This is a genomic window from Sphingopyxis sp. GW821-FHT12F08 (assembly GCF_058806755.1).
In genome coordinates this window covers 373839-416942 of record NZ_JBXAQA010000005.1, presented here as the reverse complement: position 1 = coordinate 416942, position 43104 = coordinate 373839, and the positions used below count along the sequence as shown (strand labels likewise).

At 67.4% G+C, this 43104-nt stretch carries 48 protein-coding genes (1 of these 48 cut by a window edge); 14 read left to right on the top strand and 34 right to left on the bottom strand.

Going from position 1 to position 43104, the window contains the following annotated elements; translation table 11 throughout:
* Window positions 1-151: 151 nt before the first annotated feature.
* Window positions 152-622, bottom strand: coding sequence for a redox-sensitive transcriptional activator SoxR (gene soxR, locus AC1RNQ_RS16060; protein ID WP_493172597.1), 471 nt, complete (start codon window positions 620-622; stop codon window positions 152-154).
* Window positions 623-708: 86 nt separating this feature from the next.
* Here soxR and AC1RNQ_RS16055 point away from each other — a divergent pair, with 86 nt between their 5' ends.
* The gene (locus AC1RNQ_RS16055; protein WP_493172595.1) at window positions 709-1104 is read left to right on the top strand and encodes a VOC family protein; all 396 of its coding nucleotides are present in this window, start codon (window positions 709-711) and stop codon (window positions 1102-1104) included.
* Window positions 1105-1313: 209 nt separating this feature from the next.
* On the opposite strand, the gene AC1RNQ_RS16050 is transcribed toward AC1RNQ_RS16055, so the two are convergent.
* Window positions 1314-1931, bottom strand: a complete 618-nt coding sequence (locus AC1RNQ_RS16050) for a DJ-1/PfpI family protein (RefSeq protein WP_493172593.1) — start codon at window positions 1929-1931, stop codon at window positions 1314-1316.
* 7 nt (window positions 1932-1938) lie between these two features.
* The gene (locus tag AC1RNQ_RS16045) at window positions 1939-3159 is read right to left on the bottom strand and encodes a polyhydroxyalkanoate depolymerase (protein ID WP_493172590.1); all 1221 of its coding nucleotides are present in this window, start codon (window positions 3157-3159) and stop codon (window positions 1939-1941) included.
* Between the two features lie 276 nt (window positions 3160-3435).
* On the opposite strand from AC1RNQ_RS16045, the gene AC1RNQ_RS16040 reads away from it, so the two are divergent.
* The 3 genes from AC1RNQ_RS16040 (at window position 3436) to AC1RNQ_RS16030 (ending at window position 6413) form a co-directional block, all read left to right on the top strand.
* Window positions 3436-3693, top strand: a complete 258-nt coding sequence (locus AC1RNQ_RS16040; RefSeq protein ID WP_493172588.1) for a YjhX family toxin — start codon at window positions 3436-3438, stop codon at window positions 3691-3693.
* A gap of 334 nt (window positions 3694-4027) precedes the next feature.
* Complete coding sequence (locus AC1RNQ_RS16035) at window positions 4028-5836, top strand: ABC transporter transmembrane domain-containing protein (protein ID WP_493172586.1); 1809 nt, start codon at window positions 4028-4030, stop codon at window positions 5834-5836.
* Window positions 5837-5876: 40 nt separating this feature from the next.
* Complete coding sequence (locus tag AC1RNQ_RS16030; RefSeq protein ID WP_493172584.1) at window positions 5877-6413, top strand: DUF1993 domain-containing protein; 537 nt, start codon at window positions 5877-5879, stop codon at window positions 6411-6413.
* A 333-nt stretch (window positions 6414-6746) separates the two neighbouring features.
* Here the strand turns inward: AC1RNQ_RS16030 and AC1RNQ_RS16025 are convergent, their stop codons facing one another.
* The 11 genes from AC1RNQ_RS16025 to AC1RNQ_RS15975 form a co-directional block, all read right to left on the bottom strand.
* Window positions 6747-7181: an ExbD/TolR family protein gene (locus tag AC1RNQ_RS16025; protein ID WP_493172582.1), complete on the bottom strand. Its 435-nt coding sequence runs from the start codon at window positions 7179-7181 to the stop codon at window positions 6747-6749.
* Window positions 7182-7433: 252 nt separating this feature from the next.
* Entirely contained in the window at window positions 7434-8555 is a 1122-nt protein-coding gene (locus tag AC1RNQ_RS16020; protein WP_493172580.1) for an OmpA family protein, read from the bottom strand.
* 135 nt (window positions 8556-8690) lie between these two features.
* On the bottom strand, window positions 8691-9137 hold the full coding sequence (locus AC1RNQ_RS16015) for a DUF2793 domain-containing protein (RefSeq protein WP_493172579.1): 447 nt from the start codon (window positions 9135-9137) through the stop codon (window positions 8691-8693).
* A gap of 12 nt (window positions 9138-9149) precedes the next feature.
* Window positions 9150-11327, bottom strand: coding sequence for a phage tail protein (locus AC1RNQ_RS16010; RefSeq protein ID WP_493172577.1), 2178 nt, complete (start codon window positions 11325-11327; stop codon window positions 9150-9152).
* Window positions 11328-11438: 111 nt separating this feature from the next.
* Window positions 11439-11891 carry an NlpC/P60 family protein gene (locus AC1RNQ_RS16005; protein ID WP_493172575.1) on the bottom strand — a complete coding sequence of 151 codons (453 nt, stop codon included), beginning with the start codon at window positions 11889-11891 and terminating at the stop codon, window positions 11439-11441.
* Window positions 11884-12705 carry a phage/gene transfer agent baseplate hub protein gene (locus AC1RNQ_RS16000; RefSeq protein ID WP_493172615.1) on the bottom strand — a complete coding sequence of 274 codons (822 nt, stop codon included), beginning with the start codon at window positions 12703-12705 and terminating at the stop codon, window positions 11884-11886. Before AC1RNQ_RS16000 ends, AC1RNQ_RS16005 begins: the two co-directional genes overlap by 8 nt.
* Window positions 12705-15038 (bottom strand): DUF2460 domain-containing protein, encoded by a 2334-nt coding sequence (locus AC1RNQ_RS15995; protein ID WP_493172573.1) that lies wholly within the window; start codon window positions 15036-15038, stop codon window positions 12705-12707. Before AC1RNQ_RS15995 ends, AC1RNQ_RS16000 begins: the two co-directional genes overlap by 1 nt.
* Window positions 15038-15616, bottom strand: a complete 579-nt coding sequence (locus AC1RNQ_RS15990; protein WP_493172571.1) for a tail tape measure protein — start codon at window positions 15614-15616, stop codon at window positions 15038-15040. The genes AC1RNQ_RS15995 and AC1RNQ_RS15990 overlap by 1 nt, the downstream gene beginning before the upstream one ends.
* Entirely contained in the window at window positions 15606-15809 is a 204-nt protein-coding gene (locus AC1RNQ_RS15985) for a phage tail assembly chaperone (protein ID WP_493172569.1), read from the bottom strand. Before AC1RNQ_RS15985 ends, AC1RNQ_RS15990 begins: the two co-directional genes overlap by 11 nt.
* Entirely contained in the window at window positions 15806-16132 is a 327-nt protein-coding gene (locus AC1RNQ_RS15980; protein ID WP_493172567.1) for a gene transfer agent family protein, read from the bottom strand. Before AC1RNQ_RS15980 ends, AC1RNQ_RS15985 begins: the two co-directional genes overlap by 4 nt.
* A complete protein-coding gene (locus AC1RNQ_RS15975; RefSeq protein WP_493172565.1) occupies window positions 16129-16536 on the bottom strand; it encodes a phage major tail protein, TP901-1 family in 408 nt (135 codons plus the stop codon). The genes AC1RNQ_RS15980 and AC1RNQ_RS15975 overlap by 4 nt, the downstream gene beginning before the upstream one ends.
* 50 nt (window positions 16537-16586) lie before the next feature.
* On the opposite strand from AC1RNQ_RS15975, the gene AC1RNQ_RS15970 reads away from it, so the two are divergent.
* Window positions 16587-16922 carry a hypothetical protein gene (locus AC1RNQ_RS15970; RefSeq protein ID WP_493172563.1) on the top strand — a complete coding sequence of 112 codons (336 nt, stop codon included), beginning with the start codon at window positions 16587-16589 and terminating at the stop codon, window positions 16920-16922.
* Window positions 16923-17137: 215 nt separating this feature from the next.
* Here AC1RNQ_RS15970 and AC1RNQ_RS15965 read toward each other — a convergent pair whose 3' ends face one another.
* From AC1RNQ_RS15965 to AC1RNQ_RS15915, 11 genes are all read right to left on the bottom strand, one after another.
* Window positions 17138-17530, bottom strand: coding sequence for a DUF3168 domain-containing protein (locus AC1RNQ_RS15965; protein ID WP_493172560.1), 393 nt, complete (start codon window positions 17528-17530; stop codon window positions 17138-17140).
* Complete coding sequence (locus tag AC1RNQ_RS15960; RefSeq protein ID WP_493172558.1) at window positions 17527-18075, bottom strand: head-tail connector protein; 549 nt, start codon at window positions 18073-18075, stop codon at window positions 17527-17529. The genes AC1RNQ_RS15965 and AC1RNQ_RS15960 overlap by 4 nt, the downstream gene beginning before the upstream one ends.
* Window positions 18075-18353 carry a phage fiber-tail adaptor protein gene (locus tag AC1RNQ_RS15955; protein WP_493172556.1) on the bottom strand — a complete coding sequence of 93 codons (279 nt, stop codon included), beginning with the start codon at window positions 18351-18353 and terminating at the stop codon, window positions 18075-18077. The genes AC1RNQ_RS15960 and AC1RNQ_RS15955 overlap by 1 nt, the downstream gene beginning before the upstream one ends.
* 153 nt (window positions 18354-18506) lie before the next feature.
* Complete coding sequence (locus AC1RNQ_RS15950; RefSeq protein WP_493172554.1) at window positions 18507-18674, bottom strand: hypothetical protein; 168 nt, start codon at window positions 18672-18674, stop codon at window positions 18507-18509.
* Complete coding sequence (locus tag AC1RNQ_RS15945) at window positions 18671-20038, bottom strand: tail fiber domain-containing protein (protein WP_493172552.1); 1368 nt, start codon at window positions 20036-20038, stop codon at window positions 18671-18673. Before AC1RNQ_RS15945 ends, AC1RNQ_RS15950 begins: the two co-directional genes overlap by 4 nt.
* A 370-nt stretch (window positions 20039-20408) precedes the next feature.
* Window positions 20409-20561, bottom strand: a complete 153-nt coding sequence (locus AC1RNQ_RS15940) for a hypothetical protein (protein WP_493172551.1) — start codon at window positions 20559-20561, stop codon at window positions 20409-20411.
* Window positions 20539-22065, bottom strand: coding sequence for an ATP-binding protein (locus AC1RNQ_RS15935; RefSeq protein WP_493172549.1), 1527 nt, complete (start codon window positions 22063-22065; stop codon window positions 20539-20541). Before AC1RNQ_RS15935 ends, AC1RNQ_RS15940 begins: the two co-directional genes overlap by 23 nt.
* 118 nt (window positions 22066-22183) lie before the next feature.
* Entirely contained in the window at window positions 22184-23152 is a 969-nt protein-coding gene (locus AC1RNQ_RS15930) for an IS1595 family transposase (protein ID WP_493172547.1), read from the bottom strand.
* A 129-nt stretch (window positions 23153-23281) separates the two neighbouring features.
* Window positions 23282-23569: a hypothetical protein gene (locus AC1RNQ_RS15925; protein WP_493172545.1), complete on the bottom strand. Its 288-nt coding sequence runs from the start codon at window positions 23567-23569 to the stop codon at window positions 23282-23284.
* A 19-nt stretch (window positions 23570-23588) separates the two neighbouring features.
* Entirely contained in the window at window positions 23589-23744 is a 156-nt protein-coding gene (locus tag AC1RNQ_RS15920) for a hypothetical protein (RefSeq protein ID WP_493172543.1), read from the bottom strand.
* A gap of 89 nt (window positions 23745-23833) precedes the next feature.
* Window positions 23834-24580, bottom strand: a complete 747-nt coding sequence (locus tag AC1RNQ_RS15915) for a 2OG-Fe(II) oxygenase (RefSeq protein WP_493172542.1) — start codon at window positions 24578-24580, stop codon at window positions 23834-23836.
* 392 nt (window positions 24581-24972) lie between these two features.
* Between AC1RNQ_RS15915 and AC1RNQ_RS15910 the strand changes: the two genes are divergently transcribed.
* Window positions 24973-27120 (top strand): S9 family peptidase, encoded by a 2148-nt coding sequence (locus tag AC1RNQ_RS15910; RefSeq protein ID WP_493172540.1) that lies wholly within the window; start codon window positions 24973-24975, stop codon window positions 27118-27120.
* 10 nt (window positions 27121-27130) lie between these two features.
* On the opposite strand, the gene AC1RNQ_RS15905 is transcribed toward AC1RNQ_RS15910, so the two are convergent.
* Window positions 27131-27559 carry a VOC family protein gene (locus AC1RNQ_RS15905; protein WP_493172538.1) on the bottom strand — a complete coding sequence of 143 codons (429 nt, stop codon included), beginning with the start codon at window positions 27557-27559 and terminating at the stop codon, window positions 27131-27133.
* Window positions 27560-27709: 150 nt separating this feature from the next.
* Here AC1RNQ_RS15905 and AC1RNQ_RS15900 point away from each other — a divergent pair, with 150 nt between their 5' ends.
* Window positions 27710-29023 carry a S41 family peptidase gene (locus tag AC1RNQ_RS15900; RefSeq protein WP_493172536.1) on the top strand — a complete coding sequence of 438 codons (1314 nt, stop codon included), beginning with the start codon at window positions 27710-27712 and terminating at the stop codon, window positions 29021-29023.
* Window positions 29007-29474 (top strand): MarR family winged helix-turn-helix transcriptional regulator, encoded by a 468-nt coding sequence (locus AC1RNQ_RS15895; RefSeq protein WP_493172534.1) that lies wholly within the window; start codon window positions 29007-29009, stop codon window positions 29472-29474. Before AC1RNQ_RS15900 ends, AC1RNQ_RS15895 begins: the two co-directional genes overlap by 17 nt.
* A gap of 2 nt (window positions 29475-29476) precedes the next feature.
* Here AC1RNQ_RS15895 and AC1RNQ_RS15890 read toward each other — a convergent pair whose 3' ends face one another.
* From AC1RNQ_RS15890 to AC1RNQ_RS15870, 5 genes are all read right to left on the bottom strand, one after another.
* On the bottom strand, window positions 29477-29965 hold the full coding sequence (locus AC1RNQ_RS15890) for a GNAT family N-acetyltransferase (RefSeq protein ID WP_493172532.1): 489 nt from the start codon (window positions 29963-29965) through the stop codon (window positions 29477-29479).
* Entirely contained in the window at window positions 29962-30450 is a 489-nt protein-coding gene (locus AC1RNQ_RS15885) for a GNAT family N-acetyltransferase (RefSeq protein WP_493172531.1), read from the bottom strand. The genes AC1RNQ_RS15890 and AC1RNQ_RS15885 overlap by 4 nt, the downstream gene beginning before the upstream one ends.
* Complete coding sequence (locus tag AC1RNQ_RS15880) at window positions 30447-30827, bottom strand: glyoxalase superfamily protein (protein ID WP_493172530.1); 381 nt, start codon at window positions 30825-30827, stop codon at window positions 30447-30449. Before AC1RNQ_RS15880 ends, AC1RNQ_RS15885 begins: the two co-directional genes overlap by 4 nt.
* Window positions 30828-30858: 31 nt before the next feature.
* The gene (locus tag AC1RNQ_RS15875) at window positions 30859-31257 is read right to left on the bottom strand and encodes an acyl-CoA thioesterase (RefSeq protein ID WP_493172529.1); all 399 of its coding nucleotides are present in this window, start codon (window positions 31255-31257) and stop codon (window positions 30859-30861) included.
* Between the two features lie 150 nt (window positions 31258-31407).
* Window positions 31408-32658 carry a threonine ammonia-lyase gene (locus tag AC1RNQ_RS15870; RefSeq protein ID WP_493172527.1) on the bottom strand — a complete coding sequence of 417 codons (1251 nt, stop codon included), beginning with the start codon at window positions 32656-32658 and terminating at the stop codon, window positions 31408-31410.
* Window positions 32659-32718: 60 nt separating this feature from the next.
* Between AC1RNQ_RS15870 and AC1RNQ_RS15865 the strand changes: the two genes are divergently transcribed.
* The 4 genes from AC1RNQ_RS15865 to AC1RNQ_RS15850 all read left to right on the top strand — a co-directional run bounded on the left by AC1RNQ_RS15865 (window position 32719) and on the right by AC1RNQ_RS15850 (window position 37463).
* The gene (locus AC1RNQ_RS15865) at window positions 32719-33597 is read left to right on the top strand and encodes an NAD(P)-dependent oxidoreductase (RefSeq protein ID WP_493172525.1); all 879 of its coding nucleotides are present in this window, start codon (window positions 32719-32721) and stop codon (window positions 33595-33597) included.
* Window positions 33598-33743: 146 nt separating this feature from the next.
* The gene (locus AC1RNQ_RS15860) at window positions 33744-35387 is read left to right on the top strand and encodes an amidohydrolase (protein WP_493172523.1); all 1644 of its coding nucleotides are present in this window, start codon (window positions 33744-33746) and stop codon (window positions 35385-35387) included.
* A gap of 4 nt (window positions 35388-35391) precedes the next feature.
* On the top strand, window positions 35392-36210 hold the full coding sequence (locus AC1RNQ_RS15855) for a class I mannose-6-phosphate isomerase (RefSeq protein WP_493172520.1): 819 nt from the start codon (window positions 35392-35394) through the stop codon (window positions 36208-36210).
* Window positions 36207-37463 (top strand): FAD-dependent oxidoreductase, encoded by a 1257-nt coding sequence (locus tag AC1RNQ_RS15850; RefSeq protein WP_493172519.1) that lies wholly within the window; start codon window positions 36207-36209, stop codon window positions 37461-37463. Before AC1RNQ_RS15855 ends, AC1RNQ_RS15850 begins: the two co-directional genes overlap by 4 nt.
* 148 nt (window positions 37464-37611) lie before the next feature.
* On the opposite strand, the gene creD is transcribed toward AC1RNQ_RS15850, so the two are convergent.
* Window positions 37612-39108 (bottom strand): cell envelope integrity protein CreD, encoded by a 1497-nt coding sequence (gene creD, locus AC1RNQ_RS15845; RefSeq protein WP_493172517.1) that lies wholly within the window; start codon window positions 39106-39108, stop codon window positions 37612-37614.
* Between the two features lie 143 nt (window positions 39109-39251).
* Between creD and AC1RNQ_RS15840 the strand changes: the two genes are divergently transcribed.
* On the top strand, window positions 39252-40811 hold the full coding sequence (locus tag AC1RNQ_RS15840; RefSeq protein ID WP_493172515.1) for a toll/interleukin-1 receptor domain-containing protein: 1560 nt from the start codon (window positions 39252-39254) through the stop codon (window positions 40809-40811).
* Between the two features lie 306 nt (window positions 40812-41117).
* Here the strand turns inward: AC1RNQ_RS15840 and AC1RNQ_RS15835 are convergent, their stop codons facing one another.
* Together AC1RNQ_RS15835 and AC1RNQ_RS15830 are read right to left on the bottom strand one after the other, a co-directional pair.
* A complete protein-coding gene (locus AC1RNQ_RS15835) occupies window positions 41118-41849 on the bottom strand; it encodes a TorF family putative porin (RefSeq protein ID WP_493172513.1) in 732 nt (243 codons plus the stop codon).
* Between the two features lie 219 nt (window positions 41850-42068).
* On the bottom strand, window positions 42069-42803 hold the full coding sequence (locus AC1RNQ_RS15830) for a TorF family putative porin (protein WP_493172512.1): 735 nt from the start codon (window positions 42801-42803) through the stop codon (window positions 42069-42071).
* A 140-nt stretch (window positions 42804-42943) separates the two neighbouring features.
* Here AC1RNQ_RS15830 and ispG point away from each other — a divergent pair, with 140 nt between their 5' ends.
* Window positions 42944-43104, top strand: partial view of a flavodoxin-dependent (E)-4-hydroxy-3-methylbut-2-enyl-diphosphate synthase gene (ispG, locus tag AC1RNQ_RS15825; RefSeq protein WP_493172510.1) — the beginning only. It continues 991 nt past the right edge of the window; only the first 161 of its 1152 coding nucleotides appear in the window; the start codon lies at window positions 42944-42946; its stop codon lies off the right edge, out of view.

The window sequence follows — 43104 nt, the reverse complement described above, 5'->3', positions numbered from 1 at the left end:
ACCCGCGGCGGCCACCCGAACCCAATATCTTCGCCATTTCGACGCCTCGATCGTGCAATCAATGGGTCCTGACCCTAATCTGGATCACTCCAATTCCGCTCGCCACGAGCGGGAAAGGGAATCAGATTTAACGCACGCCGCTCAAGGTGCGCTATCCGCGCTCCGCAATCTCCCCCGACCGGTCGCCCATCAGGTAGCGCGGCCCCGCCCCGCGCTGCGCCGCCTTGTCCTCGCGGTTGTAGAGCCCGCATTTCTTCAACGACAGGCAGCCGCAGCCGATGCACGCGCCGAGCAACTCCTGCGTCCGCTCGAGCGCCGCGATCTGCGCCGCGATGCGCGCCTGCAGTCCGGTGCTGATCCGCGCCCAATCGGCGGCGTTGGGCGTGCGCTCGGCGGGCAGCCGCGCGAGTTCGCCCGCGATCTCCTCGAGGCTCAGCCCCAATTGCTGCGCGATCAGGATGAACGACACGCGCCTTATGTCGGCGCGCAGGAAGCGCCGCTGCCCGCCGCGCGTCCGCAGCGCCGCGACCAGCCCCTTCGCTTCGTAGAAACGGATCGCCGACACCGCGACGCCGGTGCGCGCCGCAAGGTCGCCGATCGCGATGAGGTCGGTCCGGTGCATGACGAGGCCTTTCGAAAAACGCTTGATCTAAACCTCACTTGAGCTTTCATAAGCCGCTGCGTCAACCCGAATCAGAAAGCCGAACCATGACGCACCCCTTCATCGAACATGTGAACCTGACCGTCAGCGACCCCGACCGCACCGCCGGCATCCTGTCGGCGATCTTTGGCTGGCACGAGCGCTGGCGCGGCCCCGCCCGCGACGGCGGGCGCACGATCCACCTCGGCAGCGACGCCGCCTATGTCGCGCTCTACACCGGCCCCGACGGCCAGCATGCCGGCATCGCCTATCCCAAGGGCGAGCCGCTCAACCATCTCGGCGTCCAGGTCGACGACCTCGACACGATCGAGATGCGCGTCAAGGCAGTCGGACTCATCCCCTTCAGCCACGACGATTACGACCCCGGCCGCCGCTTCTATTTCCTCGATCCCGACGGCATCGAATATGAAGTCGTCAGCTATGCCGAGCCGCGCCCGCGCTGAACCGGGCAACGCCCGGGCGTCTGCCGCGTTGTCGCAATATCGAGGGGGAAATCAGGAGTTTCCCCAGGAGCGAGGATATCAGGAAGACCTTCTGGAAGGCGCTCGACGCCAGCCCCTATGTGATGGTCGGCCTGACCGGCGAGCGCGACCATCATATCCCGATGAACGCGCAGCTCGACAGGCAAGCGAACAGCACCCGACATCGAGCGTCAAGCGACGGCGGCGGTCACCGGCAGGAAGGGCATGACCGCCGCCATCGCCCGCGCGACATATTCGTCCTTCTGCCCCACCGGCGCGACATAATGCATCGCCGCCTCGGCATCGGCGAGGGTGCCGAGCCGCGCGATCGTCCAGGCCGCCAGATATTGCGATGCCAGGCACCCGCCCGCGGTCGCGACATTGCCGTGCGCGACGAAGGGCGCGTCGATGACCTCCACCCCGGCCTCGATCACCCACGGCTTCGTCGTCAGATCGGTGCAGGCCGGCAGGTCGCCGATGAAGCCGAGCTTCGCAAGCAACAAGGTACCCGAACATTGCGCGCCGATCAGTTGCCGGCTGTCGTCGAGGACAATCCGCGACAGAAGTGCGGCGTCCTCCGCAATCTCGCGTGTTTTCACGCCGCTGCCGATCAGCACCGCGTCGGCGTCGGCCGCAAACTCGATCGGCTTCTGTCGCTCGACGGTTACACCGTTCATCGATGTGACGCTGGGCGTCGGCGAGGTGATATACGCCGTCCAGCCCTTGGGCTTCATCCGATTGAGGATCGCCGCCGCGACGAACGAATCAAGCTCGTTGAAGCCGTCGAAGGTTAAAACTGCGATTTGCATGACACGCTCACCCGCCGTTGCTGCGGATCCACCCCTCGACCACCGGCGCGATATTCTCGCGCCATTTGCGGCCGTTGAAGATGCCGTAATGGCCGACGGTCTTGGCCATCAGATATTTCTTCTTCTCGGCCGGCAGATTCCTGGTCAGCGTCAGCGCCGCCTTGGTCTGGCCGATCCCCGAAATATCGTCGCGCTCGCCCTCGATCGCCAGGATCGCGATATCCTCGATCGCATTCAGGTCGACCATCTGTCCGCGGTGCAGCATCTCGCCCCTGGGCAGCAGATGGCGCTGGAACACGACGTCGACCGTCTGGAGGTAGAATTCGGCGGTCATGTCGCACACCGCGCGATATTCGTCGTAAAATTCCTTGGTCTTGTCGGCGCTCTCGCCGTCGCCGTCGACCAGATGTTTGAACATCGTCCAATGGCTCATCATATGATTGCCGAGGTTCATCGACATGAAGCCCGCGAGCTGCAGGAAGCCCGGATAGACGCGGCGCCCGGCACCCGGATACCAGGCCGGCACGGTGACGATGACATTTTCCTGGAACCACGCGTGCGGGCGCGTCATCGCATGTTCGTTGACCGCGGTCGGCGCCTTGCGCGTGTCGATCGGCCCGCCCATCATCGTCAGCGTCTTGGGCCGGCATTTATGCTTGTTCGCCGCCATAATCGCCGCGGCGGCGAGGCTCGGCACCGACGGCTGGCACACCGCCAGCATATGCGCGCCGGGCCCGATATGCTCGAGCCACGAGATCAGATAGTCGACATAATCGTCGAGGTCGAACTTGCCCGCCGACAGCGGCGCATTGCGCGCATCGCGCCAGTCGGTGATCCACACGTCATGCCCGGGCAGCATGCGCTCGACCGTGCCGCGCAGCAGCGTCGCATAATGGCCCGACATCGGCGCGACGATCAACAGCTTGGGCGCGCCTTCGCTGCCCTTGTGCTTGAAATGCTTGAGCTGGCCGAACGGCTTGCGCGCCTCGACCTTCTCGCTCACCCGCACCGTTTCGCCATCGACGATCGTTTCATAGAGTTCGAACCCCGGCTTGCCGCGCGGCGCCGCGGCGTGCGCGAACACCTCGAGCGCCGAGGCGAACATCGGGCTGCCGCCGAAATAGCCGAGCGGATTGGCGGGATGCTGGATCACCTGCGCCCCCGCAGTCGCGAGCGCGCTGGCCCCCGCGAGCCAGCTCTTCTGCATTTCAAAGGCGTGATACAGCATATTCCAATGTTCCTTGCGTTGCCCCGGCGGCGCTCTGCGGCGCGCTTGCGTTGGGGGCAGTCTAGGCGCTCAGTCTCATTGTGCAATGCATCAAAGTCGTTGCGAGACGCTTTGAATGCGAATAATCTGCCAGCGTGGCGGATCGTGTCGCCGATGGAGTGAATATGCCGGAGATTGCGGGCAACCGCTGACATCCCCGCAAGGTGTGATGTCCTGAACGCCGCTGGCCCCTTGGCCGGCGCGCCTGTTGCTATGCCATTTTTCCGGACTTTTCTCATGAATATCTCAAAAACCGAACAGCGCGTGCTCCACGCGCTGGCGCAGGGCGGTGCGATTCGCCACCGGCGCGACGACGAAGGCCGCATCGTCGAGGCTCTCTGCTTCACCCGCGAGGGTTTCGTCCTGGCGAACATGAGCCTGCCGCTCTTCCAGCGCCTCCGCCGTCGCGGCTTCATCGGCTCGCTCGGCGGCGCGCCGTACCGCATCACCCAGGCGGGCCTGCGCGCGGTGCGGGCGCAGCTCGACAATCGGTGAGGAGACCGGCGGGTTGACGACTTTGGGGTGGGAACGAGACATAAAAGCCCCTCCTCTTCAGAGGAGGGGCAGAGAGACTTGGTCCGGCGCAGCCGGGCCTTTAGTCGAACGGGGTGGTAGCCGAAGGCTTACGCCTAACCGCGAACACCACCCCGCTGCGACTAACGAACAAGTTCGTAAGTCTCGCAGGCCCCTCCTCTGAAGAGGAGGGGCTGGAGAATGTCCGTTCCCGCCCGAAAGCCGCTCCATAATCCACCCCCACTTCACACCACATGAAGCCAACGCACCACTCTCCATCGTTGAGCGCCGCCTTCGCCGCTGCTAGGGCCGGGGCATGGCGACAAGATCAGACCAGACGGCCACCGCTTCCCCCGACCAGCAGGACAAACGTCCCCGCAAGCTCGGCAGCCTGCGAATGATCTGGCGCTACGCCAGCCGCTATCCGCTGCAACTGCTGATTGCCGCGGTCGCGCTGGGCGTCGCGGCGCTCGCGACGCTGGCGATCCCCTGGCAGTTCAAGGAAATGATCGACAGCGGCTTCGTCGCCGGCGGCGGCGACGTCGCCCCGCATTTCCGCCTCTTTTACCTGATCGTCATCGCGCTGGCGCTCGCCACCGCGCTGCGTTTCTATTTCGTCAGCTGGCTCGGCGAGCGCACCGTTGCCGACATTCGCCAGGCGGTGCAGCAGAATCTGCTGCGCCTCGCCCCCGGTTTCTTCGAAGAAAACCGACCCTCCGAAATCGCGTCGCGCATGACGTCGGACACGACGGTGATCGAACAGGTGGTCGGCACCACCGTCTCGGTCGCGCTGCGCAACACGGTGATGGGGATCGGCGGGATCGTCTATCTCTTCTCGCTCTCGCCCAAACTCACCGGCGGCATCCTGCTCGGCATCCCAGTGATCATCCTGCCGATTGTGCTGCTCGGCCGGCGCCTCCAGAATGTCTCGCGCTCGAGCCAGGACCGCGTCGCCGACATCGGCGCCACCACGTCCGAGCAATTGGGTGCGATGAAGATCGTCCAGGCCTTCGGGCAGGAACGCCGCGAGGCCGAGCGCTTCACGCTGGCGGTCGAGAATAATTTCGCGACCGCGAAGCGCCGCATTCGCCTCCGCGCGATCATGACCGCGATCGTCATCGGGCTGCTGTTCGGCGCGATCACGACCTTGCTGTGGTATGGCGCCGCGGGTGTCGCCGCGGGCACGATCACCGGCGGCACCATCGCCGCCTTCGTGCTCACCGGCGGGCTCGTCGCGGGCGCCTTCGGCGCGCTCACCGAAGTCTATGGCGACCTGCTCCGCGCCGCGGGTGCCGCCGAGCGCCTGTCCGAACTGCTCCATGCCGAACCCAGCATCGCGCCGCCCGCCAACGCGCGCCGCTTCCCCGATCCGCCGCAGGGCACGCTCGAGTTCCGGGGCGTCGAGTTCCGCTATCCGACGCGCCCCGACGCCCCGGCGCTCCACGATTTCAGCCTCGCCATCGCTCCGCGCGAGACCGTCGCGATCGTCGGCCCCTCGGGCGCCGGCAAGTCGACCCTGTTCCAGCTCGCCGAGCGCTTCTACGATCCGCAGGGCGGTTCGATCCTGCTCGACGGCGTGCCGCTGGTCGACGCCGACCCCGCCGACATCCGTGCGCGCATCGCGATGGTGCCGCAGGAAACGGTGATCTTCGCCGCCTCGGCGCGCGACAATTTGCGCTACGGCAATTGGGCCGCGAGTGACGAGGAACTCTGGGAAGCCGCGCGCGCCGCCAATGCCGAGGATTTTCTCGCCAAGCTGCCCGACGGCCTCGACACCTTCATGGGCGAGGGCGGCGCGCGCCTGTCGGGCGGCCAGCGTCAGCGCGTCGCCATCGCGCGCGCGCTGCTCCGCCGCGCACCACTGCTGCTGCTCGACGAAGCCACCTCGGCGCTCGACGCCGAATCCGAGAAGCTGGTGCAGGACGCGCTCGACACGCTGATGCACGACCGCACCACGATCGTCATCGCGCATCGCCTCGCGACCGTCCGCGCCGCCGACCGCATCATCGTGATGGACGAGGGCCGCATCGTCGAAGAGGGCAAGCACGACGCGCTCGTCGCCGCCGACGGCCTTTACGCGCGCCTCGCGCGGCTCCAGTTCCAGGACAATCTCGCCGCCGCCTGACCGGCGCTCATCCCCTCCCTACCCTATGAAGGATGTGACGATGCTCTACCAATTCACCGTGCCTGCCTATGCCAACGGCCTCCGGTCGCTGTCGGCCCAGCTCGACAAGGCGCTCGCCTGGGGCGCCGACAATGGCGTCGGCGAATTGCAGTTTATCGCCGCACGCCTCGCCCCCGACATGTTCCCGCTCGCCTCGCAGGTCCGCTTTTCGTGCCTTCAGGCGATCCAGGCGCCGACCCGCCTCGGCGCGGCGGGCGCTCCGACCTTCGCCGAGGATGCCGCCGACTTCGCGGGCCTGCAGGCGCAGATCGCGGAAACGCTCGCCTGGCTCGATACGGTCGATGCGATGACGATCGATGCCGACCCCGGCCGCGCCGTCGGCTTCGACCTCCCCAACGGCATGGCCTTCGACATGACCGCCGCCACTTACGTGCGCGACTGGGCCCAGCCGCAATTCTACTTCCACCTCGTCGCGGCGTACGGCGTGCTCCGCCACATGGGCGTCCCGCTCGGCAAGGCCGACTATGTCAGCTACATGATGCAATATCTGCGCCCGGGAACGGCGCCTACGGCCTGACGCCGAGCGTTATCGCACAGGCTGTAACGCGCCAACTGCCAATATCGGGCGATTGCTGGCGCAGGCCATTTTCATATTCGCGCAGAGGCGCAGAGACCGCAGAGAGGAAAGACCGTCCTCTCTGCGGTCTCTGCGCCTCTGCGCGCATCAATTTCACCGGATGCAGTTCGGTCGGCTTCGGGCGAAAGGCGAAGCCTCACCCATACAACTTCCGTCACCCCGGGCTTGACCCGGGGTCTGCCTTGTCTTGAAGAAAAAGGCGGATCCCGGATCAGGTCCGGGATGACGAAGTGAACAATTGCAACGGCAGCTCCCCACCCCAAAGCCGACGCCCTAGATCAGCCCGCCATATTGATGGATGCCCGGAAAGGCGAGGCTCGTCCCGCCGTTGCGGCGGATCGCACCGATCGCCTGATCGACGCGCAGATAGCGCGCCCGCGCATCGGGCTCGAACAGGATCGTCGCGGGCTCGGGCCGCTCCGACGCCTCTTTGACCAGCACCCCCAGCTGCGCCAGGTCGATGGCCTCGGCGTTCCAGCGAATGACGTCATCGGTCCCGATCGTGACGCGGTTCTGATCAGCCACCGGGGGACCGCCGTCTATGCCGGGCAGCGTGATATCCACACTGTGCGTCGGCGGCGGGATGGTGATGATGAACATCACCAGCATTACAAGCATCACGTCGATCAGCGGCGTGGTGTTGATGTCGGGATCGCCGCCCGGGTCGGCGCGGAAAATGCTGCGGTGGAAATGGCTGCGTCGGCGCATCGTCTCTCTCCCTCTCGCGGGATGCAGCGCCGGCATCGCTGTCGATCGCAGGCGCCGGCCCCGCACCGCGGACCGGCCCCCTCGCGCCGCTCGCAAGCAGTCGCCGATCCAATTGTTATGGTATAACATAATTCCGGTAGTGCAAATAAAAAGCGCGCCGGCGCGGATTATCCCGCATCCCGCGCGCAAAAAGAAAGGGCGGCACCTTTCGGTACCGCCCCTTTTTTCTCAGTCCGAACCGGACGGGAAATCTTAGTTGCCCGAACCCGGGCCGTACTTGATTTCCACGCGGCGGTTCTGGTCGTTGCGGACGCCATCGGCGGTAGCAACGGCCGGACGGCTTTCGCCGAAGCCTTCGGCGCTGATCGAGCCATCCGAGATACCGCGAGCGGTAAGATAGCTGCGAACGGCGTCGTTGCGACGGTTCGACAGGCCGACGTTGTACGTCGCCGAACCCGAGCGGTCAGCGTGACCGGCGAGCCAGACCTGCGTGCCGGTGCAGCCACGGTTGTAGGCGCTGATGGCGTTGTCCAGCGTCGACGCCGCTTCGGGCGTGATGTTCGACTGATCCCAGTCGAAGTAGACGATGTACGGGCCAGGTGCGCACACGACCGGCGGCGGAGGCGGCGGAGGCGGCGGGGGAGGCGGCGGAGGCGGCGGAGGCGGGGGAGGCGGCGGCGGGGGTGCCACCGGTTCCGCACCACCGAAGTTGTACGTCAGCGTGCCGAGGATCGAGTGCGAACGGAAGCGCGTCGAAACGTCGCGGCCGCGCTGGTCGACCAGGTCGAGGTTGCTCGCGTTGAAGAAGCGATACTTCAGGCCGACGTCCCAGTTGCGGGTCAGCGGCGCGCGAACGCCGGCGATCGCCTGCCAGGCGAAGCCCGTGTCCGAATCGTCGAGCCACGGACCGGCGAAGACCGGAGCGACATCGACGCGCGCCACACCGGCACCGCCGCCGACGAAGCCCTGAAGGCCGTCATCGTCGCCGAAGTCGAGCATCGCGTTGACCATGAAGCTCAGCGCGTTCGAATCGCCGTTCATCGGGAAGTTGCCGGTGATCAGGTTGCCCGAGCCATTGGCCGAGCCCGGAATGCCGGGGGTGTTGATGCGGCCGGCCTTGATGTCGGCCTCGCGATAGCCGACTTCGACTTCAGCGCGGAAACCGCCGAAATCATAACCGACGACGCCTTCGAAGTCGTAGCCGGTCTTGTGGTCGAGCGTAGCTGCATTGTTGAAGGTGCCGATGTCGAGATCCAGGTCTTCGACGATCATGACACCACCCCCAACTCCCACGTACCAGGAGTCGTCGCGCGCCAGGGCCGGCGTCGCAAGGGCGGTGGAGGCCAACGCCACGGCGGCGGCAAGCTTCCTCATAATAGATTCCCCTTTCAATTGAGATTTACGTCTCGCAGACGTCCTACCCTCGCCTTTGGTTCCGCGCAAGCGAACAAATTGCCAATCTGTTGCCAAAATGCCGCACTTGCCGGGCGATAATAGGTAAATTTCGCCCTAAATCAGAAGACCATGGCCCACAAGAGCGAGAATCAGCGCATCGATCGCGGCGCGCGCTTCGGAGTCGACCGTCGCGCCAGCCGCCGGACTCGCGATCGCGGCCGGTTCGACCCAGTCCGCGCCGTCGAATCGCAGCCAAGCTCCGTCGCTTAGCCGCGCGACACGCATCCCCGGACGCGGCGCCACGAAGCGCCAGCCGCCGGCGGTCCACAGCGCGATCGCCCCGTCCTCTCCCGCCCAGGCGCCCGTCGCGCCCGCGCCGACCACCCATCCCTGCCCGGCCACGGGCGTCGCGGGCGGACCGGCCAGCGGCCCCGCCTCGACCGCGGGCTGCACCAGCAGGTCGAGCAGGGCCAGCGCTTCGTTGTGCGTCACCTCCTTCTGCGCCTGCGCCATCGCCAGCAAGGGCAGCGCCAGGCGCGGGGTGCTCGGCAGGTCGGTCATCGGCTAATCCTTTCAATCCAGAGGAAGAACAAGCGGCGGCGACAGCGCAAAATCGCCAACCTGGCGGATCTCGAGGCTGGCCCCCGGCGGCAGCGCGGCGACCTCGGCGGCCGCCAGATGCAGGGCCGGCGCGGTACATTCCCACGGGCCGAGCCCCGGGGTCGCGGGCACCGCCGCCACGCGCCAGGCTTCGCGCCCCTCGCCCAGCGGCAGGTCGACCCCGTCGCGCCAGCCGGGATCGACCCGGCTGCGGCGTATCCAGCCGAGGTGCAGCCCGCCTGCCCCGTCGGGCCCTGCCCGCCCATGCACCGGCGCCAGCGGATGCAGCGCCGCCGCGCCGGACGGCACCGGCACGTCGGTCGTGTCGCTGCCGCTCCGCGCGGCCCATTGCAGCACCGCCGCGCCGCCCTCGGCCCAACCGGCGAGCGCATCGGGCAGCGTCAGCAACGCCGCATCGTCGAGCCACACAAAGGGCGTTCCCGCCGCATGCGCGGCCGCGGTTTCGCTCCCCGCGCGCCCGCGGAGCAGATGCGACAGCCGCCACAGCCCGCTACCCAGCGCCTCGGCCCGGCCGAACTGGACCAGCTCGCCGCCGACCATCGCCCGATTCGCCCCGCCGAGCAGCTGGATGTCGTCGACCGCCACCAAAGTCATCGCCGGATTCTCCAGCGAAACGAGAATCTTGTTCGCGTCGTCGAACAGGGTGGGATCGCCGCCCGCCAGCGGCTCCGCCAGCGTGCCGAGCGCCGCCGCCGGACGGATCGCGCCGACCGGAACGGGTTCCGCGCCGGGCGCCGGGACCAGCCAGCCGTCGGCACCGCGCCACCCGTCGTTGCCCCCCGCCGCCGCGACCAGGATGCGCGGCGCGGTCGCCGCCGACCCGCCGAGGCTCGGCAGGTCGAACAGCCGTACCAGCCCCACGCTGTCGGGCCAGTCGGGTGCGAGCACCGGCACCCCCGGATCGGCCGCGACATCCTCCATCGCGACCGGCTGGTGCCGCCGAAGCTCGACCCGCACCGCGTCGTCCTTCACCGTCCGAGATGCGACGCGCCAGGCGCTCCCGTCGGCCAGCGTCACGACGCCGCCGACGGGCAGCGCCAGCGCCGCCAGGTCGCCCTGCCAGATCCGCGTCTCGCGCCCGTCGGCCGCTGCCGCCGCGATCCGCCGCGCCAGCGCCCGCGCGTCCCCCGCAGGCAGCACCGCAGGCAGGTCGATGCGCTCCTCGCGCCGCCCGCCGCCCGCGACAGCGCTCGTCTGCTGGCCCAGCTGATAATCGCGCTCGGGCTCATAGTGGCGCAGCCGGATCGTGCCCGGCAGCGCCGACAGCGGCGCGCGGCGCGTCTCGGCCAGATCGGTCGGCGACTCCACTCGCCGCGCTTCGCTAAAATGCGCCAGCGCCAGCGGCTCGCCCGCCGCTTCGGCCGGCGCCAGCCGCCAGTCGCCGGGCGCGCTCACCAGCCGCACCCCGTCGACATCGAACAGCGGCGCCAGCGCGTCGCGCACCCGGTCGCCTGACGCCGAATAGCCCGAAAATCCGGTCTGCCCCACGCAGCGCCCCGCCTCGCCGATCAGCGCCTCGCCGATCATCCCGGCGTCGACCGCGACGCCATCGGCCTCGACCTCGAAGGTCAGCGACGGGATGCGATTGCCGAAACTCGCGAGTTCGAGCTCTTCGAACACCGCATAGGCGAGCCCGCGAAAGGCGCTCGCGTCGCCCATCCCCACCGCCGACGCGATCAGCGGGTCGACCGGCTGGTCCTCGCCGCCCGCGTACCAGCGGAACGTACAGCGCTCCTGGAATGTCCCGCTCGTTCCGCGCAGCAGGTTGCCGTCGGCCCAGATGCGCCGGATCGCCCCGATCGGCCGCGACGACAGCGCGACCGCCAGCGACACCGCATAGCTATATTCGGTCGTCGACGGCCGTCCCTTGCCGCCGCCGTGCTTTTCGCGCCGCTCGATCAGGTCGGTCGCCCAGATCACGCTCCCCGCGACGCGCATCGTCCCGAACAGCTTGGGAATCTGCTGGCCATAGGTCGACGCCTGCACCTTCAGGTCGGCCAGCCGCGGCCCCTCGCGCCCCTTGGGCTTGAAGATCTGCGCGTCGATCTGCTGCCCCGCATAGGCCCCGATCGCCGCCCCCACCGGCCCGCCGATCATCCCGCCGACCACCGTCAGCACCAAGGTCGCCATCAGATATGCTCCTGAAACTCAAAGATCCTCCCCATCGCGCAGCGTTGGGGAGGGGGACCGCCGCGAAGCGGTGGTGGAGGGGTCAGCAACGTCGGCGCTATTACCCCTCCGTCAGCGCTTCGCGCTGCCACCTCCCCAATGCTTCGCAATGGGGAGGATCTGGTTTAACCTCCACGTCGCGTGCACATCCTCATCCAGCGGCGCCTCCACCACCCGCCGCAACCCCGCATGCGCATGCACCAGGCTCGCCGACCCGATCAGCCCCAGATGAAATTGCCCCGCCGCAAAGGCGATCAACGCGACATCGCCCACCCGCGCATCCCGGGCCGGCACGAACCCCGCCGCCGCCAGCCCGGCCTCGACCCGCGCGCGCGCCCACCCGCGAAGAGGATAGTCCAACGGCCGCACCAGCCGCGCCCCCGCCGCCGCATAGGCCGCCCACACCAGCCCCACGCAGTCGAGTCCCGTCGCCGGATCGCTCCCCTGCAACCGGAACCGCGTCCCGACCATCGCCCGCGCCGCGGCAAAAGCCCGCGCGCCAAGATCGGCTTCGGACTCACCCACCCGGATAGCGCGTCAGCAGATCATTGCCCGGCAGATGCGCCTCGCCGCGAAAATTCGCCGCATTGGCAAAGCGCGCCCGGCACGTCGCGAGCTGCTTGTCGCACCCCTCGGTCAGCCGCACCCGCGCCGGCAGTGCGGGCAGCACCGGCACCTCGGCGAGCTGCAGCACCGTCCCGTCGTCGGCGATCACCGGCGACGCCAGCCCGCACGCCGCGCCCTCGGTCCACAGCAATTCGCCGAACGCCATGCTCCCCGCCGTCACCGGCGCATCGAGCGTCACCGCCCGCCCGTCGACCGCGACCACGCGCCGCCGATGCGTCAAGGGCGCCAGGTCGATCCGGCACGCGCGGTCGCCCAGCACCGCGCGGCACGACGGCGAGGTCGCGGGGCACGACGGCGCATCGAGCCGCCGCAACACCCCCTGCAATTCGACCGCGAAAGCCGCCCCGCGCCGCTCGACCGCCCCCAGCTCGCCGCGCGCGACGACCAGCGGTGCTGTCTCAGGCGCGCTCCAGTCGGTCACCATCAGCACCAGCTCGGCGCCGTCCCAGCGCCCGGCATCGAGGTCGTCCGCCGCGATCGCCGCGCTCGACACCGCGCCCTCCAGGTCCATCGTCTCGACCTCCAGACTGTCGCTCGTCTCGAGCGCCGATGGCTTCATCCCCGGCGCCGCGCGATAGGGCGTGCCGCCGATCAGCAGGTCGCGGTCGTGCGAGGTCAACCCGACGACCACCCCGTCGCGCCGCGCCAGCCGCCAGCACCAGGCGAGCGTCGCCAGCTCTTCGCGCAGCCAGCCGGGCGCTTCGCTCAGCATCATGTCGAAGCCCCTTGGGGCGCCCGCACCTCGACCAGCGGCACAGACGCCATCTCGCCCGCCAAAAAGGTCGCACGGCTGACCTCCAACCGGTCCTCCGCAAAACGCACCGGCACGTCGAACAGAAATCCTGCGCGTACCGCGATCCCGGCCGCGGGTGCCACGTCGAGCAGCACTTCTCCCTCGTCGGTCACCACGAACGCCGCCGTCTCGACCCCGTCGACCGACACGCGGACGCTGCCCTCTACCGGCAGACGGATCGCCCGCTCCTGCACCGCATCGCCGGCGCCGTAGCGCTTCACCAAAGCGAACTGCCGCCGGCTCCCGTCGCCGACCCCCAGCATCTGGTCGTCCGCCGCCGGCAGCCCGCCGTCCGCCGCCGACCCATGGTCGAACGGATCGCGAAAGCGGAACCCCCGCGCCGCGCCGCGCCGCGCCCGAAAGAAATCGCCCAGCGCGCGCACATCGGCCTCCGACCGCACCCCCGGCCCCGCGTCGTAGCGCATTCGCGCGTCGGCCCATTCACTCGCGCGCTGCTCGTGCCCCGAGGGCGAGCTCACGATCTGCGTCGAAAATTCGGTGATGCTCAGCGCCTCGCGCCCGATCGCCAGCGGGAAATCCACCGCATCATAAGCCTGCACCTCATCCTCCCCGTCGAACCAGATAAACCCGTCGCGCGCGACCTGCGGCAGCGCCCAGACGAACGTGCGCGCCACCCCCGCGCGCACGCTCGCCGCGGCCGCATCGGCGATCGCCGCCCAACGGCCGCGATCCTCCGCCAGCAGCACGAAGCCCGAAAAATAATGCTGTTTCTCAATCGGATAACCCAGCCGCGTCACCATCGCCGCACGCGCCGGCCCGGTCTCGGCGCCGCGCCCGCCGGTCACCCAGTCATAATCCTCGAGCTGCAGCACATCGAACGCCGGCGCCGCCCAGCCGACCGGCACATTCGCGCGCCGCAGCTCGGGCGCCGCGGGGTCGAGCACCGTCGGCAGGAAGACAAGCAAATGGCTGATCAGCCCTCCGGCCCCGGCTTCGTCGCGCGCCGCCGCGACCAGCGCCCCGGTCGAGGTCGCGAGCAACGCGCCCAGCGCATCCAGCATCGCCCGCTGTCCGCCGTCGAGCGCCGCGCGCACGTCGGGGATCGCGACGCTCGCCCCGCCGAGCGCCGCCGTCGTCGCGACATCATAGCCGCAGATCCGCCCGCTCGGATTGATCCACCACCACGGCTCGCCGACCTGGAATTTCACCGGCAGCTCCGCGGCCACCGCAATCCCGACGAACGCCCGCGCGACGAGCTGCAGATAGCCCATCGCGCTCGCATTCGCGGGCGACAGCAAGGTCGACGGCGGCACCCACCCGGTCAGCGCCGGCGCGCCCTCGGCATCGCGCTGCTTCCAGTCGCCCCAGCAATAGTCGTCGAAATATTCGTACGACAAGGACCACATCAGCCCCAGCCCCGCCGCCGCGATCTCGCCCGCCAGCGCCGCATGCCACGCCGCGCACGGCACATTGATCGTCCCGCCGGCAAGGCTCGCGTAAAAGCCTCCGCCCGACGCCTCGAGCCGCATATAATGGCTCATCCCGACATAATGGACGACATCGCCGCGATAGCCGAGCGCCGCGATCTGCCGCACCACCCGCGCCGGGGTCAGATGGTAACAATCGTCATAGCCATTCGTCATCCCCAGGCCGTGCTCGGGCAGCATCGCATCGCCGATCGCCAGCACCGATCCCGACCCCGAACAGGCGATCTCGCTCATCTCGGCCCAGCCTTCGACCGCCGCGCCCAGCACCCCCTCGCTGCCGTCATAGGCCAGCGGCACCAGCGACACGAACATCCGGTCGATATCGCCTGCCCACACCCGGTCGGCCTCGCCGGGCAGCAGATAGCCCCCGTCCAGCGCATCGAAATCGAGCGCGATCACCGCATCTTCGGGCGTCCCCGCGGCATAGTTCCATAGCCGCACATACCAGGCGTGCGCTTCTCCTTCGGCATCTCGCCCCTCGATCGTCAGCGTCGGCCCGTGCAGCGCGTCGAGCGGCTTCACCCCGCCCGACCGCCAGCGAAACGACAATTGGCAATGCCGGAAATCGCGCTTCGTCTCATAAGCGAGCAAAGGATGATCCCAACGATCCTCCGCGGCCCAGATCAGCCCCGCCAGGTCGTGCCTTTGATAGAAGACTGTCTCGACGCGCAGCGCCCGCGGCCCGGTCGTCACCACGCCCGCCATCATCGGCCGCGCAAAATCGACCGTCCAGAAGCGCGGGTCGAAGCGCTTGATCCAGCCCTTCCTCTGATGCGGTTCGGCCGCGACGAGCGCCCAGCCCATCAGTCGGCCTCCACCGCGCGCCGCACCGCACGCGCCAGCTGCCGCCCGGTCTGCGCCAGCCGCGCCGGCTCGCTCCCCGCCTCCCCTCGCACATTCACCGTGATCGCAATATTGCGCACCCCGCCCCCGGCCACCGCCTCGACGCGCCCGCTCGCGGTCGGCACGAACAGCTCGGGTCCGCGCTCGCCGACCCGGTACGCCCGCCCCGCGCTCACCGGCCCGCCCGTCGCCCGCCCCGGCGCGCCGGCAAAGGCTCCCGCGATCGTGGCCGCCAGCTGCAGCAATCCGCCGCCGCCGCCCGACTGTCCACCGCCGCCGAGCGCGGCACCGATCCCGTTCGAAATCGCGGCGCGCGCGATATCGGCCATCACCGACAGCGCCAGCCGCTTCAGATCCTCGAACCCCAGCTTGCCCGTCACGATCGCGCGCGTCAGCGCATGCTCGATCCGCCGCCCCGCCGCGTCGGCGCCGGCGGCCAGCGGCCCCTCCAGCTCGGCGCGCAGCATCGCGACGTCGCGCCGGAACGCACCGGTGTCGGCGCGCACCGTCACCAGCATCTCGTCGATTTCATCGCCCATCGGGAAAAGCCTCCATCATCGCCGCCAGCGCCCCGCGGTCCACCCCGGCGGCCGCCGCGTCGTCCGCCCAGCCCGCCAGCACTGCCGCGGCTTCGGCGGGCGTCGCCGCCCAGAATTCGGCGGGCCGCCATCCCGCCAGCCGCGCCATCAGCCCCGCCAGCCGTACCGCGCCCGGCCCGAACGCGCCGCTCATCGTCCCTGCAATATCTGCCCGAGCAGCACGCGCAGCGCCGGCGTCACCGCCGCCAGCCCCGCCGCGACCACCGCGTCGCCCACCGCCTCGCGCGTCAGCCCCTCGGGCCGGTCCCGCACGCAATGCCAGAACAAGGCCGCCAGCTCGCCCAGCCCCAGCCGCCCGTCGGCAGCGCGCTCGACCAGCGCGAACAGCGGCCCCAGCTCGCCCTCCGCCGCGACCAATGCTGCAAAGCTCGGCCGCAGCACGAACGTCTCGCCCGCGACGCGCAGCTCGGCCTCGCCGCGCAGCAAATTCGCACCAGAATCGGTGGGCGCGCTCACAGGCTCACCACCGCGCCGCTGCTCTCGAGGTTCAGCGTATATTGCCGCTCGCCGTTATAATCGCCGGCATAGTCGAGTCGCGTGACCAGGAACCGCCCCTGCATCCGCTCGCCGCTCTCGAAACTCAGCTCATAGGCGTCGATCGCCCCCGACAGGGCATGGCCGCGCAGCCGCGCCTCGGCATCGGAACCGGTGAAAATCCCCGCCGCGCTCACCGCTACCGATCGCACCCCCGCGCCCGACAACAGCTCGCGCCAGCCGCCCGAATCCTTGGTCGTGACGTTCACCGCCTCGCCGTTCACCGACAGCTGCGTCGTGCGCAGACCCGCCACCGTGGCATAGGCCGGCGGCACCGCGCCGTCGCCGATCTTGAGCAGAAAAGCGCTCCCATTTTCGATTGCCATCGTCTATTCTCCTTGCCTCACAAGAACATCCGCAAACGGGGAGTCGCAGGATGCTGATTACATCGATACTCTTGGCCGTCATGGCGCCCGCTTCGACCGCGAATGTCGACACGACGCGCGCCGCCTTCACCAAATGCCTGCGCACCGACATGAAGAAGTCGCTCGAGGCGAAGATGGGCGAGGCCGAATATGAAATGGCGCTGAAATCGAACTGCTCGGAGGAACGCGACGCCTTCCGCGCCGCGGTCATCGCCTTCGGCCGCGCCGCCGGCGACAGCGAAAAGAACGCCGCCCAGGACGCCGACATGCAGATCGAGGATTATCACGCGAACTTCACCGACAAGTTCAAGGATTACAGCGCGACCAACACCCTGCCGGGCGAGTGATTTTGCTGCGCTAAGGCTGCAGCAAAAGGTGCAGCAAAAACCCACTTCACCCCTCCTCTTCAGAGGAGGGGCAGAGAGACTTGGTCCGGCGCAGCCGGGCCTTTAGTCGAACGGGGTGGTGGCCGAAGGCTTACGCCCAGCCGCGAACACCACCCCGCTGCGACTAACGAACAAGTTCGTAAGTCTCGCAGGCCCCTCCTCTGAAGAGGAGGGGCTTAAAGGCGCAAACACCGGCACCGCACCACAATCTCGTGCCGCCACCCGCCATCCTTGCCGAACGCAAAGCGCGTCCGCACCACCCGCGCGCCCACGATCCGCCACCCGCCCGCGTCGCCCCGCAGCCCCGGCACCAGCGCCGCGATCCGGCCCGCCGCTTCGTCGCCCGCCGCTTCGCCGACCCCGGCCAGCGCCAGCATCACCCGCACCTCGCGCCCGGGCGCGTCTTTCGTTCCCCAGTCGCTGCCCTCGGTGCCGCCGATACTGGCATAGGGCGCGCTCGCCCGCGCCGGCACGCCGTCGAACACCCCGTGCACCAGCTCTGCCAGCGCCGCATCACCCGCGAGGACCGCCAGCGCCCGCGCGCGCACCACCGCCTCGGCGCCGCTCATCGCCCCAGCCCCATGCGCCGCCACGGCTGCCACAGCGCCGCGACGATCGCCGGCGGCGCGCGCCCAAATTCGTTACGCGCTTCGCTGCGTCCCTCGTGCAAATGCTGGATCATCCGCGCCAGCCCCTGGCGGATCGCCTCGGGCACGCCATTGGCCTCGCTCGCCAGCCCGGCGCGATAGGTCACGCGAATGTGCGTCGCCTCACCCGCCGCTTCGACCTGCAGCCGCGCCGCGCCGTCGCGATCGATCTCGTGCCGCCAGGCGTCGGCCGCCAGCAGCGTCGCATCGCCGCCAGCCAGCCCCGCCACCGCCTCGACCGCGACCACCGGCCTTTTGACCAGCCTTATCCAGCCCGCCGCGACGGGCATCTCCTCGGTCACCGCCCGCACAATCAGCATCTGCCCGGTAAAGGCCTCGCACAGATCGGCGGCGCTGCGGATCAGCCCCGCGACCACCGCATCGTCGTGCCCCGCGCCCAGCCGCAGCCATGCCTTCGCTTCGGCGACCCCCACCGGCGCCGCACCCATCTCGATCCCGGTGATCATCAGCGTTCCTCCACCCGCAGCATGATCGAACGCTCGTCGATCTGCCCGTCGCTCAGCACCACCCGGTTGGTGACGCGATAGATACCGCCCGCGGCGCCGCCCGCGATCGTCGCCGCGCAGCGCAGCAGGTCGTGGCTCTCGCCTGCCACCGCCACCCCGCCCGCGACCGCGGGCTCGACCGCCCAGCTCGCCGCCTCGATCGTCTGCCCGTCCAGATAGGCGTCGCCCCAGTCAAACGCATAATCGATCCGCGCCCCCGGATCCTTGATCAGCAACATCTTCTTTCTCCCGCCCGAGTTACGCCCTCCCCTTCAGGGGAGGGCAGCGAGACTTGGGAACTTGTTCCCTAGTCGCAGCGGGTGGGGTCCATCGGCCTTGCGCAAGGCCGCTGTCCCCCACCCCAACCCCTCCCCTGAAGGGGAGGGGCTTGTTCACACCTTCCGCACCACCACCCGCCGCTCATGCGCCTGCATCCCCGCACCGCCCCCGCGACCTTCTCCGCGCGCCGCGCGCAATCGCGGCCCGGTCCACTCGCCCGCCAGATCGCGCACCCCGGCATCGCCGATCGCCGCGCCCGACAGCGCTCTGCCGCCCATCATGCCCCCACCCCCGCCGCCAGCCCGGCGAGCAGGAACAGCGCCAGCTGGTCGCTGCGCACCCCGAACCGGTCGTGCCAGTCGCCGCCCGCGTCCTGCCAGCGGTCGAAACAGAGGAAGGCATAGGGCGTGTGCCCCGGCGCGCCGCCGGCGCCGATCGGGTCGACCAGCCCCTCGTCGGCCATCACCGCCCACACCGCCTGCGCGCGCACCCCGAAATGCCGCCGTGCGGCATCGACGCCCTTCGCCGCGATCGCATCCTCCCACCGGAAAAAGCCCAGCTCGCTCACGATCCGCTGCGCCGCGCGCAGCTCGGCCTCGCTCGCGCCGCCCTGCCACCTCTTCTCGCGCGCATCCGACGTGTTGATCGCCCCCGTCGCGGCATAGACCGTCGACCAGCGAAAACCGCTCAGCCCCAGCGTCTGGGCGTTGTCGGCACCGGGGCGAAAGCGCCCCGCGCTGTCGAGCACCGCCGCCTTGTCGAGCAGGCCCGCGTTCGATACGCTGAATTTCAGGTCGGTCTGCCCGCCGTGCCCTGCCGGCATCGTCGCCGCGATCTGCGCGCGCACCCCCGCGCCGCTCACCGACGCGTCGGCGCAGCGAAAGTTGAGCGCGGCAAAGGGTGCATTCGCCGTCCACCCCGCCGTCCCCGCCTGCGTATCGGCGATCTCGACGACCACCGGCGCACTGCCGTCGACCGCCGAGCTGCCCTTGACCACCAGCCGCTGCGCCGGCGCCTCCTCGCCGACGCCCAGATTGCCCGCGCACACGAACCCGCCGCCGCTCCGCTGATGCACCAGCGCGCTCGCCGGCACATTCACCCATCCGCTGCCGCGCCGCACCGTCACGCTATCCGCCACCTCGACCGCGCTCGCCGCCGAATGGCCGGTCGAGACCGGCTGCTTGCCCGCGATCGCGTCGTCATGCGCGGCGATCGCCGCCTGCGCCGCCGCGATGGCGATGCCCTGCGCGGTCACCGTCGTGCCGAGCGCCGACAGCCCCGCCGCATTGGCAGCAACCCCGGCGGCCGCGCCCGCCAGCGCCGTATCGGCGGCGGAGAACCACCCCGCCCCCGCGGTCAGCGCGACGGTCTTGATCCCCGCCGCAAAGCCGACCGCCGCGCCGCCGTTCGACGAGGCCGCGACGATATCGCGCACCAGTCGCCCCTCGGCGTCGAGATGCCCGGTCCCGGTCTCCCACTCGCCAGCGTGCGTCACGCCGGCGACCGAATAATGAAAACTCGCCCCCTCGGGCACCACGGCCGCAAAGCCCCGATGCCCCGGCAAGGCACCATCCAGCGCCAGCGCGCCGCTCCCCGTCCCGGTGCACCGCTCGCGCACCAGGTCGGCAAAAAACAGGCTCGGCATGATCGGCCGTCCTTTCGTTTCATGATGATGAAGAATGGCCGCATCCAAGCGGCGTTTATGTAGTTTACAAACCCATGCCTTAGCCGGTGAGGGAACGAACGGCGGCAATCAGCCCCGCAACGAATGATCCGGCAACAAAGGCGGTAAGCAGCCAGTATTCCACGGCCTTACCGCGTTCTCTCCAATCTGGTTCGCGACTCATACCGAGACGGTGAACGCCCGATGTTTTTTAGGAAAGCGCTATTTTCGCCCGAAAATGGTAGCCAGAATGATCGCGGGGATATGCACGAACACGGTCATCAAGAACCAGCCGATTACCAAAAACGGCGCGTAGAGGATGAACGCAAACAGCCCCGATGGACTGTCCCAATCAATCTCCCGCTTCACGCTTTTTCTCGACCGGCTTGTGCTTCACCAACTTCCCGAGGCGCTCGTCGAAGCGCTTGGGGTCGTCGTCGGTGCCTAGCTCGCGCGCAGCTTCCTTGAACTTGTCGAGCTGATTATTCTGTTGGGATGCTGTCATCTACGGTCTCATCATCTATGTAATCGAACTCGGCGAACCTCTCTTCCTCAGAGGCGAAATCTATATCTGCGCCCGGAGCAAGGGCTAGCTTAAGGGACATTGCGTTTGCGTTAGTCGCGTTGCGACCCACCATGTAACAGTAGAGGGCAGTCGGCCAAACACTTATCGACCTCCCGTCAATTTCCTTTAGCTCCCGTATCGTCTTGGTAGTAAAGAACCCGGCCTCAATGGATGGGTGCCTCCTTATTAAATATTCTAAATTCGACAGATGCTTAAATGGCCTACCTTTGTATTGATCCGACCATTTTACTTCGCCAACCCATACGGGCTTATTTATGCCCATGTCTAAGCACACAACATCGACTTCCCCAGTCCGCCAGCGAGCGTAGCGCAGATTGCTTGCCCCGTGAGAATGTTGCCACTGAGAGAACACCGCCGACTCAGCAAGATGCCCGATGCGCTCCGTGTCCTCTGGCTTGACCGGGCTAAATAGCGCCGCGCGCATTGAGGGGTTGCTTAAGTAAATTTTGAAATTTCGCTCCCTCTGCATAGTTTTGCAGGAGTCATTTGTCGTCGACACCTTGATGATCAGAAAAGCGCTTTCAAGATACTCGATATATTTTTTGATTGTTGCTTTTGTTATCCCCGAACTTTGTGAAATTTTCTCATAGCTGGCTTCATTCCCCGAGTTATAAGCCAAGAACATGAAAAGCTTATTCATCTCTTGAATATCATCGATGCCGTATAGGCTTGGTAAATCCTTTAAAAGAACCTTCTCTATGATATCAATTCTGATGAACTGCTCTGGATTGTCCCTTATGTCTGCATTAAATACCGCTTCTGGGTATCCACCAAAATTTAGGTAATTAATAAAAAGATCATTCAGTTTCTCAATATTATCACATGTCGCTATACGATTTTCATCCATCTTGACCAAGCTTTGATGACCCAAGAAATCGACGAACTCGGAAAATGTCAAAGGTGGCAGCATGAAATCTGAAAAACGGCCCGCCCCTGACTCTCTGCTTTGTAGAGATAGGGCCGCTGCGGCCGATCCAGATGCGATGAACTTCACGTTCGGGTAGCTATCAACCAAATCCTTTAGATGGGTCTGCCAATCCTTCAGATATTGGACCTCATCAAACGCAACCAGACATTGCCCTCCGGTTTTTGCGGCTGGCAGAAGCTGTAAAAATGATTCGAGCGACAACGCAGAATACAATGGCGTGTCGATGCTCGCATATAGAACATTTTCTGGTGGCAATCCGTCTTCGATAGCAGTCTGGATCACCTGCTTAATCATCACCGTTTTCCCGACCCGCCTGGGTCCCAGCAAGATTGCGGCACGCCGAACGTTAAAGTTTAGCGCCAGACGTTTAAACGCGTCAAAATACACTCGCTTTGGGAGGTTCGCTTCCGAAAACCCAGCAGCGCCGGGCACGGTCCACCAAGGGTTGTCCCGCTGCAGCCGTTCGCTGACATCAGATATGGAAATGTTCTGCATAGGTTCGTTGTTGCATAATAAGAATTTTCCACAACCTTAATGTGCTTAATCCGATTAAGCGTCTGAATTATAGTGATAAAAACTTGCACTTTAGTAAGTTTAAACGCCCCCGCGTCGCTTAGGCGTGCGAGTCAATCCGCCGATAGGTGAGGCGTTTCCCGACGATCCCGCGGGCGGCTGCAACGGCGCGACCGCGGTCATCAATGCCGTTGGCCTGACGGGTGTTATAGCGGAACTCGAACTCGGCGAGATAGCGGTGCAAGTGCTGCTCGCCACAGTGCTGATAGACACCGCGCATGCCACGCTTGAAGATGGAGAACGCGCCTTCCACGGTGTTCGTGTGGATGGTGCGATCCTTGTAATCGACGTACTGGCGGGCGCCGTGGAGCGTCGTGCCATGCTCAGCGAACTCGCGGCCGATCTTCTTGTACATCTTCGCTTCGTCCGTCATCAAACGGGCTTCGCGGGCGATGTTGCCGAGGACGATCGGATGCACCTCGTCGGCGCGGAACTTGTCGAACGTGAACGAGCGCATGGTGCCGCTCTCGCGGTCAACCAGCGCCAACACACCGAACTTGTGGGCCGTGCCAGCCTTCGCGCCGCGACGGCCTTCCTTGACGCCGAAATAGGTCTCATCAACCTCGACGGCGCCGCCGCCCGAACCGAACGGGGTAGCCAGATCGCCCGAGCGCATGGCTTCGCGGATACGGTGGGCCAGGAACCAAGCGGTCTTGTATTGGACCTCAACGATACGGCCAAGATGGTGGGCCGAAATGCCCTTCTTGCTCGACGCGATCAGGTGCACCGCCTGTAGCATCTTGTGGAGCGGCATGCGGGCATGCTCGAACACGGTGCCGACCTTGACGGTGAACTGTTTGCGGCACTCGCCGCACTTCTTGAGGCCGTAGCGCACCGCGCCCTCGGGGCTTTTCAGGGTCGGCTTGCCGCGAACGCCCGACAGGTCATAGACGCGGCCACCGATGACACCACAGTGCGGGCACACAACTCCATCCGCCCAGACAATGCTCTCCAGATGCTCGAAAGCCTTAGCTTCGTCGTGGAAGTAGGGGGAAGAGAGAACCGACATGGTGATATGCTCCGTTGATGAGCATTCTCTAGCCTGTCAGCGTGGGTTTGTAAAGTACATAATCGCCATCTATGTGCCAGATCAGCGTTACGATGTCAAGACGTTTTACCTATTTGGTTATTATCTCAGTCAGCGGAACGTGTCGATCAGCTCGGTGTCCGACCGCCAGTGTCTGTTGTAATGGCGAAGCCGCTCCCAGAAGGCGGCCGCGGCGCCGATCGCGTAGATGAACGCCGCCCAGCCGAAATTGCCTGAATTATAGCCGTAGAGCCCCGTTCCGATCACCCAGGCGGTCAGCACCGTGGCGATCGCCCGCTTGTGCGGCTCGAGCGATTTGAACGCGAATGCGCTGACGATGATCGACAGCAGCAGCATCGCCAAAATGCCGCCGACCACGCCTCCGATCAATAGTGCCATATATTCCTCCCCGTGCCCCCTAACCGCCCGACAGGCCGACGCCGCGATTGTCTTCGACCTCCGGCACCGGCGCCTTCCTCGCCGGCTTGCGCTTCGCCGCCGGCTTGCCGCTCCGCTTTTTTTCGTCCTTCGTGGTCTTGTCCGCGCGCGCTTTGTCGTCCCTGTCGGTGCCCATCCCTGTTCCTTTTCGCGACGAACGGTGCCGCCGTCGCCCACGGACTTTGTGCAACGCCTCCGCCCTTACCGCCAGCGCAAAGCGATGAATCACCCCGCATCGTGAAAGATCACCCCCAGGACGCGCCTTTGCCCCGAGCGCACTTCGCTCACCCCGTGGCGCATCGTCACGCGGTAATCGCCGCGCGATCCGCGCACCGGCCGCGCATTGACCGCGAACAGCACCGCATCGCCCTTGGCCAGCGGCAGCACCGCCGCGCGCGACTGCATGCGCGGACGCTGCTCGGTCAGCACGAACTCGCCGCCCGTAAAATCCGTTCCCGGCGCCGACAGCAGCACCGCGGCCTGCAGCGGAAAGACATGCTCGCCATACAGGTCCTGGTGCAGGCAATTATAGTCGCCCGGCCCGTAATGCAGCAGCAGCGGCGTCGGCCGCCCCTGCCCCGCCGCATGGCAGCGCGCGAGGAATTCGGCATGCTCATCGGGGAAGCGCACCGCCATCCCCATCCGCTGGTGCCAGCGATTGGCAAGCGGCGCGAGCCGTGGATAAAGCCCGGTCCGCAGCACCGCGACCGGTTCCGGCAACGGATAGGCGAAATAGCGATACTCCCCGCGCCCGAAGCCGTGCCGCGCCATCACCACCCGGCTGCGAAACCCCGCCTCCGCATCGTAGCGCGCCGCGACCGCCTCGCATTCGCCCGCATCGAGCAGCCCCGGCAACACCGCCCAGCCCCCGGCATCGAGCGCCGCGGCGGCGGCGCCCCAGTCGAGCGCGGCGATGCGCGCTTCGAGGTCGGCGGAATCGGAGGGGGCGATGGTGTCGATGGCCTGGATCATGCGCTGATCCTGCCGCAGGGACGGCCGCTCCGCGCCCCGTTTCTTGCGCCCAAATCCCCGTGAGCAAGCCCACTTCCGAACGGGAGCGGACATGAGGATCCTCCCCGGAACGGGGAGGGGGACCACCCGAAGGGTGGTGGAGGGGCACAGGAGGTTCGCGCAGCGCTGGACCGCGAAGCCCCTCATTTCCGGCAACGTAACCGTAGTGCGCCGCCTTACCGGCTAGGCAACCCGCCTGTACCCCCTCCACCAGCTTCGCTGGTCCCCCTCCCCGTTCCGGGGAGGACCGGCGATGGCCGTTCCCACCCTTGACCGCGACAACCCCACCCCATTGACCGCCGCCCGCGAAAGTTCCAAACCGCTCGCCTCCAGCAAAAAGGGGCAAGGATTTCATGCACAAACTGGCATTCTTCGGCGCGAGCCTGCTCGCCTTCGCCGCGCCGCACGCCGCCGCGCAGGACGCGCCGCCCGCCCCCGCTCCGGCCGCTGCACCCGCGTCCGCTGCCGCGCCCACCTCAGCCTCGGCGGTCGGCAGCGCGCGCACCGCGCCCGAGCGCCGCTTCACCGGCGCCGACCTGTTCGACCTGTCGATCGCCGCCGATCCGCAAATCAGCCCCGACGGCCGCCACATCGCCTATGTCCGCCGCTCGAACGACATCATGACCGACCGCGCGGTCAGCGCGATCTGGCTGATCGACACCGCAACGGGCGAAGAAACCCCGCTCGCGGGCCGCAGCGGCGGCGCCTTTTCGCCGCGCTGGTCGCCCGATGGCAAGCGCCTTGCCTTCGCCTCGGCCGAGGGCGGCAGCGCGCAGCTCTGGGTCCACTGGCTCGCCGGCGGCGAGGCGGTGCGGCTGACCGGGTTGCCGACCAGCCCGTCGAGCCTCGCCTGGTCGCCCGACGGCAAGTCGATCGCCTATACCATGCTCGTCAAGGACGAGGGGCCGAAGTTCGGCAAGGCGCCCGCGAACAAGCCCGAGGGCGCCAAATGGGCCGAGCCGCTCGAGGTCCACGACCTGCTCGCCTGGCGCGGCGACGGCGAGGGCATCATCGAACCGGGCTTCGAGAAGATCTTCATCGTCCCCGCGACCGGTGGCTCGCCGCGCCAGCTGACCTTCGGCCCCTATCACGACGGCGGGCCGCTCAGCTGGTCGCGCGACGGCCGCACGCTCTATTTCGGCGCCAACCGCAAACCCGACTGGGAGAATGACCCGGTCGAGAGCGAGATCCACGCGCTCGACGTCGCCAGCGGGCGGGTGACCGCGCTCACCGAGCGCAACGGCCCCGACGCCAATCCGATCGTCGCGCCCGACGGCCGGCTGGTCGCGTATCTCGGCTTCGACGACAAGCTCCGCGCCTACGAGAACACCCAGCTCTACGTCATGAACCCCGATGGTTCAGGCCGCCGCAGCCTGACAGCCAACTGGGACTATGGCATCGACGCGATCGACTGGGCCGAGGGCGGCCGCGCGCTCTATGCGCAGTACGACGATCACGGGGAAACGAAAGTGGCGCGCATCGGCCTCGACGGCTCGATCCGCACCGTCGCGACCGGCCTCTCGGGCGGCGGGCTCGACCGCCCCTATACCGGCGGCAGCTTCACCGTCTCGAACGCCGGCGCGATCGCCTTCACCGGCGGCAGTGCGACGCGCCCCGCCGAGGTCCAGCTGGCGAACGGCGGCAAGACGCGCATGCTCACCGACCTTAATCGCTCCCTCCGCGAAGTGAAGGCGTTCGGCGAGGTCCGCAAGATCAGTGTCGGGTCCAGCCACGACGGCAAGCAGATCGAGGGCTGGCTCACCCTGCCGCCGGGCTATGTCGAGGGCACGAAAGTGCCGCTCATCCTCGAAATCCACGGCGGTCCCTTCGCCGCTTATGGCCCGCATTTCTCGACCGATAACCAGCTCTACGCCGCCGCGGGCTATGCCGTGCTCTCGGCCAACCCGCGCGGCTCGACCAGCTACGGCGCCGCCTTCGCGAACGAGATCGACAAGGCCTATCCGGGCAATGATTATGTCGACCTGATCAGCATCGTCGACCACGCAATCGCGCTCGGCATCGCCGACCCCGACGCGCTGTTCGTCACCGGCGGCTCGGGCGGCGGCGTGCTGACGAGCTGGATCGTCGGCAAGACCAACCGCTTCAAAGCCGCCGTCACCCAGAAACCCGTGATCAACTGGACGACGCAGGCGCTCACCGCCGACGGCCCCGCCTTCTTCGGCCGCTACTGGCTCGGCGCGATGCCGTGGGAAAAGCCCGAGCTGTTCTGGGCCCGCTCGCCGCTGTCGCTCGCCGGCCATGTCGAGACCCCGACGATGGTGATCGTGGGAGCGGAAGATTATCGCACCCCGGTCAGCGAGTCCGAGCAATATTATACCGCACTCCGCCTCCGCGGCGTGCCGACCGCGCTGATCAAGGTCCCCGGCGCCAGCCACGGCGGAATCGCCGCCCGCCCCTCGCAGAGCGCGGCGAAGGCCTCGGCGATCCTCGCCTGGTTCGAGAAGTACAAGAAAGGCTGGACGCGCCCCTCCGCCGACTAAGCGGCGGCGCCTAAAATCTGATCTCGACCGACGGCGCGCCTCGCTCGTGCGCGCCATGATAGACCGCCTCGATATTGTTGCCGTCGGGGTCGAGCAGGAAGGCGGCGTAATAGCCGGGATGATAGGGCCGCTCGCCCGGCGCGCCATGGTCGGTGCCGCCCGCGGCCAGCCCCGCCTTGTAAAAGGCATCGACCATCGCGCGGTCTGCCGCCTGAAACGCCAGATGGTGCCGCCCGGTCAGCTTGCCCGTCGCGGCCTCGCTGTCCTTCGACGAGACGAACAGTTCGTCGACCCAGAAATAATCCGCGGCCTCGCCGCCGATCGGCACGCCGAGCACGTCGAAGACCGTCCCGTAAAAGGCGCGGCTCGCCTTCAAATCGGTGACCACCAGCTGGATATGGTCGATCAGCCGGCCGCGATGCAGCAATTGCGTTTCCATCGATCTCGCTCCTCTTTTACGCCCGCCTGCCGCAGTTTCGAAAACCCGCACCCGCCGAAAATCGTTCCGCGCCGCCATCCGCTCTCTTGCCTTGCTTCAATATACAATATATTGCGCAATATATTGCATAGATCGAATCGGAGCTCCCCCATGAAGCGTTGGACCCTCTTGCTGACCGCCACCACCGCGTGGCTGGCGCCCCCCGCCGCCGCGAGCGAGGCGCCGCTCACCGCCGCCGACAGACGCGCCGTCGTCGAGCAGCTCGGGCAGGTGATCGAGGCCAATTATGTCTTTCCCGACAAGGCGAAGACCATCGCCGCGACGCTGCGCCGCCACCTCGACGCCGGCGACTATGACGCCGTGCCCGACCGCCGCGCGCTCGCGAGCGAACTCACCGACGACCTCATCGCCGCCAGCAACGACCTGCATTTTTCGGTCGGGGTCGATCCCGAATGGGTCGCGGGCTATGCCGCGAAACGCGACCCCGCCCGCGCCGCCGCGCTGCGCGAGGAGGAGCGGCGGGGCGAGGCGCGCAGCAATTTCGGCTTCGCGGGGCTGCGCTACCTCGACGGCAATATCGCCTATGTTGACCTGTCCTATTTCGCCGACCCCGAACTCGGTTACGACGCGGCGGCCGCCGCGATGCGCTTCGTCGAGAACGGCGATGCGGTGATCTACGACCTGCGCTACAACAATGGCGGCCATCTCGAAATGGCGCAGCTGCTCGCGAGCCAGCTCTTCCCCGGCGACAAGGACCAGGAGCTGTTCGATTACGACTACACCCTCGACGGTCGCCGCGTCGAACGCGGCCAATGGGTGCTCCCCGCGCTGCCCGCCAAGCGGCTGACCGGCAAGCCCGCCTATGTCCTCACCGGCTCGACCAGCTTCTCGGCCGCCGAATGGTTCGCCTATACGCTGCAGAAGCTCGGCCGCGCGACATTGATCGGCGAACGCACCGCAGGCGGCGCGCACCCGGTCGACCGCAAGCCCGTCGGCACCGCCTTCTTCCTCCAGGTCCCGATCGGCCAGATCCGCGACCCCGTCGACCGCGGCGATTTCGAGGGGCAGGGGGTGACCCCCGACCATGCAGTCGCCTCCGCCGACGCGCTCGCGGCCGCGCACCGCCTCGCGCTCGCCGACCTCGCCAAGGCCAACCCCGAAAAACAGGCCGACGCCGACTGGTTCGCCCCCATGCTCGCCCCGCGCACGTTGCTAACCGCCGCCGCGCTCAAGGCCATCGCCGGCCGCTACGAAGGCCGCCGCATCGATCTCGTCGAGGGCAAATTGCTTTACACTTGGCGCGAACGCCTGCGCCTGACGCTCGAACCGCTCGGCGGCGACCTGCTCGCCATCGAAGGCGTGCGCGACTTCCGCTTCCGCATCGCGCGCAAAGGCGGCAAGATCGTCGCACTCACCCGTATCAACCGCGACGGAACGACAATCGACTATGCCCGCCTCGACTGAACTCGACGATATAAGCTTCCTCGGCCGCCTCGCCGAGGCGCTGAGCACGCGCATCGAGGAGCAGACGCGCGACCTGTTCGCCGACGCAGGCATCGTGATCCCGGTCCGCTCCTGCTCGCTGCTCACCGCCCTGCGCCAGGCCGGCGAAGCCTCCGCCGCCGAGCTCGCGCGCACGCTCGGCCAGTCGCACCAGCTGGTGGTCCAGAAATGCCCCGCGCTGCTGCGCCTCGGGCTCATCACCCAGCACGCCGACCCCGTCGACGCGCGGCGCAAATTATTCCGCCTCACCGAAAAGGGCGCCGCGCAAATGGCGAAGCTGGATACCTATACGGCAGGCATTTCCAGCGTTTACGAACGCCTCTTCGAAGAGACCGGCAATACCCATGCCGTCGTGCTGAAAACGCTGCAGGCGCTCGAAGATCGCTCGCTCCGCGCGCGCGCCGCCGACTGACCCTACAACGCCCGAAACATCACCAGCGCATCGACGAACCCCAGCACGGGATGCGCGAACGCCCCCGGCAGCCGCCCGACGATTTCGAACCCCAGCGACTGCCACAGCCCCACGGCGCGTTCATTGCTCACCACGACGAAGTTGAACTGCATCGCCCGGAACCCGCGCGCCTTCGCCGCAGCGAAACTATGCAGCGCCATCGCCCGCGCCACCCCGCGCCCCGTCGCCGCAGCGCCGGTCATATAGCCGCAGTTCGCGACATGCGCACCGCCGCCGCCCTGGTTGGCGCGCAGATAATAGGTGCCGAGGACGACCCTGTCCTCCTCGGCGACGAACACCGCCTTGTCCGCCCCGAACCAATAAGCCAGCGCTTCCGCCTCGCCCATGCCGCGATCGAGCGTATAGGTCTCGCCCGCACCGATCACCGGCCCGATGATCGCCCAGATAGCGGCGCGATCGCCCGCGTCCGCTGGCCGGATGACCAGGCTCATACCGCCACCCCGCGCCGCATCAGAAACGAACCCGGCCCATAGGGCCCCTCGGCATCCGGCGCGGCATAGTCGAATCCCTGCGCCGCCCAATAGCTGTCGGCGCCGTTCACCGCGACCAGCCGGATCTCCCGGCACCCCGCCGCCCTCGCCTGCGCCAGCACAAGGGCCGTCGCCGCCGCACCCGCTCCCGTCCCGCGCGCCGCCGGCAGCAAAGCGATGTCATGGAAATAATAGATGTCGGCGGCCGCGGGCAGCGCGCCAATCAACGCCCCGATCTTCGGCACCGCGCCGTCGTGCCAGGGATGCGTGACCAGCAGCCCGGCGACCACACCATCGACCTCGAACACCCGGCAACCGTCGGGATAGAGCGCCAGCCGCTCGGCATAGACCGCAAGCGGCTCGGTAAAGACCCCGTGCACCGCATCCGAAATCGCAACGACCGAAGGCAGGTCGTCCGCGCGCATCGCGCGCCAGTCGCCGCTCATGCCGCGCCCGCAAAGGCAATCAGATTGCCGTCGGGATCGGCGACGATGAAGGTCTCGGCGCCCCACGCCTGGGTCCGCAGCGGCTGGTGAAAAGCCAACCCCGCGTCGCGATATGCCTCGAACAGCGGCCCCGCGGCATCGAGCGTCACCGTCGCCGACAATATGTCGCTCGCGCGCGACCCCAGCGCTGCGTCGAACACGGCCCCCTCGACCCGGCGCAGATTGAGCCGCGCCCCACCGCGCACGACCTGCGCGTAAAAGGGCGGCTCGCCATAGGAGAAGCCGATTTCGAAACCCAGAAGCTCGACATAGAAACGCAGCGCCCGGTCGATGTCGGCGACGAAGAGTTGCGGCTCGGCGGCCAGGAATTGCGTCATCGCCCTTCTCCCGGAAAAGGATCCTGCGATCCTAGTCCGATCCGACGAAGGGCGCCACCACCTCGGCCGTCACGCGCAGCGGCCGCCCGCTCGCCTTGTCGAGCAGCGCCCACACCGTCCGCGCCCGCACATGCACACGCCCGTCGGCACCGGTGAACTCCATATAGCGGTCGAACTTCGCGCCCTGCGGCTTGTCGGCGACCCAGGTCCGCGCAGTCACCGTCTCGCCGGGGCCGAGCGCGCGCAGATAATCGATCTCGTGCCGCACCACGACCCAGATATAGGCATCCTTATGCGCTGGCGGCGCCGCAGCGTCCCAATGCCCCGTCGCGACCTGCTGGATCCACTGGACCCAGACGGCATTGTTGACATGCCCGAGCTCGTCGATGCTCTCGGGCGTGGCGGTGAGGGAGAGGGTGAAGGATTTCATGAGTAGAGCATAGCAAGCCCCTCCCCTTTAGGGGAGGGGTTGGGGTGGGGGCTCGAAACCTTGCGCAAGGCCGATGGCCCCCACCCGCTGCGACTAGGGAACAAGTTCCCAAGTCTCGCTGCCCTCCCCTGAAGGATAGGGCGTAGAAGCTTAGGCCAGCTCGACCGTCGTCACCATATACCCCGCCTCGCGGAGCGCCGCGACAAGGCTGTCGAGATGCTCGCGGTCGCGCGCCTCGCACTCGATGTCGGTGATCAGGCCCTTCGCGGGCAGCGTCGTGAAAATCCGCTGGTGATAGATTTCGATGATGTTGACCTGCTTCTCGTCGAACAGCTTCATCACCTTGAACAACGCGCCCGGCCGGTCCTGCAGCCGGATGCGCAGCCGCGCGATGCGCCCCGAGCGCGCGAGGTCGCGCAGCAGCACATTCGCCAGCAGCCGTGTGTCGATATTGCCGCCGGTGAGCACCAGCCCGACCTTGCGCCCCTTGAACTCCTCGGGATGCGCGAGCATCGCCGCGAGCCCCGCGGCGCCCGCGCCCTCGACCACGGTCTTTTCGATCTGGAGGAGCAGGCTCACCGCGCGTTCGAGGTGGCGCTCGGCGACCAGCACGATATCGTCGTTGAGTTCGGCGACCAGCTTGCGCGTATACGACCCCGGCTCCTTCACCGCGATACCCTCGGCCAGCGTATCGCCCTCGCACGCCATGTCGACGCCGTTCAGTTCGGCATACATCGACGGATAAAGCTCGGCCTGCACGCCGACCAGGCGCATGTCGTTCTTGATCCCGCGCGCCGCGGTGCCCATGCCCGCGAGCAGCCCGCCGCCGCCGATCGGCACGATCAGCGTATCGAGTTCGGGCACATCCTCGAGCATTTCGAGCGCCACCGTCCCCTGCCCCGCTGCGACATGCGGATGGTCGAAGGGATGGACGAAGGTCAGCCCGCGTTCCTTTTCGAGCACGCGCGCATGCGCATAGGCATCATCGAAGGTCTCGCCATGCAGGACGATCGTCGCGCCATGGCTGGCGGTCTGCGACACCTTCACCTGCGGCGTCGTCTTCGGCATCACGATGGTGACGGGCACGCCGAGGCGCTTGCCGTGATAGGCGAGCCCCTGCGCATGATTGCCCGCCGACGCCGCGATCGCGCCGCGCGCCTTCGCCGCATCGTCGAGCAGCAGCAGCGCGTTGAGCGCGCCGCGCTCCTTATACGCCGCGGTGAACTGCAGATTCTCGAACTTCAGCCACACCTCGGCGCCGACCAGCTCGGACAGCGTCTGCGAATGGAGCGTCGGCGTGCGCACGACCGCGCCATTAATTCGCCCCGCCGCCGCGCGCACATCGTCCAATGTGATCGCCGGAAGATCGGCGGCGGAGGTCAGGGTGAGTTGATCGGTCATAACGCGGCTGGCCCTAGCCTATCTGGCGCGCCGCGCAAACCGCCGTTATGACCCCTCGCCATGAGGACAGAAAAATTGCGGATCAGCTTCATCGGCACCGGCGTCATGGGCGGGCCGATGGCGGGCCATCTGGCGAAAGCCGGCCACGCCCTCACCGTCTATAACCGCACCCGCGCCAAGGCCGACGCCTGGGTCGCGCTCTACGGCGGCGCCGCGGCGGCAACCCCCGCCGAGGCGGCCGAAGGCGCCGACGTCGTGATCACCTGCGTCGGCAATGACGACGATCTCGCGCAGGTCACGCTCGGCCGCGACGGCGCCTTTCGCGCGATGCGCCGCGGCGCGCTGTTCATCGACCACACCACCGTCTCGGCCCGCATCGCCCGCCAGCTGTCGGTCGAGGCCGAGGAACCGGGCCTGCTCGTCGTCGACGCCCCCGTCTCGGGCGGCGAGGCCGGCGCGCAGAACGGCACGCTGTCGATCATGTGCGGCGGCAGGAAAGCCGCGTTCGAGGCCGCGGCCCCGATCATGCAGGCCTATGCCGCGCGCATGGTCCATATCGGCGGCCCTGGCGCGGGGCAGACGACCAAGATGGTCAACCAGATCGCGATCGCCGGGGTGATCCAGGGCCTGTCCGAAGCGCTGCGGTTCGCGCAGGCCTCGCGGCTCGACACCGACAAGGTGTTCGAGGCGGTGTCGGGCGGCGCCGCGGCGAGCTGGCAGATGCTCAACCGCTGGAACACCATGGCCAAGGACGAGTTCGACTTCGGCTTCGCGGTCGACTGGATGCGCAAGGATCTGGGGCTGGCACTCGAGGAAGCGCGCTCGAACGGCGCGACGCTCCCGGTCGCGGCGATCGTCGACCAATTCTATGCCGATGTGCAGAAACTCGGGGGCGGCCGCCGCGACACCAGCTCGCTGGTGACGAGGCTGCCGAAGTGAAGCAAAAACAGAATCACACCCTCCCTTTCAGGGGAGGGCAGCGAGACTTGGGAACTTGTTCCCTAGTCGCAGCGGGTGGGGGCCATCGGCCTTGCGCAAGGCCGATGGCCCCCACCCCAACCCCTCCCCTGAAGGGGAGGGGCCTTATGTCCGCCACGCTGGCATCACTGGCGCTGGCCTTCGCCGCCCCCGCGCACGCCGACACGCTCGTCGACAATGTCAACGGCATCACGCTCGACGAGGACGGCAAGCTCGTCCGCTTCACCGGACTCGTCATCGACCCCCAAGGCAAAGTCAAGCAGCTGCTGGGTCGCAAGGACAAGCGCCCCGAGCGCCCCGATTTCAAGGAAGACGGCAAGGGCCGCACGCTGATCCCCGGGCTGATCGACGCGCACGGCCATGTCATGGGGCTCGGCTTTTCGCTGATGCTGCTCGACCTCAGCGAGACGAAATCGCTCGAGGAGGCACAGGCCGCGATCCGCCGCTATGCCGCCGAAAATCCCGAGATGCCGTGGATCATCGGGCGCGGCTGGAATCAGGAGAAATGGGGCCTCGGCCGCTTCCCCACCAGTGCCGACCTCGACGCGGTCGTCCCCGATCGCGCGGTGTGGCTCGAACGCGTCGACGGCCACGCCGGCTGGGCGAACACCGCCGCGATGACGGCCGCCAAAGTCACCGCAACGAGCAAATCGCCCGAGGGCGGGCGCATCGAAATGGCCGCCGGCAAGCCCTCGGGCGTCTTCGTCGACGCCGCGATGAGCCTGATCGACGGCGCCAAGCCCAAGCCGCTCGCGCGCGACCTCGACCGCGCCTTCCTGCTCGCCCAGCAGAAGCTGATCGAACAGGGCATCACCACCATCGCCGACATGGGCACGACGATCGCCGAATGGCAGGCCTATCGCCGCGCCGGCGACAAGAAACAGCTCGCGATGCGGATCCTGAGCTACGGCGGCGACATCGACAATATGGCGCTGATCGCGGGCTCCGAACCGACGCCCTGGCTCTACGACGACCGCCTGCGCATGGTCGGGGTGAAGCTCTATCTCGACGGCGCCTTGGGCTCGCGCGGCGCCTGGCTGAAGGCGCCCTATAGCGATGCGCCGGGCCAGAAGGGCCTCCCCCTGCTCACCCCCGCGCAGCTCCGCAACAAGATGGTGCGCGCGTCGATGGACAAATTCCAGGTCGCGATCCACGCGATCGGCGACGCCGCCAATGCCGAAGCGCTGTCGGCGATCGAAGATCTCGGCCGCGACCTGCCCGGCGAGCGCCGCTGGCGCATCGAGCATGCGCAGGTGATCGATCCCGCCGACATCGCCCGCTTCGGCCAGCTCAAGGTCATCGCCTCGATGCAGCCCGTCCACCAGACCAGCGACCGCCTGATGGCCGAGGCGCGTCTCGGCCCCGACCGGCTGAAGGGCGCCTATGCCTGGCGCAGCCTGTCGGCGGCCGGCGCGCGCCTGGCCTTCGGCTCCGACGTGCCGGTCGAAAGCGCCAACCCTTTCGCCGGCATCGCCGCCGCCATCTCGCGCACCGACGCGAGCGGCCAGCCCTTCGGCGGCTGGCGCCCCGAGGAAACGGTGAACCGCGAGACCGCGCTCGACGGCTTCACCCGCACCGCCGCCTTCGCCGGTTTCGCCGAGGATCGCGTCGGCACATTGATGCCCGGCATGCGCGCCGACTTCCTGATCGTCGAAAACGACCCCATGCTCGCCGGCCCCGACGAAATTCGCCGGATGGTGCCGCTTGAAACCTGGATCGGGGGTTATCGGTATTACAAGCGGAAGGAATGACTTTATGTCCGCCATTCGCCTGATCCCGCGCCGTGTCGCCAAGCCCTGGGGCCGCACCGACATCGGTCCCCTTTTCGACGCGGGCGGCGAGCGGATCGGCGAAATCTGGTTCGAACTGCCCGCGGGCGCCCCCGAGCCCGCATTGCTCGTCAAATATCTCTTCACCTCCGAAGCGCTGTCGGTGCAGGTCCACCCCGACGACGCGCAGGCCCGCGCCGTCGGCGCGCGGCAGGGCAAGGAGGAAGCCTGGGTGATCCTCGATGCCGAGGATGACGCAGTGATCGGCCTCGGCCTCGAGCAGCGCGTGTCGCCCGACCAGCTCCGCGCCGCCGCGCTCGACGGCAGCATCGAAGACCTCATCGACTGGAAACCGATCGCCCCCGGCGATCATTTCCACGTCACCCCCGGCACGATCCACGCGATCGGCGGCGGCCTGTCGCTGATCGAGGTCCAGCAATATGCCGACATCACCTATCGCCTCTACGATTATGGCCGCCCGCGCGAACTTCACTTGGACGAAGCGATGGCCTGCGCCGAGGCCGGCCCCTATCTGACCGCTAACCTGCGCACGCCGATCGCGGTCGGCATCGATCGCTTGGTGGACGGCCCCAAATTCGCGCTGGTCGACGCGCATAGCGAAGACTTCGCCGCGCTCCCCGATCTCGGCGCCCATGGCCCCGTCTGGTTCATCCCCGTCGACGGCCAAGGCTGGATCGACGGCCAGGCCTGGCAGCCCGGCGAATGCTGGCTCCTGGGCGACGCGGCCGGCCTCGCCGCGCTCGGCGGCAGCGGCCGCGCGCTGATCGCCTGGGCCACGGCATGACGACCCGCCGCGCGCTGATCACCGGTCTCGCCGCCCTTCCCGTCGCTGCGGCGGCCGCGGCAGCCGAGCGCAAGGAGCGCAAATCGAAGAAGCGCAAAGCGGCCAAGCCGACCGTCCAGCATGTCGACGTCGCGGTGATCGGCGCGGGCGTCTTCGGCGCCTGGACCGCCTGGCACCTGCTGCGCGCGGGCAAGTCGGTGCGCCTCTTCGACGCCTATGGCGCCGGGCATGTCCGCTCCTCCTCGGGCGGCGAAAGCCGCGTCATCCGCATGGGCTATGGCGCCGACACCATCTATTCGGAGATGGCACGCGAATCGCTGGGGCTCTGGAAGGACCTCTCCGACACCGCCAGCGCCCCGATCTTCCACAACACCGGCGTCCTCTGGTTCGCGCCGCAGGGCGATGCCTATACCCAGCAGTCGCTCGCCTGGCTGCAGGCGAACCGCGTCGGCCACGAACATGGCGACGTCAGCTGGCTGCAGAACAAGTACCGCCAGATCCAGTTCTACCGGGGCGAAACCGGCATCCTCGAAACCGAAACCGGCGCGCTGATCGCGGGCCGCGGGGTGCAGGAGGTGATCGCCGACGCGCAGATCAAGGTCGAACCCGTGGTCATGCCCGCGCCTTTGCTATCGAAGAAAATCCAGCGCCACACGCTGCCCGACGGCGGCACCGCCGACCATCTCGTCTATGCCTGCGGGCCCTGGCTCGCCGAACTCTTCCCGCAGCAGCTGATGAACAAGATCGTCGCGACGCGGCAGGAGGTTTATCATTTCGGCGCGGCGCAGGGCGACACCCGCTTCGCGCCGCCCAGCCTGCCGGTGTGGGCCGATTTCAACAACGGCCGCATCGTCTATGGCATCCCCGACCTCGAAGGCGCGGGGTTCAAGATCGCGATCGACGTCCATGGCCCCGTGGTCGACCCCGACACGCAGGACCGCGCGCTATCGCCGGCGGGCATCGCCGAGGCCCGCGCCTATGTCGCGCGCCGCTTCCCCGGCCTCGCGACCGCGCCGCTGATCGGCGGCCGCGTCTGCCAATATGAGAATAGCTCGAACGGCGACTATCTGATCGACCGCTTCCCCGGCCAGCCGCATGTCTGGCTCGTCGGCGGCGGATCGGGCCACGGCTTCAAGAACGGCCCCGCGGTCGGCAAGCGCGTCACCGCGCATATCCTCGACGAAAATCTGCCGATCGAGCCGCGCTTCAGCTTCGCGACCAAGGGCACGGTCGCGGGCCGGACGGTCTTCTAGAAAAAGATCCTCCCCATCGCGCAGCGTTGGGGAGGGGGACCGCCGCGAAGCGGTGGTGGAGGGTCAGCAACGTTAGCGCCATGACCCTCCGTCAGCCCTGCGGGCTGCCACCTCCCAATGGCTGCGCCAAGGGGAGGATCATCAGACATCAGCCCGCCACCTCGGCCTTCTTCCCGACCCCGCCCCAATCGATGTTCCGCGTCATGTACATCACGCCCGCGAGCGCGAAGAACATCAGCACCGACCCGATCAGCAACGAGTAAGCCTCGAGGTTCAGCAGCACATAGAGCAGCGCATAAAGCCCGACCAGCATCGCCGCCAGGAAGCGCGCGCGTTTCCAGCTCTTGAGCACCGCAGCGCTGTAAAAAGCGAGCAGCCCGATGATCGCGCCCGACGCGAGCAGATAGGCGGGGGTGAAGCCGATTACCTCGGCGAACGCCAGCAGCAGCACGAAGAACAGCACCAGCGCCACCCCGGTCAGCAGATATTCCGCCGCCGCGACCCGCGCGCCCGCGATCACGTCGAACATCAGGAAGGCGACGAAGGTGAAGCCGATGAACAGGAAGCCATATTTGATGCTGCGGTCGACCTGGCTGTAGAGGTCGACGGGTTCGATCAGGCTGATCGCGATCGCCTTCGCGGTACCCCCCGAAGCTTCGGAGGGCGACGCCTCGGCCACCGCGGTTTCGATCGCGACATCGGCATAGCGCGGCTCGCCGCCCCCCCCGCCATAGCTGACCTGCGGCGCCGCCAGATCGCCCGTCAGCAGCTGCGCCTGCCCCAGAGCCAGGTTGGAGATCGCATAGGTCGCGGTGAAACCGTCGCCCCCGACCGTCCGCTTCGTCGGCAGGAAATCGCCGCCGAAGCTCGGGTTCGGCCAGCTCGACTTGACCGTCCAGCGCGTATCGACCCCGCGCGGCACCAGCCGGAAATCGCCGAGCCCGCGCACCCCGATCTTGTAATCGACCTTCATCGGCGCGCTGCCGGTCCAGTCGACGAAGGCGAAGGCTCCCGAATTGCCGGTCGACAGCAGGCCTTTGCCTGGTTTCAGCGGCACCGGCGCGCCATTCACCGCCAGGCTGTTGCCATCGACCAGGCCGCGCGCATCGCTGATCCCCAGCCGCACCTCGGCGCGGTCGAGCAGCAGCGCCTCGCGCGCCACGCCGTAACGCGCGATGTCGGCGGGCAGGACGAAATCGGCGCTGCCCGATATCTGGCTTTCATAGACGACGGTCTCGTAGATCGCCTTCTTGCGCTTCTCGGGCTTGATGACGACATCGGCCTTGTTCGCCTCTGGCGACAGATAGAGGCTCCGGATCGTGTTGACCGTCCGCGTCACGTCGCGGCCGTTCTCGGTCACCGTCTGCTCTTCGGTCGCGCGATAGGGAATGACGATCACCGGCCCGGCGATCGTCTGCTGCCCGCCCCAGCCCTGTCCGATCGATTGCTGCGCGGTCTCCGCCTGCTGCTGGCGATCCCAGAGCAGTCCATAGACCATCAGCAGCGGAACCATCAGCGCGACCGCGATCAGCACGGCGATGACCAGTTTCACCCCCGGGCTGCGCTCGCGCTTCTCGGCCTCGCCCCAGGGCGAGGGCGGAACCGGCGGCACGGTCGGGGAAGCGGGCGGCGGCGATTGCGGCATTGGGGGAAACTCCTCTCGCTCAACTCGTCGACAGAACTAAACGGTTCGTCGACGGCGTCAAGCCGCTTGCGATGTGTCGCGGGGCTGCTATCGCTTGGGCAGGGTATCGCGACACATTGGGGGTATGGAAGGTTGCGACGACCATGACTGCGCATGCGGGGGACGCATCGGCCGAGCGTCCCTATGACATCTTCGTCAGCTACAGCCGCGCCGACGCGGAAAAGGCGATGCAGCTGCGCGACCTGCTGCTCGCGCGCGGCCATCATGTCTTCTTCGATGCCGAGGGGATCGACGCCGGCGCCGAATTCCCCGACGTCATCGACCGCGCGGTCAAGGGCGCGAAGGTCGTGCTCGGCTGCTGGACCTCCGCGGCGATCCAGCGCCGCTGGGTGCGCATCGAAAGCCGCATCGGGCTCGACCGCGGCTCGCTCGTCGCGATCGCGCTCGAGAAAATGGATCCCGAGGCGCTTCCGGCCGAATTCTACAACGTCAACGTGCTCGACATGTCGGGCTTCGACGGCAGCGAAGCCCATCCGGCGTGGCAGCGCGTGCTCGTCGCGATCGACCGGCGGCTGAAGAAAACGACCGCCGCGCCGGCGGCCGACGACATCCGCCCCGCGGGCCCGAAGAAGCGCCGCTTCTCGCCGCTCGCGCTCGGCGCTGCCGGGGCGCTGGCGATCGCCGCGGCCGGCGGCGGCTGGTATTATGCGGGCGGCGGCCCCGCCTTCGACCAGGCCGCCACCGCGGCGAGCTTCGACAAGACGGTCAAGACCACCGAACCGGTGATGGCGAATGCGCTCGTCAGCGCCCTGAACGACGTCGAGACCACCAGCAACGGCAAGGTCTTCTGGGCGCTCGCGCAACTGATCGCGGTCGAAAAATCGCCGAGCGCCGAGGAGCTCCAGCGCTTCGAAGCGGCGGTGACCAAATTCCTCGGCGGCGATTGCCACTGCGTGATGGTCGAGGGCGCACCCTTCACCATCGTCTCGACCTGGACGCTCACCGCCTATGGCGGGATGAACCGTCCGCCCCCGGCGCCGGTGGTCGACGCGCTGCTCGCCGCGCAGAACCGCGAGGGCTGGTGGTCGAGCACGATGGACGCCGCCGACCGCCCCGACAATGCCGCGACCTACATCACCGCGCTCGCGGTCATCGCGCTGCGCGACATCGACCCGGCGCTGAAGGGCGACCCGGCGCTGCTGGCCAAGGCCAGGGCCGCGCGCGGCCGCGCGGTCGAATGGCTCAAGAAACGCCGCCCGAAGCCGGGGGTCAATTGGGCCGACTATCCCGACAACGGCCTGCGCACCGAGGCGCCGTCGGTGTCGGCGATGGCGACGCTCGCGCTGCTGCCCGAGGTCGGCGCGGCCGAGGCGAAGGAGATCGCCGCCGTGTATGTGGCGGGCATCGACAAGCTGTCGCCCGTCGACCAGAATATCTCGAACGACGTCAACGTCATCCGCGCCGGCGGCGACACCTATGTCGACACCTATCGCCACGTCCCCCTGGGCTGGGAAGTCTACGCCCTCGGCAAGGCCTATCCGCTGCTGACCGGCGAAGCCGCGGCCAAGGCAGCCGGCCTGCTCGACCAGGCGAAGGCGGTCAGCCTCTCGGACCCCAAGCTTGCGCGCCAGGACTGGATGCTCGCCGAACAGTTCCTCGGCCTGCGCGGCGCCCGCGACGCGCTAAGGGCGAAGAAGCCGTAAAAAGGGCGCACGGCACCTTTGGAGTGGGGAGCGGACCTAAAGATCCTCCCCATCGCGCAGCGTTGGGGAGGGGGACCGCCGCGAAGCGGTGGTGGAGGGGTTGAAAGGTAGCACCGACGCCTGCGGCGTCGCCCCCTCCGTCAGCCCGTCGGGCTGCCACCTCCCCATCGCTGCGCGTGGGGAGGATCATCATGTCCGCTCGCGCCCGTCCCAAAACAGAAAAAGGCCGGTCGCGACCGGCCCCTTCCCTCGAGAGAAAGATAGAGGGAGGCGGCCTCCCCCCAGAGGCCGCCTCCGGGCCCGGCGTCAGAACGCTGCGCCGAGCGAGAAGAGCACCGCACCGTCGGCCCCCACGGCTTCCTTGTAGCCGAGGATCTTGGGCGCGTCGGTGTTGACGTAGGAGATCCCGAGCGTCAGCACCTTCCAGGTGAAATCGACGCCGACCGAATAGTCGAGGACTTCGCCGTCGAGCCCGCCCAAAAAGCTGTCGCTCTTGGAATAGCCGACGTGGCCCTTCAGCTTCACCGGGGTGTCGGGGATCGCGACGCCGACGTCGCTGTACAGATAGATGGCGCTCGCACCGCCCAGCGAATCCTGGCCGCCGGGCGCCCAGGCGACGCCGCCCTTGATCGTGGCCGGACCGACGGTTCCGGTCAGCGCCGCATAGGGTTCGATCACCGTCGTGTTGTTGACGCCGGGATAGAGATAGAGCGTCGCGCCGATGTCGCCGGTCAGGCCCGACGTGAGCTCGGTCGCATAGCCGGCATAGACGTCAATTTCGGTGCCGTTGTTGAAGCCGATGCTCGACCCCCAGGTACCGACGTAGAGGCCGCTGTCGTGCGCGATGGTGAAGGTGCCCTGGATCGCGGCTTCTTCGTTCGACTGGCTGAAGCCGCGGAAACGATAGTCGCTGACGACGGTCGCGCCACCGGTGATGGTGATGCCGTCGGTGTCTTCTTCTTCCTCGGCATGGGCGGTCGAGGGAACCGCAACGGCGGCGAGGAGCATGCCGAGGCACGCGCGGGAGAATTTCTTCATGGACTGATCCCCTAGATCGGAAAATGGATCGTCCCTGCCTGCTGCGTGATGGCCGGCCTCTGTTTCGGGCCAGTCCTCTCATGCGAAGCCCCCTTTTGGCGAAGTTGCTGCGACGCACAACGGAAAAATTGCGTTACGTGCCCAAAAAATGGGCACTGTGATAATTATGCAACAATTACCTTACGCGAGACCGGTTTCACTCGAAACAATATTGCGCGATCAGAAGGCGAAACCCACCGATGCGACGATCGTCGGGTCAGTGAGCCGGTCGACCGCCTTCACCCTGGTCTTGCGGATGTCGGTGTCGACATATTTCAGCCCCAGCGTGAAACGGTCGAAAGTCGCACGCGCACCGAGCGACCAGTCGAGATAGTCACCGCCGCCCGCCGGCGCGAGCGAACCGTCGGTATAGCCGACCCCCGCAGTCAGGGTGACCGGCGTGTTGGGAATCCCCGACGACAGGCCGAGGCCCAGATACAGGCTGTCGTCGGACCCCAGTGCGGCATGGTCCCAGGCATAGGCCAACGTCCCCGTCGCCTCGACCGGCCCCAGCATGTACGACAATCGCGCGGTGCCCTCGCCATAATCGCTCGGACCGAACGCTTTTTCGCCGTCGGGATACCAATAGTAAGTGAGCCCGAGGTCGAGCCGCGTGCCCGACGCGATCTCGGTCTCATAGCCACCATAAAACTGCGTCTCGACATCGCCATAGGCCGGCCCGCCGTCGACATTCGATCCCCAGGCGCCGAGGTAGAAGCCACTGTCGTGGCTGACTATGATCGTCGGCTGTACCGCGATATCGTCGCCCGACCGCGAAATCCCGCGGAAGCGATAGTCGGATACCAGGTCGACCCCGCCCGACACCGACAGCGACCCGGCAGGTGGATCGGTGACGTCTTGCGCAGTGGCGGGGACGGCGATCAGGAGCGCGGGTACGGCAAGCGAACGAAGCATGAAAAATCCTTGGGGGTCGGGGGAGCGCGATCTTGGCCTTACGGTCCCGCCCGCGCAACCCTCGAGGTCGTCATCCAAAACACTTCATCCCGCGCCAATCCTGCTCTAAAGGGCAACCAACCCTCCCGAGGACCCGAAGAATGAGCGATCACAATCCCGGCCTGCGCCCCTGGCGCGATATCGCGCGGCGCGAATCCCGCCGGATCATGGTCGGCAACGTCCCCGTCGGCGGCGGCGCGCCGATCAGCGTCCAGACGATGACCAACACGCTGACCAGCGATCCCGTGGCGACGATCGACCA

Coding starts and splice junctions, on each gene's coding strand:
- soxR (WP_493172597.1), bottom strand. CDS start 622: ATGCACCGGACCGACCTCATCGCGATCGGCGACCTTGCGGCGCGCACC.
- AC1RNQ_RS16055 (WP_493172595.1), top strand. CDS start 709: ATGACGCACCCCTTCATCGAACATGTGAACCTGACCGTCAGCGACCCC.
- AC1RNQ_RS16050 (WP_493172593.1), bottom strand. CDS start 1,931: ATGCAAATCGCAGTTTTAACCTTCGACGGCTTCAACGAGCTTGATTCG.
- AC1RNQ_RS16045 (WP_493172590.1), bottom strand. CDS start 3,159: ATGCTGTATCACGCCTTTGAAATGCAGAAGAGCTGGCTCGCGGGGGCC.
- AC1RNQ_RS16040 (WP_493172588.1), top strand. CDS start 3,436: ATGAATATCTCAAAAACCGAACAGCGCGTGCTCCACGCGCTGGCGCAG.
- AC1RNQ_RS16035 (WP_493172586.1), top strand. CDS start 4,028: ATGGCGACAAGATCAGACCAGACGGCCACCGCTTCCCCCGACCAGCAG.
- AC1RNQ_RS16030 (WP_493172584.1), top strand. CDS start 5,877: ATGCTCTACCAATTCACCGTGCCTGCCTATGCCAACGGCCTCCGGTCG.
- AC1RNQ_RS16025 (WP_493172582.1), bottom strand. CDS start 7,181: ATGCGCCGACGCAGCCATTTCCACCGCAGCATTTTCCGCGCCGACCCG.
- AC1RNQ_RS16020 (WP_493172580.1), bottom strand. CDS start 8,555: ATGAGGAAGCTTGCCGCCGCCGTGGCGTTGGCCTCCACCGCCCTTGCG.
- AC1RNQ_RS16015 (WP_493172579.1), bottom strand. CDS start 9,137: ATGACCGACCTGCCGAGCACCCCGCGCCTGGCGCTGCCCTTGCTGGCG.
- AC1RNQ_RS16010 (WP_493172577.1), bottom strand. CDS start 11,327: ATGGCGACCTTGGTGCTGACGGTGGTCGGCGGGATGATCGGCGGGCCG.
- AC1RNQ_RS16000 (WP_493172615.1), bottom strand. CDS start 12,705: ATGCTGAGCGAAGCGCCCGGCTGGCTGCGCGAAGAGCTGGCGACGCTC.
- AC1RNQ_RS15995 (WP_493172573.1), bottom strand. CDS start 15,038: ATGGGCTGGGCGCTCGTCGCGGCCGAACCGCATCAGAGGAAGGGCTGG.
- AC1RNQ_RS15990 (WP_493172571.1), bottom strand. CDS start 15,616: ATGGGCGATGAAATCGACGAGATGCTGGTGACGGTGCGCGCCGACACC.
- AC1RNQ_RS15985 (WP_493172569.1), bottom strand. CDS start 15,809: ATGAGCGGCGCGTTCGGGCCGGGCGCGGTACGGCTGGCGGGGCTGATG.
- AC1RNQ_RS15975 (WP_493172565.1), bottom strand. CDS start 16,536: ATGGCAATCGAAAATGGGAGCGCTTTTCTGCTCAAGATCGGCGACGGC.
- AC1RNQ_RS15970 (WP_493172563.1), top strand. CDS start 16,587: ATGCTGATTACATCGATACTCTTGGCCGTCATGGCGCCCGCTTCGACC.
- AC1RNQ_RS15965 (WP_493172560.1), bottom strand. CDS start 17,530: ATGAGCGGCGCCGAGGCGGTGGTGCGCGCGCGGGCGCTGGCGGTCCTC.
- AC1RNQ_RS15960 (WP_493172558.1), bottom strand. CDS start 18,075: ATGATCACCGGGATCGAGATGGGTGCGGCGCCGGTGGGGGTCGCCGAA.
- AC1RNQ_RS15955 (WP_493172556.1), bottom strand. CDS start 18,353: ATGTTGCTGATCAAGGATCCGGGGGCGCGGATCGATTATGCGTTTGAC.
- AC1RNQ_RS15950 (WP_493172554.1), bottom strand. CDS start 18,674: ATGATGGGCGGCAGAGCGCTGTCGGGCGCGGCGATCGGCGATGCCGGG.
- AC1RNQ_RS15945 (WP_493172552.1), bottom strand. CDS start 20,038: ATGCCGAGCCTGTTTTTTGCCGACCTGGTGCGCGAGCGGTGCACCGGG.
- AC1RNQ_RS15940 (WP_493172551.1), bottom strand. CDS start 20,561: ATGACAGCATCCCAACAGAATAATCAGCTCGACAAGTTCAAGGAAGCT.
- AC1RNQ_RS15935 (WP_493172549.1), bottom strand. CDS start 22,065: ATGCAGAACATTTCCATATCTGATGTCAGCGAACGGCTGCAGCGGGAC.
- AC1RNQ_RS15930 (WP_493172547.1), bottom strand. CDS start 23,152: ATGTCGGTTCTCTCTTCCCCCTACTTCCACGACGAAGCTAAGGCTTTC.
- AC1RNQ_RS15925 (WP_493172545.1), bottom strand. CDS start 23,569: ATGGCACTATTGATCGGAGGCGTGGTCGGCGGCATTTTGGCGATGCTG.
- AC1RNQ_RS15920 (WP_493172543.1), bottom strand. CDS start 23,744: ATGGGCACCGACAGGGACGACAAAGCGCGCGCGGACAAGACCACGAAG.
- AC1RNQ_RS15915 (WP_493172542.1), bottom strand. CDS start 24,580: ATGATCCAGGCCATCGACACCATCGCCCCCTCCGATTCCGCCGACCTC.
- AC1RNQ_RS15910 (WP_493172540.1), top strand. CDS start 24,973: ATGCACAAACTGGCATTCTTCGGCGCGAGCCTGCTCGCCTTCGCCGCG.
- AC1RNQ_RS15905 (WP_493172538.1), bottom strand. CDS start 27,559: ATGGAAACGCAATTGCTGCATCGCGGCCGGCTGATCGACCATATCCAG.
- AC1RNQ_RS15900 (WP_493172536.1), top strand. CDS start 27,710: ATGAAGCGTTGGACCCTCTTGCTGACCGCCACCACCGCGTGGCTGGCG.
- AC1RNQ_RS15895 (WP_493172534.1), top strand. CDS start 29,007: ATGCCCGCCTCGACTGAACTCGACGATATAAGCTTCCTCGGCCGCCTC.
- AC1RNQ_RS15890 (WP_493172532.1), bottom strand. CDS start 29,965: ATGAGCCTGGTCATCCGGCCAGCGGACGCGGGCGATCGCGCCGCTATC.
- AC1RNQ_RS15885 (WP_493172531.1), bottom strand. CDS start 30,450: ATGAGCGGCGACTGGCGCGCGATGCGCGCGGACGACCTGCCTTCGGTC.
- AC1RNQ_RS15880 (WP_493172530.1), bottom strand. CDS start 30,827: ATGACGCAATTCCTGGCCGCCGAGCCGCAACTCTTCGTCGCCGACATC.
- AC1RNQ_RS15875 (WP_493172529.1), bottom strand. CDS start 31,257: ATGAAATCCTTCACCCTCTCCCTCACCGCCACGCCCGAGAGCATCGAC.
- AC1RNQ_RS15870 (WP_493172527.1), bottom strand. CDS start 32,658: ATGACCGATCAACTCACCCTGACCTCCGCCGCCGATCTTCCGGCGATC.
- AC1RNQ_RS15865 (WP_493172525.1), top strand. CDS start 32,719: ATGAGGACAGAAAAATTGCGGATCAGCTTCATCGGCACCGGCGTCATG.
- AC1RNQ_RS15860 (WP_493172523.1), top strand. CDS start 33,744: ATGTCCGCCACGCTGGCATCACTGGCGCTGGCCTTCGCCGCCCCCGCG.
- AC1RNQ_RS15855 (WP_493172520.1), top strand. CDS start 35,392: ATGTCCGCCATTCGCCTGATCCCGCGCCGTGTCGCCAAGCCCTGGGGC.
- AC1RNQ_RS15850 (WP_493172519.1), top strand. CDS start 36,207: ATGACGACCCGCCGCGCGCTGATCACCGGTCTCGCCGCCCTTCCCGTC.
- creD (WP_493172517.1), bottom strand. CDS start 39,108: ATGCCGCAATCGCCGCCGCCCGCTTCCCCGACCGTGCCGCCGGTTCCG.
- AC1RNQ_RS15840 (WP_493172515.1), top strand. CDS start 39,252: ATGACTGCGCATGCGGGGGACGCATCGGCCGAGCGTCCCTATGACATC.
- AC1RNQ_RS15835 (WP_493172513.1), bottom strand. CDS start 41,849: ATGAAGAAATTCTCCCGCGCGTGCCTCGGCATGCTCCTCGCCGCCGTT.
- AC1RNQ_RS15830 (WP_493172512.1), bottom strand. CDS start 42,803: ATGCTTCGTTCGCTTGCCGTACCCGCGCTCCTGATCGCCGTCCCCGCC.